This is a genomic window from Paenibacillus tritici (genome assembly GCF_013204885.1).
GTDB lineage: Bacteria > Bacillota > Bacilli > Paenibacillales > Paenibacillaceae > Paenibacillus_AQ > Paenibacillus_AQ tritici.
On sequence record NZ_JABMKX010000011.1, the window covers coordinates 114746 to 172416 of the forward strand.

General features: G+C 48.4%; 54 protein-coding genes (2 of these 54 running past the window's edge). 5 read left to right on the forward strand and 49 right to left on the reverse strand.

Translation table 11 applies throughout. The annotated features are described in order from the left end of the window. The 6 genes from HQN87_RS20425 to HQN87_RS20450 all read right to left on the reverse strand — a co-directional run. Positions 1-652, reverse strand: the 5' end (the start) of a protein-coding gene (locus HQN87_RS20425; RefSeq protein ID WP_173137109.1) for a glycosyltransferase family 4 protein. Its footprint begins 722 nt before the window's first position; only the first 652 of its 1374 coding nucleotides appear in the window; it begins with the start codon at positions 650-652; its stop codon lies beyond the left edge, outside the window. Continuing rightward, a complete protein-coding gene (locus HQN87_RS20430) occupies positions 615-1562 on the reverse strand; it encodes a DUF6005 family protein (protein WP_216857382.1) in 948 nt (315 codons plus the stop codon). Before HQN87_RS20430 ends, HQN87_RS20425 begins: the two co-directional genes overlap by 38 nt. A 1-nt stretch (position 1563) precedes the next feature. After that, positions 1564-1842 carry an acyl carrier protein gene (locus tag HQN87_RS20435; RefSeq protein WP_173137113.1) on the reverse strand — a complete coding sequence of 93 codons (279 nt, stop codon included), beginning with the start codon at positions 1840-1842 and terminating at the stop codon, positions 1564-1566. Between the two features lie 12 nt (positions 1843-1854). Next, positions 1855-2142, reverse strand: coding sequence for a phosphopantetheine-binding protein (locus HQN87_RS20440; RefSeq protein WP_173137115.1), 288 nt, complete (start codon positions 2140-2142; stop codon positions 1855-1857). Next, positions 2135-3283, reverse strand: a complete 1149-nt coding sequence (locus tag HQN87_RS20445) for an AMP-binding protein (protein ID WP_173137117.1) — start codon at positions 3281-3283, stop codon at positions 2135-2137. The genes HQN87_RS20440 and HQN87_RS20445 overlap by 8 nt, the downstream gene beginning before the upstream one ends. 494 nt (positions 3284-3777) lie before the next feature. Next, positions 3778-4956 (reverse strand): hypothetical protein, encoded by a 1179-nt coding sequence (locus HQN87_RS20450; protein WP_173137119.1) that lies wholly within the window; start codon positions 4954-4956, stop codon positions 3778-3780. A 227-nt stretch (positions 4957-5183) separates the two neighbouring features. Between HQN87_RS20450 and HQN87_RS20455 the strand changes: the two genes are divergently transcribed. Continuing rightward, entirely contained in the window at positions 5184-5927 is a 744-nt protein-coding gene (locus HQN87_RS20455; RefSeq protein ID WP_173137452.1) for a suppressor of fused domain protein, read from the forward strand. A 184-nt stretch (positions 5928-6111) separates the two neighbouring features. Here the strand turns inward: HQN87_RS20455 and HQN87_RS20460 are convergent, their stop codons facing one another. The 15 genes from HQN87_RS20460 to HQN87_RS20530 form a co-directional block, all read right to left on the reverse strand. Continuing rightward, a complete protein-coding gene (locus tag HQN87_RS20460; protein WP_254075583.1) occupies positions 6112-7461 on the reverse strand; it encodes an FAD-dependent oxidoreductase in 1350 nt (449 codons plus the stop codon). Between the two features lie 41 nt (positions 7462-7502). Next, positions 7503-9131, reverse strand: coding sequence for a response regulator transcription factor (locus tag HQN87_RS20465; RefSeq protein WP_173137121.1), 1629 nt, complete (start codon positions 9129-9131; stop codon positions 7503-7505). Beyond that, a complete protein-coding gene (locus tag HQN87_RS20470; RefSeq protein WP_173137123.1) occupies positions 9112-10965 on the reverse strand; it encodes a sensor histidine kinase in 1854 nt (617 codons plus the stop codon). Before HQN87_RS20470 ends, HQN87_RS20465 begins: the two co-directional genes overlap by 20 nt. Positions 10966-11026: 61 nt before the next feature. Then, the gene (locus HQN87_RS20475) at positions 11027-12520 is read right to left on the reverse strand and encodes an extracellular solute-binding protein (RefSeq protein ID WP_173137125.1); all 1494 of its coding nucleotides are present in this window, start codon (positions 12518-12520) and stop codon (positions 11027-11029) included. A gap of 38 nt (positions 12521-12558) precedes the next feature. Further along, positions 12559-13440, reverse strand: a complete 882-nt coding sequence (locus HQN87_RS20480; RefSeq protein WP_173137127.1) for a carbohydrate ABC transporter permease — start codon at positions 13438-13440, stop codon at positions 12559-12561. 13 nt (positions 13441-13453) lie between these two features. Further along, positions 13454-14419 (reverse strand): ABC transporter permease, encoded by a 966-nt coding sequence (locus HQN87_RS20485; protein WP_173137129.1) that lies wholly within the window; start codon positions 14417-14419, stop codon positions 13454-13456. Positions 14420-14644: 225 nt separating this feature from the next. Further along, positions 14645-16501 carry a hypothetical protein gene (locus tag HQN87_RS20490; protein WP_173137130.1) on the reverse strand — a complete coding sequence of 619 codons (1857 nt, stop codon included), beginning with the start codon at positions 16499-16501 and terminating at the stop codon, positions 14645-14647. Between the two features lie 39 nt (positions 16502-16540). Then, the gene (locus HQN87_RS20495) at positions 16541-17440 is read right to left on the reverse strand and encodes a carbohydrate ABC transporter permease (RefSeq protein ID WP_173137131.1); all 900 of its coding nucleotides are present in this window, start codon (positions 17438-17440) and stop codon (positions 16541-16543) included. Positions 17441-17454: 14 nt separating this feature from the next. Then, positions 17455-18384, reverse strand: a complete 930-nt coding sequence (locus HQN87_RS20500) for an ABC transporter permease (protein WP_173137132.1) — start codon at positions 18382-18384, stop codon at positions 17455-17457. Positions 18385-18386: 2 nt separating this feature from the next. Continuing rightward, complete coding sequence (locus HQN87_RS20505; protein WP_173137133.1) at positions 18387-20021, reverse strand: extracellular solute-binding protein; 1635 nt, start codon at positions 20019-20021, stop codon at positions 18387-18389. A gap of 156 nt (positions 20022-20177) precedes the next feature. Next, positions 20178-22490, reverse strand: coding sequence for a helix-turn-helix domain-containing protein (locus HQN87_RS20510; RefSeq protein ID WP_173137134.1), 2313 nt, complete (start codon positions 22488-22490; stop codon positions 20178-20180). A gap of 557 nt (positions 22491-23047) precedes the next feature. Next, the gene (locus HQN87_RS20515) at positions 23048-23479 is read right to left on the reverse strand and encodes a DUF4259 domain-containing protein (protein WP_173137135.1); all 432 of its coding nucleotides are present in this window, start codon (positions 23477-23479) and stop codon (positions 23048-23050) included. 107 nt (positions 23480-23586) lie between these two features. After that, on the reverse strand, positions 23587-24735 hold the full coding sequence (dgoD, locus tag HQN87_RS20520) for a galactonate dehydratase (protein ID WP_173137137.1): 1149 nt from the start codon (positions 24733-24735) through the stop codon (positions 23587-23589). Between the two features lie 3 nt (positions 24736-24738). Continuing rightward, entirely contained in the window at positions 24739-25404 is a 666-nt protein-coding gene (locus HQN87_RS20525; RefSeq protein WP_173137138.1) for a bifunctional 4-hydroxy-2-oxoglutarate aldolase/2-dehydro-3-deoxy-phosphogluconate aldolase, read from the reverse strand. A 31-nt stretch (positions 25405-25435) separates the two neighbouring features. Continuing rightward, complete coding sequence (locus tag HQN87_RS20530; RefSeq protein WP_173137140.1) at positions 25436-26392, reverse strand: sugar kinase; 957 nt, start codon at positions 26390-26392, stop codon at positions 25436-25438. A gap of 216 nt (positions 26393-26608) precedes the next feature. On the opposite strand from HQN87_RS20530, the gene HQN87_RS20535 reads away from it, so the two are divergent. After that, on the forward strand, positions 26609-27283 hold the full coding sequence (locus HQN87_RS20535) for a FadR/GntR family transcriptional regulator (RefSeq protein ID WP_173137142.1): 675 nt from the start codon (positions 26609-26611) through the stop codon (positions 27281-27283). A 2-nt stretch (positions 27284-27285) separates the two neighbouring features. Here HQN87_RS20535 and HQN87_RS20540 read toward each other — a convergent pair whose 3' ends face one another. The 8 genes from HQN87_RS20540 to HQN87_RS20575 form a co-directional block, all read right to left on the reverse strand. Then, the gene (locus tag HQN87_RS20540) at positions 27286-27603 is read right to left on the reverse strand and encodes a hypothetical protein (protein WP_216857384.1); all 318 of its coding nucleotides are present in this window, start codon (positions 27601-27603) and stop codon (positions 27286-27288) included. Between the two features lie 112 nt (positions 27604-27715). Further along, positions 27716-28663 (reverse strand): 3-oxoacyl-[acyl-carrier-protein] synthase III C-terminal domain-containing protein, encoded by a 948-nt coding sequence (locus HQN87_RS20545; protein WP_216857385.1) that lies wholly within the window; start codon positions 28661-28663, stop codon positions 27716-27718. Positions 28664-28667: 4 nt separating this feature from the next. Next, positions 28668-29507: a class I SAM-dependent methyltransferase gene (locus HQN87_RS20550; RefSeq protein WP_173137148.1), complete on the reverse strand. Its 840-nt coding sequence runs from the start codon at positions 29505-29507 to the stop codon at positions 28668-28670. A gap of 127 nt (positions 29508-29634) precedes the next feature. Beyond that, a complete protein-coding gene (locus tag HQN87_RS20555) occupies positions 29635-30606 on the reverse strand; it encodes a class I SAM-dependent methyltransferase (protein WP_173137150.1) in 972 nt (323 codons plus the stop codon). Positions 30607-30664: 58 nt separating this feature from the next. Further along, positions 30665-31834 carry a radical SAM protein gene (locus tag HQN87_RS20560; RefSeq protein ID WP_173137152.1) on the reverse strand — a complete coding sequence of 390 codons (1170 nt, stop codon included), beginning with the start codon at positions 31832-31834 and terminating at the stop codon, positions 30665-30667. Then, entirely contained in the window at positions 31803-32942 is a 1140-nt protein-coding gene (locus HQN87_RS20565) for a hypothetical protein (RefSeq protein ID WP_173137154.1), read from the reverse strand. The genes HQN87_RS20560 and HQN87_RS20565 overlap by 32 nt, the downstream gene beginning before the upstream one ends. Further along, the gene (locus tag HQN87_RS20570) at positions 32911-34236 is read right to left on the reverse strand and encodes an ATP-grasp domain-containing protein (RefSeq protein WP_173137156.1); all 1326 of its coding nucleotides are present in this window, start codon (positions 34234-34236) and stop codon (positions 32911-32913) included. The genes HQN87_RS20565 and HQN87_RS20570 overlap by 32 nt, the downstream gene beginning before the upstream one ends. Then, positions 34229-34477 carry an acyl carrier protein gene (locus tag HQN87_RS20575; protein ID WP_173137158.1) on the reverse strand — a complete coding sequence of 83 codons (249 nt, stop codon included), beginning with the start codon at positions 34475-34477 and terminating at the stop codon, positions 34229-34231. Before HQN87_RS20575 ends, HQN87_RS20570 begins: the two co-directional genes overlap by 8 nt. Before the next feature lie 57 nt (positions 34478-34534). On the opposite strand from HQN87_RS20575, the gene HQN87_RS20580 reads away from it, so the two are divergent. Next, a complete protein-coding gene (locus tag HQN87_RS20580; RefSeq protein ID WP_173137160.1) occupies positions 34535-35374 on the forward strand; it encodes a PIG-L deacetylase family protein in 840 nt (279 codons plus the stop codon). 4 nt (positions 35375-35378) lie between these two features. On the opposite strand, the gene HQN87_RS20585 is transcribed toward HQN87_RS20580, so the two are convergent. From HQN87_RS20585 to HQN87_RS20595, 3 genes are all read right to left on the reverse strand, one after another. Then, complete coding sequence (locus HQN87_RS20585; RefSeq protein WP_173137162.1) at positions 35379-35654, reverse strand: hypothetical protein; 276 nt, start codon at positions 35652-35654, stop codon at positions 35379-35381. A gap of 33 nt (positions 35655-35687) precedes the next feature. Next, the gene (locus tag HQN87_RS20590; RefSeq protein WP_173137164.1) at positions 35688-36674 is read right to left on the reverse strand and encodes a hypothetical protein; all 987 of its coding nucleotides are present in this window, start codon (positions 36672-36674) and stop codon (positions 35688-35690) included. A 256-nt stretch (positions 36675-36930) separates the two neighbouring features. Next, the gene (locus HQN87_RS20595; RefSeq protein ID WP_173137166.1) at positions 36931-37608 is read right to left on the reverse strand and encodes a lactate utilization protein; all 678 of its coding nucleotides are present in this window, start codon (positions 37606-37608) and stop codon (positions 36931-36933) included. 113 nt (positions 37609-37721) lie between these two features. Between HQN87_RS20595 and HQN87_RS20600 the strand changes: the two genes are divergently transcribed. Next, a complete protein-coding gene (locus HQN87_RS20600; RefSeq protein WP_173137168.1) occupies positions 37722-38381 on the forward strand; it encodes a Crp/Fnr family transcriptional regulator in 660 nt (219 codons plus the stop codon). Positions 38382-38482: 101 nt separating this feature from the next. Further along, entirely contained in the window at positions 38483-39226 is a 744-nt protein-coding gene (locus HQN87_RS20605; protein ID WP_173137170.1) for a suppressor of fused domain protein, read from the forward strand. A 377-nt stretch (positions 39227-39603) separates the two neighbouring features. Here the strand turns inward: HQN87_RS20605 and HQN87_RS20610 are convergent, their stop codons facing one another. From HQN87_RS20610 to HQN87_RS20690, 17 genes are all read right to left on the reverse strand, one after another. Next, the gene (locus tag HQN87_RS20610) at positions 39604-40083 is read right to left on the reverse strand and encodes a hypothetical protein (protein WP_173137172.1); all 480 of its coding nucleotides are present in this window, start codon (positions 40081-40083) and stop codon (positions 39604-39606) included. 178 nt (positions 40084-40261) lie between these two features. Next, the gene (locus HQN87_RS20615) at positions 40262-41317 is read right to left on the reverse strand and encodes a hypothetical protein (RefSeq protein WP_173137174.1); all 1056 of its coding nucleotides are present in this window, start codon (positions 41315-41317) and stop codon (positions 40262-40264) included. A gap of 509 nt (positions 41318-41826) precedes the next feature. Beyond that, positions 41827-42399, reverse strand: a complete 573-nt coding sequence (locus HQN87_RS20620) for a snapalysin family zinc-dependent metalloprotease (RefSeq protein ID WP_173137176.1) — start codon at positions 42397-42399, stop codon at positions 41827-41829. A gap of 29 nt (positions 42400-42428) precedes the next feature. Then, positions 42429-43061, reverse strand: a complete 633-nt coding sequence (locus tag HQN87_RS20625) for a hypothetical protein (protein WP_173137178.1) — start codon at positions 43059-43061, stop codon at positions 42429-42431. Positions 43062-43857: 796 nt separating this feature from the next. Continuing rightward, positions 43858-44016 carry a hypothetical protein gene (locus HQN87_RS33050; RefSeq protein ID WP_436836479.1) on the reverse strand — a complete coding sequence of 53 codons (159 nt, stop codon included), beginning with the start codon at positions 44014-44016 and terminating at the stop codon, positions 43858-43860. Positions 44017-44194: 178 nt separating this feature from the next. Next, positions 44195-44329 carry a hypothetical protein gene (locus HQN87_RS32785; protein ID WP_301953202.1) on the reverse strand — a complete coding sequence of 45 codons (135 nt, stop codon included), beginning with the start codon at positions 44327-44329 and terminating at the stop codon, positions 44195-44197. 955 nt (positions 44330-45284) lie between these two features. Then, positions 45285-46034 (reverse strand): class I SAM-dependent methyltransferase, encoded by a 750-nt coding sequence (locus HQN87_RS20640; RefSeq protein WP_173137180.1) that lies wholly within the window; start codon positions 46032-46034, stop codon positions 45285-45287. A gap of 24 nt (positions 46035-46058) precedes the next feature. Then, entirely contained in the window at positions 46059-47732 is a 1674-nt protein-coding gene (locus HQN87_RS20645; RefSeq protein ID WP_254075584.1) for a nickel ABC transporter substrate-binding protein, read from the reverse strand. After that, positions 47729-48562, reverse strand: a complete 834-nt coding sequence (locus HQN87_RS20650; RefSeq protein WP_173137182.1) for an ATP-binding cassette domain-containing protein — start codon at positions 48560-48562, stop codon at positions 47729-47731. Before HQN87_RS20650 ends, HQN87_RS20645 begins: the two co-directional genes overlap by 4 nt. A gap of 40 nt (positions 48563-48602) precedes the next feature. Then, positions 48603-49388: an ABC transporter ATP-binding protein gene (locus HQN87_RS20655; RefSeq protein WP_173137184.1), complete on the reverse strand. Its 786-nt coding sequence runs from the start codon at positions 49386-49388 to the stop codon at positions 48603-48605. A gap of 11 nt (positions 49389-49399) precedes the next feature. After that, a complete protein-coding gene (gene nikC, locus HQN87_RS20660) occupies positions 49400-50230 on the reverse strand; it encodes a nickel transporter permease (RefSeq protein WP_173137186.1) in 831 nt (276 codons plus the stop codon). Between the two features lie 23 nt (positions 50231-50253). Further along, positions 50254-51168: a nickel ABC transporter permease gene (gene nikB / locus HQN87_RS20665; protein WP_254075585.1), complete on the reverse strand. Its 915-nt coding sequence runs from the start codon at positions 51166-51168 to the stop codon at positions 50254-50256. Positions 51169-51357: 189 nt separating this feature from the next. Further along, entirely contained in the window at positions 51358-52788 is a 1431-nt protein-coding gene (locus HQN87_RS20670; RefSeq protein ID WP_173137188.1) for a hypothetical protein, read from the reverse strand. 98 nt (positions 52789-52886) lie between these two features. After that, positions 52887-53471, reverse strand: a complete 585-nt coding sequence (locus HQN87_RS20675) for a GNAT family N-acetyltransferase (RefSeq protein ID WP_173137190.1) — start codon at positions 53469-53471, stop codon at positions 52887-52889. After that, positions 53458-54813, reverse strand: a complete 1356-nt coding sequence (locus HQN87_RS20680; protein ID WP_173137193.1) for a radical SAM protein — start codon at positions 54811-54813, stop codon at positions 53458-53460. Before HQN87_RS20680 ends, HQN87_RS20675 begins: the two co-directional genes overlap by 14 nt. Next, the gene (locus tag HQN87_RS20685) at positions 54814-55068 is read right to left on the reverse strand and encodes a phosphopantetheine-binding protein (RefSeq protein ID WP_173137195.1); all 255 of its coding nucleotides are present in this window, start codon (positions 55066-55068) and stop codon (positions 54814-54816) included. It lies immediately after the preceding gene. A gap of 21 nt (positions 55069-55089) precedes the next feature. Beyond that, positions 55090-57671, reverse strand: the 3' portion of a protein-coding gene (locus tag HQN87_RS20690; RefSeq protein WP_173137197.1) for a condensation domain-containing protein. The gene runs 919 nt beyond the window's last position; 2582 of the gene's 3501 nt are visible here — the last part of the coding sequence; its start codon lies beyond the right edge, outside the window; it ends in the stop codon at positions 55090-55092.

Sequence of the window (57671 nt, forward strand, 5' to 3'; positions counted from 1 at the left end):
GGACACGCTGCTTTATTTCCGCCATAGCCTCTAAGAGCACATGAATGTTCTTTACCTCTTCCAGCCGGCCGATGGATAACAGACGTTTACCGGCAAGCGGCCGAACCGGCTCCGCAGCTAGCAAGGTGTCGATGCATAACGGGATCTTATGGGCATGCGCATACCGGGGTGAGAGATTAACCAGCGCCTGTCTGCAAGATTCTGTACTGGCAAGCAGCACATCCTGTTCTGTAATCCAAGGCGCACAGGACAGCCAGGTTGTCAGCCAACGGGCGGATGCGACGGAATGGGCAATAACCATGAAGCGAAGCGGAAGCTTGGCGAAGCTCCGAACCAGCATCAAGAAAGGTATGAAATAAGGAGCGTTCACATAAAGCGTATCGATTCCGTATTCCTCGCATAATCGGGCCAGCCGCTCTGATGCTTGCGGAAGCGAAGACATCGGCTGCTTGGAGAACTGGCGAAGCGAACCCCCGAAGATCTTGGCGAAGCGTACCGGCGGAATGCGGATGAGCTCCGTATATTCAGCCAGATACCCTGTCCATTGGTCATCAATCACCCGTTCGTTCAACCGGGGGGAATGGCCGTCGAAGCAGCCCACCCTAGGTCTGCACTCAGCATGCAAATCGAGGTTTCCAGCGATGATAGACATCGATCAATTCCTCCTTCAGCTGTTGCTCCGTCCTCTGCAACTGCTCCACCTTATCCACCAGCAGTCCGATTTCCCCGGTTCGTCCCGGCATGGACGTACGGATCGCCAGGTATGCGAGCGTACTCCACATTCTTATGAATCCTTCCAGCTGCTCCTGATACAGCTTCGTACCTTGATTAAGCGCTTCCGAAAAATATTGATACAGCAGCCCGTAGCTGTATTTGCGTTTGGCGAGGATGCCGAGCTGGGATACAGCATCCTTCAAGGCCCCGGGCGGATAAATATCGGGCGACTCCACCGTCTGCATAATCCTCCGCCTCACCATGCCGGTTAGCGATCGTTCACCCGGATCGGTCTCTATCGTATCCTCGAAGATTCTCGCCACCTCGTGAGCGTCCGGTTCATGGAGCCATTCGGGATGAAGCAGCAGTCCCCCGCCCAGCTCATTGCTCAGAAAAGCATCGTGTACATGGCTCGTGGCCACTAACCCTTCCCAATCAAAATAGCGGTCGTATACCACGAATTGATCGCCCCGCATTCCGTGAACGATGACAAAATGGGGCTGATGCATGGTTTGAAACGTTCTTTTTTGATAGGGCATATGAAACAGATCGAGCTGTACCAAAACAGGAAGATCCGGATTACGCCGCAGGACCTCTAGAAACTTCTTCAGATTGACGAGCTTTTCGGCCCCGTAATCATACCACTCCATGGCCCCTTCCCCGTACAGACGGGTGAACAGCCGCAAATATTCGGACGGTGTGATGTCCGATGAGAAATAGGTCAGCTTGCCGTCCTCCGTAACGCTGAATGGCGCGTCCCAAGCACCGATATAGAGCGGACGTTCATCCCATCCGGCTTGCTCCAAGCCATAACCGAGTCCGTTCAGAAAGCAATGGGCTTGTTTCACGTCAAACCCCGGTTTTAACGGCCCGTTTGGCCAATATGCGTTGTGAGATCAAGCGCGCGGTGGCGAAGTTCTCCTGCAGAAGCTCGTCGTCCTCGTAAAAAATGTCGTACTGCTGTTCAATCTGTATCATCAGGTTGACCAGCAGCACCGAATCCACGCCTGCATCCTCTAGCGGGGCGTCCCCATTCAATTCCTCCGCCAGCTCCGGTCTGGAGGTCAAACCGGCCACCCGGTCAATCACGAATTGTATGATATCCTGTTCATTCACGTTAATCATCATATCCATCCTTTTCTATGATCTTAAGATTTGACTTGTTGAGGGGATGTGCTCCCCCTTAAGGGCGTGGATGAAATCGACTAAAGAACCGACCGTTTGGAAGACGGCAGGATCCATCTCCTCCTCAGGCACAGTTACGTTGAACACTTCCTCGATGTATACCACCAATTGGAGTACCATGATCGAATCTACGTTTAAGTCTTCGTACAGCCGATCTTCCTCTTTAATGACGTCCGGGAGAGAGAGCTCCAATTGTTCGGACATGAGCTGCCTCAATTGAGATACCGTTTGTTCCTTATCCATGAATATCATACTCCTCTTCTACCAATTGTTTTCGCATAACCTTCCCTGTACTCGTCTTCGGAATGTCCTCCGTAAAAGCAATAAAGCCCGGAACTTTATAAGCAGGCAGAAACCGCGCGCACCACCTCTTCACCTCCTCCTGTGACAGCGCATCGCCCTTCCGGACGATTCGAGCTTTGACAGCTTCCCCCCAGACGGGATGCGGAGCCTTGTGCACGACAGCTTCCTGAACGCCGTCCAGCCTCTGGATGACATCCTCCACCTCGGAGGGAGCTACCTTCAGTCCTGACACATTAATCAGATCATCCATCCGGCACAGAACATGAAGCCTGCCGCCCAACCAATATCCCATATCTCCGGTAGGAATCCGGCGTCCGCCTGTGGCAATGATTATTTCATCCGGCTGCTCCCGGGTTCCGGGCCTTTCCATTACCATATGCTCCAGCAACATCCCGGCATCCGTAGAACCGGAGGGCCGGTCGCCAAGCGAGATGCAGCCCGCCTCAGAGCACCCGTATTGCTGGATCACCTCCACACCTGCACCTCCAAGCCTGTTCAGCAGTTCTGCAGACATCGGAGAGCCAGAGGATACCATCTTTCTAAGCAGCACCTTCTCTCTCATCAGGCTGAGCAGAATTTGAAAGAGAAAGGGCACCGCATACACCACATGGCGATCATGCTGCTGCATGAGATGCAGGGCGAACTTGGGGTTCTTGTCCGTCACGATAACCGGCTTGACTCCGCGCTTAAGTGCGGAAAGCGTGCCTGTGATTAATCCGAAGGAATGGGACACGGGCACCAGAATGACCGGTTGATCCTCCCCGCTGCAGGGCAGCATCTTGTTGTAGGCCTCGATTTCCATTTGCACATGAGACCAAGACCGTTCAACTAGCTTGGGAGCGCCGGTCGTGCCGGAGCTGAATTGAAGCAAGGACGGCTCCCCATTCATCCGATCCAGGCGTGAGTGTAGAGGGTGAAAGACGGCGCTGCCTCCTGCGTCGGTCAGCAGACCCGAACAGCCTGCGTCTTCGGCTTGCCGGAGAGCGCTTTCAATCGGGGTATCGCCGTTGATCAGAAGCACCGAACCCTCATTCCTGATAATCAGCTCCGTGGCGGCCAGAATATTCGCCGGTTCCTTCATGCATACAGCTGTCCGCCGTTCCTTCCAAACAGAGGAACCCAATAATGCGTATATCGCGTTTATTCGACGTTCCAGTTCATGCTGATCATAATGTTCTTTATTAACAATGAACATGGGGTCTCCTTTCCCATGAGATTTTTTTACTTCTTTAGGTATTTTCGCCACATAATGACGCTTTTCCTTCTCTTGTAGTAAATAGTCCTTTCTTGTCATTGCAGCCGTATCTCATAACGAAAAGCACCCCCTATAGTTTTCATCAGCATAAACACCAGGTGTTTATCCAATGTCGACTATAAGGGGTGCACTTTAATGTAGAAGGGGGTCGTTTTTTTACTGACATGAATTGATGGCTGACTTTATTAAGGAGTAGCACAGGTCACCTGAATCACCCGACTGTCTTCGCCAGCCTATAACTCTCATAGTTCACCAAAAAAGCCGCTAACAGATAAATATTCTGAAAGCGTCTTGAAAATCATATCCGATTTTTTAAAACTTTATTTCAATATATGCTTTGAGATCCTATCCTCATTCCAGTCGTATACTAAGACACTATTCTCACGATAGTCCAATATAGACCCTTTTATTCCATTAAATTCGTGAATAGAGGCCAACGTTTTTGCATCTAAAATATACTGGGAGGTAAGCAAATCGACATACAGGTTTCCTTCTACCGTTTTCTTTGCTGTTGGCAGACCGTCCCCCTCAGGCATATTAAAATTCGATAGTACTCTATCCTTTACTAAACCCTTCTGACTGAACAAGCTTAATTTTTTGGTTTTAGGATTAAATACCATGTAATGATCCCCGGCTTGGAAAGCAAACCCAAGTGGATCGATTGTTCTTCCCCAGATAGCGGAGCCTTTTGGAGATAAAGCTATAAGTTTCTGCGTATTTGCTTGATGTACTGAAAACACAAAAGTACCATCGTCTAGTGCAAAAGCAGTATAAAAACTTACTCCTGCTCCCTTTGGGAATGTGTATTGGAATGAACGCTGTAAGGAAGAGTTGTACACTTCAACTTTTTGAGCATTGCCCTGCTTGGTTAACATCTCTATGGCGATTTGGTTCTTCGACACAGTAGTTAACTTTCCGGATACCACCTTACTGGCTTTCTGCTTACCATTTTTATCGAAAGATAGCAGTTGTACCGTTTCTGCACCGATTGTATCCGATTTCTGACCTGCAATAATTAAGTTTCCGTCACTCATGCGGTATAACTTGCCGTCAAATGCTCCTAGATTTTGTCCTACGAGCTTACTCCAATTTTCCTTCCCTGCAGGGCTCACAGAATAAAGAACTCCTGGAAAGGAGAAATAGGCGTATACCGTACCGTCTGGTGCATAAGCAAAAGGATATTCTGTACTTGGCCATCCGTATCCTGCTTTTGCAAACGAGAATACCCATTTCACCTTTCCGGTTTTGGGATCTACGGCTCGGATTGTATCAGGTGACCAAGCTTTTGTCTCAGAGAATATTTCTTCTCCAACATGTAAGTACAGCGTTTCTTGTCCTGGTACATAAAAACTCTCTGGTTGAATCGCTATGTAATCTTCATTCGGTGTTTGAGTCCAAACCGCTTGTGGCAAGGAATCATAATTCTTAGCAGCCGCCACCCCACCAACATTTGCAAACACCAGGGCAGCAGCCATGAAACTGATTAACTTCTTTTTCACACGAAAACCTCAACTTTCCTTTTTGAATTGATGATTCAATAGGGTTGCCTCTTATAAACTTGCATTGTTTCCCTTCTCCTATTGGACTACATAATATTATCGACATTTGTAATTCGAATCGATAGACCCATCGCTCCGGGACTATGCCTTTTGTTATACTTTCAAATGAGGTTTAAAACCATCTATTTTCATTTCGCACTTTAACTCACACAGAGGAGCGCAAAGACATAAACTTTTTCAAAAAACTGTTTGGCGGCAATGAAATGGGCAAATCGGAAGACGGTACCACCATTTATGGTTATGATGCTCAGGATGAGCAGCAGATTACACCTCCCTCCAATATTTTGTACATGGAAGAATTAAACGAACATTTTAATCGGGTCTTTCCCAACCGGGAAACCGGCGTGTTCCATGAGCTGATTTCAGACATCGTACATATTGATGTGAATATTATGGAAGCTACACCTGATGAGCCATACCGGGTGCTGTATACCAATGGGATGAGCGATCTGCCGATGACCCTCCCACAGGAGATCCGTGAAGAGTATAAGCATCTGGAACGCGCGGAGCTGATGATGTTTTTGCCGGCGGACTGGCCGCTTACACAGGAGGACTTTGAATCAGAGGAGAACTACTGGCCCATCCGGCTGATGAAGATGCTTGCCCGGTTCCCGCATATGTATCAGACGTGGCTTGGATACGGCCATACGATTCCCAACACTGAGGATTACGAGCCATATGCGTCTAACACCGGGCTGTCCGGCGTGATCCTGTATGCTCTGCCGGAAGAGGTTAGCACCGGCCATACGAAAGATGGCAATCAGGTTCAGGTTTATTTCCTGGTTCCGCTTTACAGGGAGGAAATGGAGTTCAAGCTGGAATCCGGCATGGACGAACTGGTTGACAAGCTGTTCGAGCTTCCAGAGGATTTCCTCGTTCTGGATCCGAATAGACGTAACGCGTGTAAATAACCGCCCCGATTAACGGGTTAGAAACAGCTTTAAAAGGCTGAGCCTAAGTCAAGAATATGACTTTGGGCTCAGCCTTTTTATAAATATAAGAATTTATATGTTTCACACGATAACTTATCCTTCTATTTCTCGCTGAAACGGGTACCGTCCTTTAAAAGGACGGCAAAGCCGTTTCCACTTGTTCCTAGTGCCGCTCATTGATCTGCTCTCCTAACCATGCGCCTTGGTGGATAAGTCTGCGTTGCAGCTCAGTGATGTCGATACTGCGCGTTTCCCGCGTGCCTGTCTCGGCCAGAATCGCCGCGGCCGTACCGGAGGCTTCGCCCATTGCAAAGCAATTCGGCATGACCCGGGTGGAGCCTTGGGCCGCTCTATCGGTTGATATCGCTCTGCCGGCTACGATTACGTTCTGAATACCGGCCGGAAGCAAGGCGCGATAAGGAATGCCGTGCGACTCTCCCGGCGATAGACGTACCATCGTCATGCCGCTCGTAGGCTTTGCCATATGAATATCAATAAAGTAGGCATTTCGGGCAATATCGTCAGGGAACGAACGGCACGCCAGAAAATCGTCGGCGGTGACGATATAATCGCCGATGATCCGGCGGGTTTCCCGAATGCCGATCTGTTCGCCCGTCAACGTCAGGAAAGCGTTTTCGAATCCGGGAATCGCTTCCCTTAGCCAACCGGTAATGTGTTCAACAAGCGCGCGGCCTTCGATTGCTCCGCGGGTCAGATCATCCGTATTTGAACCGTCAATCCCGAATACATGCCCAAAATTGAAGCCTGCCGTATGATCATTTAGCCAGGAAATACCGGCCCAATCTCTTGCGACGCGCAACCGCCCTTCACTCTTCGCCTTGTTGATCGCATGTTTCAGATCGTGACTGTGCGTCTCAACACTTGAGAGAAATTTGTTCCGGTCCAGGTTATTCAGAACGAAGCACATCGTCCCCGGCTGCAGCTCTCCATCATCTCCACCTTTGGCGAACTGCCCGCCCGCAAGATAGGTGAGATCCGCATCGCTCGTTGCATCAATGTATATCTTCCCCTTCACCGCCTGGGTTCCGGTCTTGTTGTTAATGACCGCCGCTTCAATGATGCCGTCCTGCCCAAGAACTTGACCGACGAACGTATGATACAGCACTTTAACGCCAGCCTCCATCATCTTCTCGTCCAATAGGCGCTTTAGAATTTCCGCATCAATCGGCACCCAATCCAGCCGGTCCTTCCATGCTTCCTGAAACCTCTCATCCATCTTGCTCTTCATATCAAGCAGAATTTCCAGCCCAATCCCGCGGATTACCGGCTTGATCTGATCGGTATACGGGCAAAATGCAGGAACCTGAGAGACCGTCGCCATGCCGCCCAGGTATCCTCTTTGCTCTATCAGCAATACGGATGCCCCGTTTCTTGCCGCTGCGAGCGCTGCCGCTACTCCTGACGGCCCTCCTCCGGCAACGACAACATCCACTTCCGTGTAGACAGGAATATCGCGCTCGGGTATTTTAAGGGTTAGTGCCATATCGGTCATTCTGACCACCTCCACCTGATTTCTTCCATTGCAGCTTTAATTTACATCAAACGCGGTGAGACTGAACGCTCTTGTTTTTTTAATTCACTCGGGGCTACGCCCCAATATTTACGAAACACTCTGGCAAAATAGCTGACATCACGATATCCCGCCGCTTCTGCTGCATCATACACCTTAACGCCGCTGTGTAAGAGCTCTTTGGCATGCTCCATACTCCGCTTCAGGAGATATTCTGAAATGGATTTCCCTTCCTCCCGCTTAAACAGCCGGCTAAGGTAAGAGGGATTGACATATAATCTTTCGGCCAGCGTGTGCAAAGTCAGTTCTTCTTTCCCCAGCATTTCCTCCACGGCCTCGATCATTTGTTTAACGAGCCGATGGCTTGAATGCTTTCGCTCGCGTTCCCGGTATTGGGTAATGCGGCTGGCCACTCTTTTGGACCATTCCACGATTTGCTCTTTGGAGAGCAGGGATTCAAAGGACAGAAACATCGAATAATCCTCTTGCAGCACCTCCTGCATCGACCAGCCCCGCGATTGAATCATACGTGTAAATAAGCTGCTCAAATACAGCAAATGCTCGTATACCTTTGGGGTTGAGACTGCCTGGGAGTATACGTCTTTGAAATAGCAGTCTATCAGCTCAGCAACCGCTGCCGCGTGATCCGTATGAACCGCAATCTCCAGCTGCTTTTCGAACTCAGCGTCATAATGAAACGGCTGCTCCTTGTTGGTTACATCCAGGTAAGGAACGAACACCTCATTGCCGTAAATGGCCCGCTCCTGCAGCGCACGGCGTGCCTGCCGGTAGGACAGCGAAACATGGTCCCATGAGCCTGGGGTCCCGAGTCCGGCGCTGGCTGTAAGCTTCAGACACTCTTTAACAATGTTGAAGAGACGGGGAACGTGAACATTGATCCGCTGGATGATATCTGGAACCGATTCTTCCGGTTGTCCCAAAAAGAGCAGCACGGTTGCTCCGTCCGCATCATTAAAGACCCGGCAGCTTTCATGCTGTAAACATTCAGCCGCTATGCATTCCAGCGAAAACTGCAGCAACGCTTGATCCGAAGACGTAAATCGTTCTCCTTGCCCGTGAATCGGATCGACTTCACATACGGCTACAGCAAACCAAGTATAGAGGGCAAGCTCCAGATTCAGCTCCTCCATATGCTTCTTGAGCTCCCAGTCCGCATACCGGCCCTGTATCCAGTTTCTATAAAAATCATCCTGGAGCTGAGGCAGGCGGTCATGCCATTTCCGCTGCAGCTCAATCATGCTGTGCTTTTCCATCAGTTCCTCACGAATTTCTTCCGCAGCCGCAAGAATAGCCTTCAAAATTTCATCGTCTCCGGCCGGCTTCAGCAAGTACTTCATGACGCCAAGCCCCACAGCAGCCTGCGCATACGGGAAATCGTCATGGCCGCTTAAAATCACGAATTTCATGTGCGTTTCCTGCTGCAGCACCGTTTTCGCTAAGGTCAACCCGTCCATCTCCGGCATCTCGATATCGAGCAGCACGATATCCGGCTTCCTGCGCTCGATCATGGACAGTGCTTCTAAGCCGTTCTCGGCAAGCGCTACCACTTCGATGCCATGCTCATTCCACGGTATATTGTTGGCCAGACTATTCAAAATTCGAATTTCATCTTCAACAATCATGAGATTCATGCTCCGATTCCCCTCTCTCCTCCCGGCAGCGGTCTGCCGGTAAATCGATGACCGCCGTCGTTCCGTTCCCTTCCTCGCTGACGATCTTCAATTCCGCCGTCTCCCCATAGTAAATGGCGATTCGAGCCTGGACATTGAGCAGCGCAAAAAACTCGGAGTTCTTTTCGGGAGGGGTCGTGTAATCCCCGAACCTGATTCTTGCCAAGGCCTGTTGAATCCGCATAAGCCTCGGCCCTGGAATCCCTCTTCCATTATCGGTTACCTGGATGATCAGCCGGTCATTAGACACAACGGTTTGAATGCTTAATGCTCCGCCTTTTTTCCGTTTCTCCAATCCATGCAATATGGCATTCTCAACCAGTGGCTGAAGCAGCAGCTTCAAAATATGCAAATGATGGCTATCCTCGGAAGCGCAGTACCCCACCGTAAACCGGTCGGCAAAACGGATTTGCTGAATTCGAATATAGTAATGAAGGTGCTTGAACGTTTCCTCCACTGTAAACGACTCCTGCCCTTTGCTCAAACTGAGCCTGAAGAAGTTCGACAAGTTGAGCACCATCGTACTGATCTCTTCCGCTTCATAATTTTTGGCCGTCCAATAAATCGAATCCAGCGTGTTGTACAGGAAGTGGGGATTAATCTGAGCCTGCAGAAATTTGAGCTCCGTCTTGGTCATTCTGAGCTGTTGCTCATAGATATCTTTGATCAGATGACGCTGCTGACTCGCCGTTTCGTTGAAAGCATCCGTTAAATACCCCAACTCATCCTGCCGCCCGTTCTCCAGCCTGATATTCAGATTGCCTTTACGCAGCTGCCGCATGCCGGACACAAGTCTTGATATCGGAGAAGCAATTCCGCTGTAGATAAACCAGGCAATCCAGACGGCAAGCACGACGCTGAGTGCAATAATGCAGTACGCAAAAATTTGCAGCGGCCTCGACTTATTGTAAATCTCACGCTCGGGCTGGATCAGCAGCAGCGACCATCCGCTTCGGGGAGAAGTCACCCGCAGAATCAAATTTTTCTCATCCGTTTCCGGGGTTTCCCGGACAACAACACTGCCTGGCTGGACGTCCCTCCATTCGAAAGACAACGTTTCTGCAGAAGCATTCGATACGATCAACCGCTCCCGGGCATCAAACAGATAGACCTTGGAGCTGCTGTTCGCCAGCAAATGGGACAACGAGCGGAGCAACTGATTCTTCGAAATCGACAGCATGAGGACATTTTCGCCTTTTTCGGCGCGATAGAAATCCAGAAGCCTCATCATAATGAGCTGATTCCGGTTATAGATAGGATCCGGGTGTCCAGACAAATTTTCTTCATGGCGTTCTGACAAGTAGTATATGCTTGCGCCATTTGCCTTCAGAGCCTCATCGTACCATGGTTCAGGGTTTTGGGATTCCCGGTGCAGCAGCCCGAGCTTGGTTGCGATCAGCGAGTTGGAGGGACGATGATAAATCATGGCGTCGCTTAAATATTCATTGACCATGGTTATATTCGTAATCTCTTCCATGACACGCGTGAAGTCCATAATCGCCCCGGAGGTCAGGGTCTTCTCCTGATGAGACAGCAGGGTGGATAAATTGGTATCGGTTGCGATTAAGGTGGACAGATTATGGATGCTCTTTAAGGTCAGGTCAACAAACTCCAAAGCAGAGTTCATGGCACTGAGCGTGCGCTCGCCAAGCTCCTGCTCCAAAATCCGCTGAGACTTTACATTGGCAAACATGCTGAACGCCACCAGGGGCAGCAGGATGAGAAGAAAATAACAGGTTAGCCTAAACTGAATCGACTGCTTCAAAACGCTGCGGAATTGCGTCAGCCACTTCATACGATTCCTCCACGATTCATGCATGCCTTCATTATAGCTTAGACCCCGTTATCCGTCCTGTTCATTGCCCGTTGACTTCCTTCGTCATTTCCTCGCCGCCGTTTTTCTTCCAGTCTTCAACAAATTGATCAAAACTGTCTACCGGCTGCTGGCCTATGATGATTTTCGTGAAGGCTTCGACCTCCATTTTGGACAGCTTAGGCGCGTATTTACCCATTCCAGGTGTAGGTACGCCCAGATATTGATTCCGGATGGCAACCTCGTTAATCTTGTTGACAATCTCGTTCAGCTTAAACTCCATACCGAGCGAGTCCAGACGTTCTCTGGATACTTCAGAATCGAATGGTACAATCGCTTCTCCGAGCGTTAGCCGGTAAATATGCTTGTTGTGCTCATCAAAGTTCGTAACCACCTTCCCGTCCTCCATATTCCATACCTCGCCCTCAAATCCGAGCATGAGTGTGCGGTATCCGTCTCCGATCATGAAATCAAGCATCTTGATGACAGCCTCCGGATGTTTGCTCGTAATCGGTATCACATTAAACCCGGCAACATAGCTGTTGCCCCAGGTTCCCTGCTTCCCGTCAGGTCCGGTTGGATATTCGAGGGTAATCCACTCTGCATTGGGATCATTTTTCTGGTTGGTCAGGATCGGGCCGCGGGTATCATACCAGTTCCCGGAGAACAGGCCCACTTTGCCGCTGGCGACTTTCTCGTCAACATTAGCCATCTTATTTAAAGCCCACTCGGGATCAATCAGCTTTTCCTGATAGAGATCGGCAAGATAGCTTAGTGCTTCCTTCATTTCCGGCAGTGTGCTGGAATTCACCAGTTGCCCGTCCCGCTTAGTCCATTGGCCCCGCTGAATTCCCCATGCCCCGATAAACGGAGCTGTTCTTCCGAGGTTTTCCTGCAGGATCAGGCCAAACGTATCGTCTTTGCCGTTTCCGTCCGGATCATCCTGCGCAAAAGCGCGAATCACCTGTTTGTATTCTTCCAGCGTTGTCGGCGGTTTGAGCCCCAGACGGTCCAGCCAATCTTTGCGTGCAAACATGATTTCATTGCCCGGGATCGGGTTCAGGCTGGGAATCGCATAGATCTTTCCGTCCACGGTGACGACCTTCCAGGCTTCCTCCGGGATACTTTTCTTCAGATTCGGTCCGTATGCGTCGATTAAATCATTCAGAGGGGTAAGGGCTTTCTGCCGGACATAGCTTTCGAACCAATTGGCGTCATAGGACAGGAGCATATCCGGCAGATCATCGGAGGCCATAATCACGTTCAGGGCATCCCCGTAACCGTCCGCAGGAGGCGTGATCAGCTTGATGTCCAGGTCCGTGTTCTCGCGGATGTAATCAATATAAGGATTATTGTTCTCGTCCATGCCCGGCGGGAACTTCCGTCCGGCATTGCTTAATACGATATCAATGGCCTGGCGTTCTTCCTTCCCTTCGGCTCCTTCCTCCTTCGTGCCGGATGAACACGCAGACACCAGCAGCATGGAGGTCACCGCCAGGATGGATACGGATCTTTTTACGAAGATTGAGACTTTCATATAACAATCCCCTCTCTTTTTTCATGTTACATGCAGTTCTAGCCTTTTACCGATCCAAGCATAATCCCTTTGACAAAATGCTTCTGCAGAAACGGATACACGATCAGGATCGGAACCGTGCTGGCAATCAGCGCCGCAGCCTTCAAGGACTCCAAGGCCAGCAGGGTGCTGTCGATATTGGCGGCGTACCCGTTGTTATTGCTGATGTTCGATTGATTGAACATGATCAGCTCACGCAGATACACCTGCAGCGGGAAAAGATTCCGGTCCGTCACATACAGGACGGTATCAAAGAAGGCGTTCCAATGTCCGACGGCATGGAATAAGGTAATCGTTGCAATGACCGGCATGGATAACGGAACGACAATCCGGATGAGCGTTCCGATATTGGAGGAGCCGTCAATCTTGGCTGATTCCTCCAATTCGGGCGGCACGCCTTGAAAGAAATTTCTCATAATAATAACATTGAACGCGCTAACCGCTCCAGGAATGATATAGACCCAGAAGGAATTCAGCAGCCCGGTCGCTTTCACGACCAGAAAGGTTGGAATCATGCCCCCGTTAAACAGCATCGTGAACACAATCAGGAACATGATGGCTGATCGTCCTTTAATATAAGCCTTGGACAGCGGATAGGCCAGCATACAAGTGATGACCACATTCAACAGCGTGCCGATGACCGTGCGCAGTAAACTGACCTTGAAGGCATTCACAAAGGCCTGTTCGCTCAATACCTTCACATACGCTTCGAAACTGAAATCCACCGGCCATAAAGTCACCCTGCCGGATGTTATCGCCTGATGACTGCTGAAAGACTGGGCCACGATATGCAGGAATGGGAGAAGCGCAAGCAATGCAATGAAACCCAGGGCCAGGTAATTAAGCCTCGATGCCAGATGTTCCCCCCTAGTAAGTCTCATAGATTCACCCCCTCTACCATAAGCTGTCCTGGCCAAGCTTTCTGGCGGCTTTGTTGGCGAGGACGACCAATATCAGACTGATGACCGATTTGAACAACCCGACAGCGGTAGTAAAGCTAAATTGGCCCTGCGTAATTCCAGTCCGGTATACATAAGTCTCGATAACATCGGCCACATTGTATACCAGCGGATTGTAGAGCACAAAGATCTGTTCAAACCCGACATCCAGAACGCTCCCCAAGCGCAGTACGAACAGGATCACGATGGTCCCGAGCAACGATGGCAGGGTGACGTGGATCAGTTGCTTCCATTTGCCCGCGCCGTCTACGACAGCAGCCTCGTAGATTTGTGGATCGATTGATGCCAGCGCAGCCAGATAGATGATGGCCCCCCATCCCGCTTCTTTCCAGATATCGCTGACCACAAGCACCGTTCTGAACCATTCCTGACTGCCCAGGAAGAAGATCGGCTCCAAACCGAGCATACCCAGAAACTGATTGACGATCCCCGTTGCCGGGGACAGCACGTTGATAAGAATGCCTCCGATGATGACCCAGGACAGAAAATGCGGTAAATAGACAAGCGTCTGGACCCCGCGCTTATACAGCATGTGCCGGACTTCATTCAGCATCAAGGCCAGGATGATCGGACCCGGAAATCCCCAGATCAGCTTGTACAAACTGATCAGCAGCGTATTTTTGAATACCGTGTAAAACTCGCTGTCTGTAAACATATTTTTAAAATGCGCAAGTCCCACCCATTCGCTGCCGCGGATGCCGGCAAAGGCGCTGAAATCCTGAAAGGCAACGATGATGCCCCCCATTGGCACATATTTAAAAATGATAAAATACGCGAGTCCCGGCAGCATAATCAGGTATAAGTCCCAGTACTTTTTCAAGGCCTGAAACCGCTCCGGCTTTACCGTACGAAGGGGATGGTTCTCGGGCTGCCGATCCGCCGCTGCCAAATCTGAATCCATAGGATACCTCCTTTACCCTTAGTCATTATGTCTTATCCGTGTGGTATTCTCATTGTACCTGCCGTTTGGCATTTGCTTTAAGGCCATTTGCATGACCTTTTAGGTGAATTTCTTGACCACTTGGCCGAGAACAACAATATTCCAAACCCAAACTCACCATCTACGCTACTTTACATAAAGAAAAAAAGCTGGCGAATATGCCAGCTTCTAGTCTACCCGGTATATTTAGTCTTTCTCTTGTTCGTTCAGGCCTCTCGCCTGTTCCTCTTCCGTCCATAATTTAAGCCGAAGACTCAAGGATGGGCCGGGCGACCGGATCACGGCCAGACGGTACTCCCCGTTCCGGTTTCCGCAGTGTTCTTCCTCTATCTCGAAGCAGCAGCCGGTTGCGCTAACTGTATAGCGGAAGGGGCCCAACACGACATTTACGGCATGCCGTCCCGCCGTTATCGTGCTCCGTTCCTGTCCATTACTGCAGAACAGCGGCACGCGGTAAAGAATCGGTCCCGAATCCTGCACGGCAAGCTCAGCAACAATCTCCAAACCATCATCCGACAAAGCGTATCTTTCCGTCACCCTCTCGTCTTCCGGCAGCCCCTGCCCGCGATAGGTGATCCGGAACTCCACGCGGCCGCTGTCTTGCCGGATGACATGAAGTTCAAGCCCCAGCCCCTCGCTCAAATCTGCCAGATATACCGCTGTCCCGTCCTGCCGCTCCCAGCCAGGACCAATCGCAGCGTTCAGGGACCGGACCCCTCCGGGCAACCGGTATTCAGGCGCAGCACACAGCGGGCTGGACAAGGCCAGTTCCACGGGAACACCCTGACGGTGATATCTTCCCAGTCCCGTGGAGTCATAATGGTGATCGGCGGCAGTATCCAATTGCACGGATTGGCCTCCGGCAGAGGCAAACACTTTGTGGAAGTGCTCCGAGGTTGCCAGCACATATCCCCCGCTTTCGGCAGGACAAGGCTCTTCGGCAATATCATCGTCGGCGAACAAATAGGCCATATAAGCGAAGCTGCCTAGCGTAATCATATACTTGTCATAATACGCGTAGGATTCCGTCCCGTAACCGGAACGGATGGCGTAGTAATTTTTGATATGGCGTGGGGGCGTAATATCACGGACAAAGCGCAAGATAGCCTGCGCCGACAGTCTTGCGCTTCGTTTGAAAGCGCCAGCCAGCTTGAGCCTGCCCTGCCGCCGGTACCGCACGGCTTCAAATTCCGCGCACGCCGCCGCCAGCGCTTCATTGAACTGGAACTGGCTGCTGCGCCCTCCATAGGGAAAATGACCGGCGGCGGACTGCATGAACAAGGTCATCATTCCGCCGGCCGCCAGCTTGCGGTTCAATTCTTCATGAAACGCTCCCCGGTACCCGGCCGCGAGCATCAGCTGGATGTGGCAGCGGGCCGCCAGATCATACAACAGCGGACAGCCCGGGTCCATATACATTCCGTTCCTGTCGAATTTCTGCAGCTGCACCGGCCAATGCTCGGCCAAATAACCAGCGGCACTTGCCATTCCCTCCGTTTCGCGCAAATACTCGCCGGCCATGTTGTAAATGTTGATATTATGCAGCCGTTCAGGTCCGGAAACGGAAGCCAGCGTATAAACGTAATTGACCGCAGGCTCAATGCGGGCTAATTCATTTTTCCATTTCAGGGATTGTTCTGCGGAAACATGCGGCTTCATCGCCTTATAGGCCAGCATCAGCTCCTTGGTACTGAAATCGGCCATCTGATTGCCCGTCGTTCGCGGCAGTTCCCGGCAGCCCGTTTCCATCATGCTCTCCCATAGCGGAAAAAGCTCAAGCTTGCGTCCGCCCGCCATCAACCCTGCCAGAACAGAGACAACCCGGCAATAGGTCTGGAGATCCTCAGGACACCCCTGCGGGTCCGTCCCCCAGCTCTTGTCTGCCTGCTCCAGCCCGTATTCCTGAATCGACCCTTCCATCAGATCAAGATAGATATCCTTGGAGAAACCAGTTGGCTCGAAAGCCGCTGGCCGTTCCATCGCGTCGATATATGCAAACAGATCGGCGCCGGAAAGCGGCTGCGAATCTCTTAATGGACTCATTTCCTTTGACTCAACCCCTTGCCTGTTTCTTTGGGAGAACTAGCCCTTCAGGGAACCGATCATCACGCCTTTGACAAAATATTTCTGAATGAACGGGTACACGCATAAAATGGGAACCGTCGCCACGACAATTAGGGAGTACTTCAGCACTGCCGCCGCCTGTGCTTTGGCCACCTGCAGTTCAGGGTCCATAATCATGCTGACATCGACCTGGTTCATGATCAGAATTTCCCGCAAAATAATTTGCAGCGGGTACAGCGAGCGGTCATTCAGATACATCAAAGCATTGAAATAGGCGTTCCAGTGGCCCACCGCCGAGAACAGCGTGATGACCGCGATGACGGCTTTGGACAGCGGAAGTACGAAGGAGAAGAAAAAGCGCGCATCACTGCAGCCGTCGATGCTGGTTGCTTCGATCAGTTCTCCCGGAATGGATGACTGGATGAAGGTTCGCGCTATAATCATGTTGTACACGGAAAGCGCGCCCGGAAGCACCATCGCCCACATGGTGTTGATCAGATGGAGGTCTTTCATTAGTATATAGAACGGAATCAGGCCGCCGCTGAAAAACATCGTGAACGTGAACAGAAACATAAAGCCGCCTCTGCCCTTCAGCCCTGGTCTGGAAAGCGCGTAGGCGCAGGTCATAACGACAGTGACATTCACCAGCGTTCCCAGAATGGTATACAGAAACGTGTTGCCGTATGCTCTGACGATATCCTTGTTTTTGAATACAGCTTCATAACCTTCCAGACTGAAATCGACAGGCCAGAGCAGAACCTGGCCGGACGATACGGCATTGCCGGAAGAGAAGGAAGCCGACAGCACGTAAATAAGCGGATAGGACACAGCGATTAAGATAAAAGTCAAAATAAAGCCGGAAATAATGTAGTACATTTTATCGGAAGTTGGATGCGTTGAAAATTTGGTCTGGCCCATTGCCGGTCCCCTCCTTACCATAGGCTGGTATCGCTGAATTTCTTGGCGGCGTAGTTCACCATAATCAACAGCACAAAGTTGATGAGTGAATTGAACAACCCAATCGCAGTCGCAAACGAGAAATCGCCTGAGCCGATAGTCAACCCTACCTTATATACATAAGTGGAGATAACTTCGCTTTTCGAAATATTCAATTCATTCTGCATGAGGAACACCTTCTCAAATCCAACCTCCATGATATTGCCGACCGCAAGGATCAGCATGATGGTAGCCGTAGGCAAAATGGACGGAAAATCGATATGCCGCACGCGCTGCAGACGCGAAGCGCCGTCGATTTGAGCGGCCTCGTGCAAATGCTCATCAACGGATGATAAGGCGGCGATGTAAATGATGCTGCTCCAGCCGATGCCCTGCCATATGCCGGACCAGACATACAAGTGCTGGAAAGCGCCCGGATTGGCGAAAGCGTCCGCCAGTAATTCACCGCTAAAGAACGTATACAGCGCTCCAAAAGCACCTGTGCGCGGATTGAATAGCTGAACCAGCATGCCGACGATGACAACCGTTGAAATAAAATGCGGCATATAAGAAACGGATTGTACGAGTTTTTTAAATTTCTGCCCCGTAAATGAATTAAGCACCAGGGCAAACAGAATCGGCAACGGAAAGGAAATCAGCAAACTGTATACGGACAGGCTAATGGTGTTCCAAATAAGGGTTGTAAACTGATAGGAATCGAAGAACCGCCTAAAATTGTCCAATCCGATCCATTCACTGCCCCAGATTCCCAGATTGAAATTGAAGTTTTTAAAGGCAATCTGAACGCCTGCCATTGGCACATAAGCAAAAATGATGATGTACACGGTGGCCGGAATGAGAAACAGGTACAGCTGCCAGCTCGGAAAAACTTCTTTTTTCAGCCAATTAAATATAGATGCCCGCATGGCTACTTCGACCGATCATAGGCGGCTTGAGTGACTTCCAAATACTGCTCAATCCCCATTTTATTCAGCTCGGCAATATAATCATCCCACTGGGACAGCGGACGGTTGCCAGTGATGAAGGCAACGGCACTTTCGTTGACGTAGTTGTCGATCGCCGTTTTGCTGTTGGCGATTTGCTTCAACTCTTCCGGCATATAGCTCAGCTTGACGATGACTTCTTCCGGGAAAGCCGGTACATACCCTTCTTCAAATGCAGGTCTCCAGTTGGGCAGTGCATCGTCCGCATCCTTCTTGAGATTGGATACCGTTTTCCCCAGTTCCAGCGAACGGTAAGCGGGATTGGCATCGTTCCAGTGTTTATTTTGCGGGTTGTTCCAAATGGATGGATTCAGTTCAGCAACGGCTGCAGGCACTCCTTCCAATTCTTCAAACGGGCCGACAAACTCGGCGACAACGACTGGATCATCGCTCCAGTCGACGCCCTTCTCGCCGTAACGGCTGACGATAGACAGCTCAGGGTTTAGCATATAATCGCCGACCTTGAAGGCAAGCTCCGGATCCTTCGCGTCCTTCGTGATGAACCACAACTGGGTTGGCAGAGAGGGACTGTACGGAGTCGCCGCCAGGCTGGAAGGACCTTTGACCGGAGGAAGCAGCGTCATTTTATTTTCCAGTTCCGGACCGAATGTACTGTAGCTGCCGGCCGTAACAACACCAGCCATGCCTCCTGGCACGTTGATAAGCGCCTTCATCTGGGTTTCGTCCTGGGTGAAGGACAAGGGTGAGAACAGGCCGTCTTTAACCAGCTTGTTCATATACTCCAGTCCTTCCTTCCATTCTGGCTGAGTGAAAGCCGGGAAGATCCGGCCATCTTTCACATTCATGTAGCTCTTGCCCGGATCTGCATAAATAAAGGCATTCATTAAATAGATGCGAGGGTTCTGCGACCAGCCGTTCAGCGAGCCGACAAAACCAACTTCGTCCTTCTTGCCGTTTCCGTTCGGGTCCTGCTCTACAAACGCTTTCAGGACATTGTACAGGTCATCTGTCGTTTTCGGCATTTCCAGATTCAATTTCTCCAGCCATTCGCTGTTGATCCAGGCCCGGTTGGAGCCTTCATTCCATTTTTGCGGGGAGTATCTGGGTAGTGCGTACACCTTGCCATCTGGCAGCTTCATCGAACTGCGAACGAATTCTTTATCCGGTATTTTATTGAAATTGACAGCGAGCTCCGGATCATTCAAATAATCGTCCTGGGGGATGAACACGCCTTTGGCAGCATAATCGAAGACCGTCGATTCATTTAAATAAATGTTGACGACATCCGGCAGTTCCGCTCCTGAGGAGACCATCAGCGAAAGCTTGGTCAACGCTTCTTCCGCTTGGCTGGGCAGCTCCAGAAACTTGAGATCGACGTTCATCGCATCTTCCACAAGCTTCGTATAATGGTTCGTTTCATAGTCCTCTACATTCGGATTAGCCTGAACGGCAACCGTAATGACAGGGCGTCCTCCCGCTCCGCTCTCGTTTGCCTGTTGATTGCCTTGCGAGCAAGCCGAGAGCAGCGCTCCCAGCATAGGAAGAACTAGCAAACCTGCCGACAGCGCCTTCCGTTCTTTTCTGATCTGTTGGGTCAAATGGTATTCCTCCCTTTTGTGATCGTGTGATCCACAATATTTTGTAATCGCTTACAGGTTGATTGTATTCCCCCTGTCTCCACCGTGAAAACCGTTACTTCTCCTATACACTGTCACCGGGTTAGATCAGAGGGGCTGGTAATTCTCTCTCCATTGTCAGTCAGTAAGATTGCTCTGGTTTTCCCGCCAAACGGTTGGCGTTACACCATGCTTTTTAGAGAAAGCCCGGTAGAATGTATTTTCGCTGCCAAAGCCGCACAGCTTCCAAATCCGATTGTTGGAATAATAAGTGGTTAAAAGCAGTTGCTCCGCGTTTAACAGCCGGATTTCTTCGATATATTTGCCCAGACTTTTACCGGTCTGCTCCTTGACAAAGGAAAAGACATATTTCTCGGAAATAAGCAGTTCGCTGGCGATCCCGCCGGCAGAAAGGCCGGCATCTCCGTAATGCGCCCCGATATAATTTAAAATGTCGGACTTCAGCCTGTTGTTGTTGCTCTTCTTGTTGCCTATGACGATGTCGCATAAATCGAATGCGGTCCTCCGCAGGCGGTCAGCTAGCCGGATAATATCCTGCGACTGGTCGTAAGCCGGAATCGTCAGCGCTTGTCCATCGGGACTGCTCTTGTCTCCGCCGATCACCTTATGGGCGCTGAACACCGTCTGCCGGACAGAGAAAAAGATCTGCAGCTGCTCCTGCTCCGTTAGGGAGTAGTCGGCCAGAAGTCCAAAACAATCCTCCAATATTTGCGATACCAGGCTTGTCTCCCCAGCGATCAGGGCATCGTGCAGCTTCAGCAGCACGGCATTGTCGAAAGACGGACGAGTATCGGACTCATCAGAAGGAAGTTCAAATAGATACACCCCGCTGGCTACCTCGTTTTCATTAATACCTAGGGCGTATTTTGCTTGCTGATAAGCTGCTTTGGCCTGCTCTGGACCGGATATGATTTCGCTGACGCCGATGCTTACGGTCACCGCCAGCGACGATTCGGCATTGAGCGACCGGATAAGCTCTGACAACCGGACTTTGATATCTGAACGCCCTACCGCATTTTCCACTGGATCAAAAAACAGTATAAAAACCGTTTCGTTGGCATGAAAATTGAGCGCAAGCGGACGATGGCGCATGACGGCGTTAAACCGTTCCTCCAACTGCAGTCCGATATTGTGCTGCACAGCCTTGAGTCTTGCATGGGGGCCGTCCACCTTGTATACAGCTTTCACCACACAAAACCGCTCGAAGGCGGAGCCGAAATAGCTTTCCGCTTCTTCCTTTTCCCGCTCCGTAAAGGCACCCAGAATTAGCATATGCTTGGCAATAGAATATTTAATGGAATCGTTTAATGCTTCGATCCGCCCTTGCTGCTGCTCGCTCCTCGTATGAATCTCGGTAAAGGCGTTGTCAAGGTACTCGAATTCGTTGCGGAGCGTAAAGCCTCTTTGGGTCGACTTTGCCGCCGTCTCTACCAGCTTCTTCAAAGCGTTCGTCTCCCTCATCGAAAAAAGGAATGCCAGAAGCATGGTAAGTGCCATTCCCGCCCCGACGTAGAGTACTACAAGTTCGAGCAAGGAATTAACGTTCTCCTCGAAAGCTCCGGCCGGGATGCCGACTACGACCTGAAGCCCCAGCCGTTCGCTTGAACGTGTAAGCAAGATATATTTGCCGCCCGAAATCTCAATTTCGGCAAGCGTCTCCGCCGTTTCCAACGGATCATCGGTTTCGTAATTATGGGAGAATAAAATACGGCCTTCGCTGCCCACAATGTAGACGAAATGATCATCCGTCTGATCGGCATACAGCAGTTTACCCACAAGGTCCTCACGGTCCATGTCGATGGCCAGGACGCTTTTTTGCTCAATGGCGTTGAAATAGGAATTGTTAATGACGGCCGTAATGCCGTCGAACGGCTTGCGGCTGTAGTAAGAAGAGAATACCTCCTTAGCCGGAAATAGCTTCATTGTGTAGTTCTCGCCGAACAGCCGGTCCTGCCACTCTTCCGCCGAGAGATTTCCGTACCGGTAGTAACGGGCATACACATCTTCATAGTCGTCCGATGAAATATAGTTGGAGATAAATACCGGATTGTCCTTGAAGCGGATATATACGTTTGAATACATATCCTGGGTCAGCGCCAGGCTTTTTAATTTGCTCTGTAACACTTTGATATCCATGTAGTATCCGCTGGACGGAACACCCTTTAGAAAAAACAAATGCATGAACGATTCCTCCTGGAGCAGCAGGCTGGTAATGGTTTGGGCCCGCAGCACCTGCTGCTCCATGGATTCCACGCCGTCAAGCAGCTTGGATTCGCTTTTATCCAGAGTCAGTTGCTTGGCTAGCGTATAGGATTTGAAATATAGCGGAATGATCATTAACATAAGAATGGCCAATATAAGACCGTATTTCATGAAGCGTTTGCCGAAAATCAACAAGGACGTATGTCTCTTTATAAACTGAGTTACCATGATGTGCCCCCCTTGCAATAATTGAAAAATACCAGCTTCATGATTGGTGTTTCATTATAAAATACATCGACTTATCGTGTAATCGCTTACAATAAAGGTAAGGTAGAATGTTTCAAAGTGAAACCTCCAATTTCTTATATGCACTGTCATAGAGTACGATAAGCCAGACGAACGAACGGTTTATCTTGCCGAATCGTTATCGTCCCGCGGATCAGCATAATAAAACCGCTTGAACGTTACCCCTTACAGGACATGTGCACATCATAGCAGGACTGACGGTTAATATGAAGAATAGATGGAAAAATGCAAGGCACCTTACAAAGTCAATGTAGGGTGCCTTGCATTATTACGTATCTCCGTCACATGGCGGGTATGATACAGCTCCAGTCTTCCTCGTCCAAAGTGCCCTCAAACTGATATGCAGGACGATAATAATGCTAAGCAGATAATGCCAGGCATCCATCAATATCCCAGCAGCGGAAAATCAGCTAAACAAAAGCGCCGCAACCCTATCATTCGGATTGCAGCGCTTTTGTTTACATTCAATCATCCTATTACTAATCTTTGGCCAGCCGCGCTTCCAACTTGGAAATGAGCTGCTGCACATGTGCCCGCCATTCGTCCCAGCTTGACGATTCCCGCCACAGTTCCGCCAAATCGCCCTCACACTCCCCCTCAATGTCAGTCCAAATCACGTTCAAATGCTCCAGCAAAGCCTTCAGTGTGGAAGGATCGGCCGTGAACGCCCGTACTTGCGTCAAGGCGCGTTCTTCCTCCTCATGATCGTAATCCAAACTGCCATTCTCTTGAAACTCGATATACAGCTCCGCGAGGGCGAGCACTGTTCCATCATAAAGGAAATCATCCTCACCAAATTTCGTCATCAACTCACCCAAATCCAACGTGTCACGAGGAAGCAAGTCCTCGATCGCTGCCACCAGATCCAGCCCTTCATCACTTTCCAATGCATTGACTCCCCATGCTCCCATTCGATTTCCCCCTGTCACTCTAGTCTCTTCATTATATGGAGCGTGTCCAGTGCACGTCAAATATGAGTAATCACAGGCAGTTCACTTTACATTCTTAGATACGGGCCTTACCACTCAGCAATACTGCCGTCGCGGTGCCGCCATACCGGATTCCTCCAACGGTGGCCTGCCTCCGCCATCTTCCGCACATACTCCTCGTTCACTGTAATGCCAAGACCCGGTCCGGAAGGAATATGGACATGACCGTCACTGTAGGCAAAGACAGCCGGATCGGTGATATAATCCAGCAGGTCATTTCCTTGATTATAATGGATGCCTAGGCTTTGTTCCTGAATGACCGCATTGTAAGACGTTGCATCCACCTGAAGACAGGCGGCTAGAGCGATCGGCCCAAGCGGGCAATGCGGAGCGACCGCGACATCGAACGCCTCGGCCATGGCAAATATTTTCTTGCATTCCGTGATCCCTCCTGCATGGGACAGGTCGGGCTGAATAATGTCAACTACCCCATCCTTCAGCAGATTTTTAAATTCCCAGCGCGAGTACATACGCTCACCCGTGGCGATCGGAGTGCTGGTGTGATGTGCGATCTCCCGCAGCACTTCGTTGTTCTCCGGCAGCACCGGCTCTTCAATGAACATCAGACGGTAGGGGTCCAGCTCTCTGGCCAGTCCACGTGCCATTGGCTTGTGAAGCCGTCCGTGAAAATCAACAGCAATCCCGAATTCCGGTCCGCAGGCCTCCCTAATGGCAGCGACCCGCTCAACGATAGCATAAATCTTGTCATGTGTATCAATGAACTGCATCTCTTCGGAGGCGTTCATCTTAATCGCCGTGAAACCGGCAGCCTTCTTCTCCAGAGCCGCCTGGACAACATCTATTGGGCGGTCTCCGCCTACCCAGGAGTATACCCGCATGGTATTGCGGCAAGCGCCGCCCAGTAGCTGGTATACCGGTGCATTGTAGATTTTCCCTTTAATATCCCATAACGCCTGATCAATCCCGGCTATCGCACTCATTAGAATAGCCCCGCCACGATAAAATCCTCCCCGGTACATCAGCTGCCATAGGTCTTCAATCCGCTGGGGGTCCTGCCCAATCAAATAATCCATCAGCTCTTCCACTGCGGCCTGCACCGTATGCGCCTTGCCTTCGACCACCGGCTCCCCCCAGCCGGATATGCCTTCATCGGTTTCAATCTTCAGAAACAGCCAGCGGGGAGGAACGATAAAGGTCTCAAATCGGGTTATTTTCATTGGCTATTTTGCTCCTTTGGTGTTGTTCATTCTGGCCTTGCGGACTTCCTTGGCAAATTGGCGGGCCGTCTCTGTGATCTTCCCATAGTCGCCCTGCTCAACTGCTTCCCGGTCTATGAGAGCGCTTCCCAAACCGACGGCAACGGCTCCGGCAGCAATGAAGGCTCCGATATTCTCCAGCGTCACGCCTCCTGTCGGCATCATCCGGATATGACCAAGGGGCCCCTGAAGTTCCTTTATGTAGGAGGCACCCAGTGAACCGCCCGGGAACACCTTAAGCAGGTCTGCACCCGCTTCATGCCCTCTGACAGCTTCTGTGGGCGTCATGACACCTGGAATGGAGATTCGCCCGTGCTTCAAGGTCAGTCCTACAATCGCCTCATTCAAATTTGGTGAAAAAATAAAATCGGCTCCCGCGGCAATCGCCTGCTCGGCCTGCGTCAGCTTCAGTACTGTACCGGCTCCAACCAGCAGGCGATCTCCATATTTCGCCTTCATGTCCGCGATCAACCTGTACACTTCCGGGGTATCTGCTGTAATCTCCAGCGCTCCGACTCCGCCGTCTGCCAGTGCCGCGGCAATGGCATCCACCCGTTCAGGTGCTGGTCTGCGAATAACGGCGACCAGTCCGGATGTTATCAGCCGCTCAATCTGAATATCTTTGTCCATGTCCTTCCTCCTCCTTGGGAATGCCCCTCACTTACCGGATAATATCCTCCATGCCGGTTCCCCCTGCCAAGAGAAAATCCACATCCTGCCGAGTCGGGAGACCTTCCACATCGCCACTTACCCCGACAACAATGGAACCGACAGCGTTGCCGCGCCGTACGGCAGAAGGCAGGTCCTGCCCCTGCAGCAAGCCGCTTATGAATCCTGCGGCAAAACCGTCTCCGGCACCCATCGGATCAATGAGATTCTTCACGGGAAACCCGGGCTCATTTCCATAGACTCGTCCGTTACTGTAATAAGCCCCGCCCGCGCCGAGCTTGATAACGGCAGCACCTGCTCCGGATGTCAGCAATCGGTCTGCGACCTCAGCGGGCTCATTACATCCTGTCAGAAACTGCCCTTCATCCATGCCGGGCAGCACGTAGTCGGCCAGAGCCGCGATTTCGTTAAGAACACGATAGGCCTCTTCTCTGTTCCACAGCTTCCAGCGGATATTGGGATCAAACACAATGGCGGTACCGTGTTTTTTGGCTGCTTCGAGGGCTCGAAAGGTTAATTTCCTGCACTCCGGGCTAAGTGCCGGAGTAATTCCTGTAACATGCAGGATGCGGGCACCTCCAAGATATTCCTCATTAAGCTCATCCTCTTGCATCAGGCTGGCCGCCGATTGTTTGCGATAGTAGTACACCTGTATTTTGTCCGGGGATATTTGTTCTTTGAAGAACACTCCCGTGGGCGCTTCATCTGTAACCCTGACTTCGGAAATATCAACGCCATGTCCTCTTACGACCTGCCTGATATACCGTCCAAATGGATCATTTCCGAGCTTGCTGAACCAGCCTGCGGTATGCCCCATACGGGCGAGTCCAATGGCCACATTGGTCTCAGCTCCGGCAACATGCTTGTGAAAACCGTTCACATACTCCAGGGGAACCATCCGGTCCGGTGCCAGAAGTACCATGGTTTCCCCAAAGGTGACTACCTCCATTGCCCCTCCTCCTTCTGCTTCTTCACTAATAGAGTCTCTTGATAAAGATCATATCTTTATCATTAATTGTTTGATATAGATATGATCTATACGGTATGATCATATTATCTTGTTCTTTACTAGTCAATACTAAATCAATGCTCAGACTTATCTATGTATTCTCACGAAGCTCTTATGCTAAAATGATTTTATTCCAAGTCAAAGGGACGGCTAAACATGAAACAGATTAAACAAACCGCGTTTCAAGCTACAATAGAGCTTATGAAGCAGAAAATTACAGGTGGGGAATGGGCTCCGGGAGACCGGCTCCCCACTCTGCAGCAGCTAGCCGTTGACTTTTCCGTTAGCGTCACTACCGTACGTGAGGCGCTGCGAATATTAGAGAGCCAGGGGAATGTCAGCATTGAGCACGGGCGCGGGATGTATGTACGAAACGATCCGCTGCTATTGGATGATCCGGAGGTTGCCTTAGAGGAATTAGACAACATTTCGATAGTGGATCTGCTGGAAGCCAGACTGCTCATTGAGCCTGAACTTGCTGCTTTAGCCGCGAAGCGGGCCGATGAGGATCAGATCCGCCGGCTACGGGTACTGGCTGATCGTATGGTGCGGCAAATGGAGGAAGGAGGCTCATTCTTCGAGACAGACCTCGCCTTTCATCAGTTGATCGCCGAAGGGGCAGCGAATCCAGTGGTGGCGCGAATGCTCCATTCGATTCTTCCCTTGCTGGCCGAAGGACGCAAGCAGACCAATACGCTGCCCAATATGCGGACCAAGGCTTCCAATTACCATGTTCTGATTGCTATTGCCATCGAGGAACGGCAAAGCGAAACAGCCCGGCAGCTAATGGAAAGCCATATTCAGAGTATGCTGACAACCCTTAAGCAGTAGATTCAAGATTGCGGCATTATCTCAATGATGGACAATGGGGCCGGTTGAGCCGGCAACATCACACTGCTCTGTTCAAAGTGATCATCCGCCAGAACGCATACCGCCTTGCGATAGGTGCCGCCTGCCATCAGCCATTCCAGCAGTGAAAGCGCATGAGGAAACGCAAGGCTTCCGGAATGACCGAGTGCCAGAGGCAGCACGTCCATTAGATTAAGCTCTCTTCTTATTTTTGCACAAACATGTTCAGCATGGGAGGTATTCACGTGATGGCAAAGGACCAGCACATCCATATCCATGAGCCAATGCCTGTTCGCTTCCATTTGGGCTATGGCTATGTCTGCCAATGATTGATTTTGATCCTCCGTCCTACTGCCCGAATAAAGAATTTTAACCTTTAGTTCTGTCTTTATCGTGCTCACCGCCTTACCCGTGTTACTCGTATTTGTGCAAGGAACAGCCGTAGTATCCCCCGAAGCCTATGGATACCGCCAAATAGAAGTCTCCCCTATTCAAAGAGCCGGTCCTGACCGCCTCATTTACGTTAAGCAGAATGTCCGTATTATGGAGATGACCTGCATCTTCAAGCGTAGAGGCATAAAATTTGTCTAATGGGCAGCCGAGCGCCCGGGCAAGAGTACTCCAGGTGCGCAGCCCCAGATTGGAGCAGAAAATAAGACTTATCTCGTTCATAACCATTCCTGATTCGCGTAAAACCTGGTTCACAACCTGCCGAACAGCTAAATAAAAGGTTGAAAAGTACATTTTGACTCGTTCAGGACTACGATCGTAAACGAACCCATCCACTTTAAGCCTAGCAGATAAAGTCTGCTGCCCTCGGGCTGCAGATTTACGATATAGAGCGGCGCTTGCCGCATCCCCGTAAAGCATATAGGAATCGCTGCGGTGATGCGAAGTGTTCGCTTTATCTGCCGCAACAAACAATACAGCATCATTACTTTGGCCTTCACCGGCGAAATAAGCCTTCGTTAAATAAAGCGACAAGTGAATGGTGGAGCAGCCGTATTCCTCCAGCTGAATAACTGGCGTCGTACTATAGTCAAACTCACGGAGCAGCCCGGAGAACAAGCTCTGTGCTTGCACTCCGGCACTCGTGACAGATGCGAAGAGAATAGCCGAGAGCTGAATGCCATCTCGTCTTATCCGGCTTAGAATCGGGGCGCATACCTCATATATCATTTGCTCCAGACTTTCACTCCGCTCGATGGGGACATACCCAAAGCCGCTGTCTCTGTAATCAGCTGCGCTTAAGCGGAAAGAAACGCCATCTTCGTTGATTTCCTGGATGACCTGATCGACTGGAGCCCGGAATGAAGGAATATACACATTAGAATCAGTAATGGTCAACAAGGGGGCCGTCATTGCTTCACACCTTCTTTTTCAGGTGAAGAATTTTGTATCTTCGCTTCCCCGAGTGCATATCATCGTAAATCGGGGTTCCGGGAACGCCCATGGTCTCCCATACGGCGTCCTCCTTCCCGAGAGCATCGCCCAGCGCTGCCAGACGGCTGCCTCTGGCCAAATCGCTTGCCCGCAAAGCATGCTCGGAAATATCGCGTACCAGCGACATCTCAAAGCCCAGCTCAAGTAAATACCGCTCACCTGTCTCGAACTTGATCGCATCCAGATCATCCGCATATACGAACAAGCCTCCAGCCTTCAGCACGCGGAATACCTCATCATAAAAACGGGTGATCCGGGGATAGAGATCCGAGGATTCGATATTCAGCACGATATCGCAGCATTCATCCGGAAGCGGAAGCTCCTCCGCATCCCCGACGCAGAACGTAGCCTGTTCATACCGGTTGCCTGCCAGACAGAAGGCGATATTCGCTTCCGTCAAATCGAGGCCAGCGACGGTGCGCGGTCCGTAGCTTTTACAGAGTGCCCGTACGTTGCCGCCTCTGCCGCAGGCGATTTCCAGTACGTCTTTCCCCTGCACATCGACTCCGTGCATGATTTCCTGCAGAAGCCGAAGCGATTGATGGTTGACCCCTCCCGGCAGGCTGCCTGCAGCCTCCTTCTCATCTTCCGCCTCTGCATATCCCCAATTGATAAACGTGGAGAAGCGTGAGACGCCATTGTGCTCCAAAGCCCGGTTAAACGACGTAAACATCGCTTTAACCGCCTCCTTCTGCGCCTTATGCTCCATCGTTTCCAGCGCATCACTTTCCACAAGCAGGCATGGAATCGAGCCCGCGGCCATAGGGTAGCTTTCGGCGCATGACGTACAGTCCAATGAGAACTCCATCTTCTCAAGCGTTTGCTTGCACCGCGGACATACCCAGTTAAGGTCTGTTAGTGGCCACGCTTTACTCGCAGCTTCCTCTCCTTCAATCATGGCTAGGCTCCCCTTTGGTGCCGGAGGCATCTTTCACCAGATGAACAATTGTGAATACTCTTGTGCCTGTGACCATATCCGTATGATTCTGCGTGCCAGGCGCCTCCAGCCATTCCCATACCCGGTCTTCCCCTTCAAAGGAGCCCTCAAGCGCATGCAGGCGGCTGCCCAGCGCTTCGTCTCCCGATTGCAATACATTGCCGGTAATGTCCCGGATCAACGCGGTGCGAAAACCCAGTCTTTGCCACTGATCCTCATAGCGCGGCACGTCGGAAGCACTCATAATATCCGCATACAAAAATAACCCGCCCGGCTTTAATACACGGTAGGTCTCCGCAAAAAACAGCTCGATATGCGGGTACAAATGCGAGGACTCGATGTTCAGCACAATGTCGCAGCTTTCCGTTTGAACAGGCAGCTGCTCTGCATCGCCAATACAATAGTAAGCTTGCTCATACCGGTTGTTTCTTTGGCAAAATTGAATATTGGACGGTGTCAGATCAATGCCGACCACGCTGCGGGTCCCATAGCTTTTACACAGCTCGCTCACGTTGCCTCCCCGTCCACAGCCGATTTCCAGAATATCCTTGCCTGAAACATCCAGGCCGCCAATGATTTCGCGAAGCAGCCGGATACTGCTTTGGTTAATGCCTTGAAGACTGCCGGATTGTTCGTCCTTTGGGGCATAGCCCCAGTTAATAAAGGTGGAAAATCTGGACAGTCTCTTCTCCTCAAGCGACCGGTTAATAGAGTCAAACATGCCGATGACCGCTTCCTTTTGCGCTGAGCCTTCGGCAAGCTTCTCCGCTACAGGGCGGTTGATTAACATGCTCGCTAGCCCCTCTTCCCGGGCGTATCCGAGGCCGCAGGTCCCGCAGATCAAACCGTCGTCCGTCTCATAAAGACCACTCTTGCATTCGGTGCATACCAGGGTAATTCCTGACAGAGGCCAAGTCGTGTTCATAGTTACATCTCCCTACGTTTTAGCCGCTTGCGCTGCTATCATTTTTAATAAGTTGGAATTACCGTCCGTAGTGATATAGCAGTCCGCAGCGGGAACAGACCGGCATCAATCCGCAGGATAACCGCTCGCGGTGCTTGCCGTAATTTTCCCCGTGCCAAATCTCTTTAACGGGAGCTTCGCTTATGTTACCGACGGCAAACTCCGGAAAGAATTTGCACGGCGTCACATTCCCGCCGGGCAGCACATCCATCCGGGTGGAGATGGCGAGGCATTTCTTCCGCTTCATCCCTGTCATCTGAGCCCCGTTCACGAAATCGCCGATTTCATCAAGCTCCAAGGCCGGCATAAACCGTATCCGCTTCCTCCACGTATGCTCCGTGATCCGGCGGACCTCTTCCTTCAGCGGCTCCACGTTCTCCGGTGAAATGCGGTAGGTAAAGGAGTGCCAGCTACAGCTTCCGGGCTCTACCGGATTCAGCCAGCTGAACTCCTTCATGTACACATCATCCATCTCCGCTGCGGATGTGGAGGAAATATACCAGGGATAGACGAAATAGACAGAATCGACGCCCATATCCTCGAAATACTTCATGAAGGAAAACAGCTTTGGAATCATGGCATCGTTCATCGTCAGGCTAATCGAGACCTTGCCCTTAAAGATGCCCTTTCTCTGAAGCTCCAGCAGCAGCCGGACCGCCTGTAAGACCTTCCTATAGGTGCCTTTGCCCCTTATTGCATCATTCTCCGCTTCGAATCCTTCCAGGCTGGCAAGGACAACCAGCCCTTCACCCATCTTGAGCAGTGACTCCAGCTGCTGCTCCAGCAAAATAGCGTTCGTGCAAATCGTAACCGTGCGCTGATCCTGTTCGAGCAGGTCGGCCAGTAGTGAAAATTGACTGTAATAGAGCGGTTCGCCGCCCCATAGGTAGAGCTTGGATTTCTTCTCCCGGGTAAACGCCAGCAGCTTCTCTACAAGAGCAATATCAATTTCCTTCTTCTGGTCCTCCCTGGCCATATCCCGGTGGAAGCCGTCTTCGTTCCATTCGTAGCAATGCTTGCAGCGCAAATTACAGCCGTTGTTCAGCTTAATCCCGATATCCTCCGGAACGTCCATCGCATATCGGCTGTCCGCCTCCCGCATGCGGCTTGCGCGCGACATGTTCATAATCGTGCGTTTAAGATCGTTAAACACCTGCTCATCGAATTTCTGGGTTGTTTTGGGCTGCATCAAGGACACCTCCATAATTAATCGAATGATTTCTTGCCAGCATGAGGTTCTCATGTATGCGAATTAGCGAATCCATGGAATAACCTTCGGCCTTCCAATCCTCATACCATATCCCGAAGCCCTGCTTAATCCAGTAGGCCGCGTTGCTCGCCTCATGCCTTCCAAACGGCTCAAGAAAGACGAATGGAGTGGCGGCCGCCAAGGATTCCATCAAGGAATAACCTCCCGGCTTGCTGATAATCGCAGCAGAATGCCGAATGACATGGAATAGCGGCGGATAAGTCTGCTGATTCCGGTATTCTGGCGCTTGCCCGTACTCGATCCTGGCGAGCGGGGGGAACTGGAAGGAGCCGTCTTCGTTTTTTACCCAGGGGCTCCATTCGGGATCATTCATAAAATAATGAATTTGCTCGTGGGGCTTGATATCCTCACGGTAATAGGCAAGTACACTGAGCCATTTACCCGCCTGAAGCAGCTCCTGTACAGCTGACGGATAGGTCCCGATTCCCCATCCCCCTCCGTGCGCAATATACCGTTCTTCCCTCATGTGCAGCGGTACCGGAGTCTCATCGGTGATGGCAATCCGATAGGACATGCCCTTGCCCGCCGGGTCATAGAACCATATATGGTTGTACGAATCACTTATGTCCTCATATACCAAATAAGAAGGAGAGTGAATGGCGTCGAAATGGAGACAATCCACCTCCAGGCGGAGACCGCCGGTAAAAAGCTGATACTGCTGTATAATCGGAAGCCAGAAGCCGGTGGCGGTAACAAATCGGGTTTTTCCTTCCCGCTCCCAGCCTTCAAAGAGCTGCCGAAGCTTGATAGAATCCAGACAATCGGAAATATCACGGGCCAGCTCGGCCCCTTTTTTCGCTACGGTGAAGCTTTGATGAAAAGCTTTTTTGTAGGCTGGCACTCTTTGTTTAATGTGATCCAGGTACAGATCCTCCAGCACGCACACTTCCGTGGGTATGCCTCGACTGTTCAGTTGGCGGCTCAGCTGCATGACCGGTACATAAACGCCTAAAGAGTTGCCGGAGCCAAGCAGGGTGACCTGTCTAAAAGCTGCGCTAGCTATACCATTTTCCTCCTTTCGACTCAAAGCTGAACCTCATCTGCTCCAAATAACGTTCCCTTTCTTGCAAGTGATCAGCGATAATGGTCATATAGAGTCTGCCTTTGAACAAATTGCCGCTTGCGGAAGAGGACTTCCCGGGTCCGGGTACTCCTGCAAATAAAGTAGCGGAAGACAGCGGGAAAATTCCGTTTCCTTTCCGGTTCGGGTATAAAATGTCATGCTTCTTTAGCTCGTCAAGCCACCATTCATAATCGAACCGCTCTCCGAAGCCGACCGATCCGTAGGTGAAAAAGCCCTTTTTCCCGTTAGTCTGGAGCGTCTCATCCAAACGCTGATTAATGAATCCCATAGATTTCCGTGCATTAATCTCAACAATCGGTACCAGCGTTCCGTCTTTCAATACCATGGAATCGATGCATACCGGTCCAAAATATCCGTCCTTAAAGAGAGCGTTGGCAGCTTGTATCATCACATCGAAGTAGCCTGCTCTTTCGAGCTCCCTGCACTCCTCTTCCTCCATAGATTCGGAACCCAAGTAGGCAAACTGCTTGTTCAGCATTTTCTGTAAGCCGAGAAGGTGAAACGAACCGTTCCTCATGATGTTGAACTGGCAGGAGAAATCGCACTCCACTTCCATAAAAGGCTCGATTACAAAAGCGGTTCCTTTTCCTTCGCCTTCCTGCTTGCGGATATATGACGCCACTCGTTCCAGGCTGGGCTGCGACTTAAGCAGCATGTTGCCTTTTCCGGAAACTCCGAACGGATCTTTAATAAGGAAAGGTCCATGCTCCGCCAGCAGGCTATGCCCAAGAATCAATAACTTCTCTGCCGAGTAGACCGGCTGTCCAAAGCTTTTGCCAAGCAGTTTACAGGTTAACTGGGTAGAGTATATTTTCGAGTTGACCCGCTTTACCTTGTCTATCGCCGGCAGTTCGGTCTCATACTCATATTTGGCGATGACCTCGTGGGTATAAGGCACGACGGAGAAAGGGGACAAAATGTCAAATGCCCCGTATTGCTCATCACGCTGAGGATCGGATGCCATAGCCTCAAAAAGATTAGGCGCAGCTTCCGGCTCTTTCCAGACCAAATGCTCAAAGGAAAAACCAAGGCTGGTTAGATATGCCTTATGAGCATCCTCCATCGCAAAACGGGTTAACAGCCCGTCTCCGCTGCCGCAGAACGGAAACATAAGCTCATCCATCGCCATGACGATGCGTTCTCTTTCTTTATCGCGAACAGCGGGCAACAGCGCCAGTTTCTCATCTCTCCAGTGGGACTCCGCGTCATAGATTCCGGCAACCAGTGCTCTAGCCAATTTTTTTCTCCATGCCGTTCAGAAAATTGATGAAGCGTTCAACGGACAGCAGGTAGCTGTAATCCAAATCCTCGTACACAATCTCTACGCCGAAATGGTCCTCAACCTCCAGAATGAAATTGATCATCTGCAGTGAATCCAGGCCGACATCATTAATCAAATCGCTTTTTGGTGTAAGAGAGCTCCGGAAGCTTTCATCCTCTTTGACTTTTATAACAATTTCTGTAATAGTTTCAAACATATCTTCTCTTCCTTTCTATCTGGAATATAATTGTAATCAAAAACCCGGGAGGTACCCATGACACAACATTATTTATTTATTTCCGCCCATTTGGATGATGCTATCCTATCCTGCGGCGATTATATCCACGCGCTCATACAAAATAATTACCAGGTTACGATTGCTACAGTCTTTACAGGGATGGGAACGGATTTGTCTATGCTTGCCAGAATTCTGCACAAAAAATTCGGGCTGGGAATGGATACGATGGAAGTGCGCAGGCAAGAGGATATTCGTGCTGCTGAAGCACTCGGTGCAGCTGTGATTCACCTGAACCTGCTGGAATGCATTTACCGGAAAAATAAAGACGGCAGCCCTGTCTACAGCAAGCTGCAAAATCTGTTCGTGGCGGAATTGGGGTCTGAACATGAGGTGATAGAAGAGATCGTCTCCGTACTCTCAGAGCAAATCATAGTTGAAAATTTTGCGGGCATTTTTGTACCCCTTGGAATCGGAAGACATATTGATCACTGTCTCGTCCGGGAGTCCACCGAGCGGTACAGGCTTAGAGCCGGTACAGATGGGCAGATCCGTCTGATGTACTACGAAGACCTGCCATACCTATGCTTTAATCAAGATAAAACCTGGAGAACAGAGCTTGCCGCAGGACTGCATGAACAAAGGATCAAGCTGCAGCACTGGGACTTGAAAGCTAAAATAAACGCAGTCTTGAAGTACGGCTCGCAATTAAGCCTGCTTTGGCCATCCAGAACCAGCATGCTGAAGCAAATGGCAAAGCATGCAAGAGGCGTTGCTCCACAATCAAAGCTCCACGCTCCTGAGGGCAGCGATTATTTCTTTAAGGTTTACACGGCGGATGTCAATGAGCCGCTACCGCTGAGCGGGATCCGGACATAAGCCCCTACCCCTCTTCACCTTCGATGATGGCGGCCAGATCAGATACTTTCATTGAGCTTCTGTCAATCTGGCCCAGGAGTTCATCCGGCAGCGCAATCTCGTAGGAAGTCTCCAGCTCCACGACAAATTCAACGACTTGAATGGATTCCAGCCTGAGCCACACATCGCGAAGCAGTGTGTCTGCCGTAATGGTAACATCCGTAAAGGAAGATCCAGAGGAAGACGATATTTTTTGCTCGATGATTTGAATAATCTGCTGGGTTACACCTTGTTTAATCATGCTTCACCACTCCCTCCTTTCATAAATTAATAACTAGCTTATCACCAGATTCGATAATAAGATTTCAATTTGCTCTGCTTCTTTATTTCTATATTTTCTTATAATTGTAATAATTTTGTCGATAATTGACGATTCGTTTGTCTTCATGTATTTGATAAGCAAGTTTCTGCATAGCAGTGCATCATTTTCTATACTCTGGTAACCTTCCAGAAGATTGGTGCCCGGCTTCAAATATCCGTTCTGCTCCAGGAAGGGAATTCGGCGGAGCATCAGCGCTTTATGATCGCAAAGCACGTGAAACGGCCGGTAATCCGCCTCCGCCTCCTTATCTTGAATCTTTAAAAGATTCTCGATTAGCTTCGAATAGATTTCCAGTCCATATACGCAAGGATTCATCCGGTAAGTCATTTCCCTGCTCTTCTCAAAGTGGTTATGCCCTGTTAAAAAACCCTCCAGCTGCGCCGCCACATTCGATATATTAAAATCATAGCCCAGTGAGTCATTGAAGCTGATTAACGATACGCCGCCTTTACCGGAGAACAGCCAATCCTCGTCCCCTTCAATCGCATAGTACGCCTTCTTGAGCTGCCCGAACGAAACCTCCGCGAACGAATATTTCCCCGTAAACGTAAAATCAGCAGCATGGAACACTTGACGCTCCTGATCATACCCATAGATAAACAAATCATGCGGCAACCGATCATGCCCCTGTACAAAATAAGCGTGATCGAATACGGCGTAAATGTAATTGTTCAGATTGATGCAGTCTACGAAGAAGGAGCAAATATCCTCATTGAAATAACGAACCGTTTCCCGCTTCAAATGCTGATGAAACAGCCAGGGGCAGAATTCGAATGTAGGCGTCCGGTAAAAATCCACATAGCTGCTCCAGTCTGGACTAGAGGTGAGCTGAAGCTGAATAAAGTGATTCATCATCCAAGGTTCTGTTTCCGGATAATTGGCTAATACGGCGAACGAATTCGCCTGCCATTGCCATGAAGTAATGATCGGGTGTTGCATCGGTAAAATTTTTAAGTTGCTCATCTTAACCCCTCTTTTCATTCATAATTTGTACTCTCCATTTAATTAATTTGCAGATAAATACTATTTATTACATCATATAGTAATTCAAGAATGTGGATTTAATATACAACTTTCATACAATAGTTTCCAGTGAAAGGTTCCTTGAAACTGAAAAACCCGCGCTGGGCGCGGGCTCATATGAGACTATGTCGTTTGATATGCCGTTTGGCAGCAATGAAACTATAATCCTTTTTCAAAATCCCAAAGATTCACCAACGAGGATAACCTTTATTCTCCCTGCCGGTTTACACATTCTTGTCTGGACAATGTAAGAACAGATACAATCCTCTGTTTTACAATCTCCGCAAGCACCGTTGACCAGGCAGGGCGTTTTTTGCGGCGAATGTAACAAGGGGCTTGACGAACACGAACAGCGGTATACATTAATGGGGGCCGCATATGTTCTGGCTCTTATAACGGCGTCTTCAGCAGTCTTGCAGACCTTATTCATCCCAACGATAGCAATAACACTTTTCGGTCCAAAGGTAATCGCCGCTGTTCGATTGCCCACACTATCTATATTGACCAATATGCCATCTTCGCTAACAGCGTTAAAGCTCGTTAAATAGGTGTCGCACAACAGAGCTTGGCGCATGAGGTCATAACGTTCCTCCATGGTTTGCGCTGTATCCCGATCAGTGATCCTATAGCTGCCTTGACGTACTCGATTGAGAAGCCCGGTTTCCTCAAGCGTGACTGACCCGCCCCATGATACCGAAGAATGTTCTGGAATAAATGATAGTGCCTGTTCTACAGCTTCTATGGCGTTATCACAGTAATAAGCCTCAAACCTTCTGCTTTGCAGATTTTTAATAACCTTTGAGGCTAAAAGCCGATTTCTCGCTTTTATTGAATTTTCTTTCACTTGCATGGTTGTTCCTCCATTCTATCGCTGGAAAAGGTGATTAAACTCCCTGTGTATTTATGATTACTATAGTAAAGTAGAAAGAAAAAGGATGTTGCACATGCAACGAATCACCTCTTATGAACAACTTTGATTCTCTATGTCGATCGCGTTTATTTTCAGGGATTTCCCCAAATGATATTCCCCAAATGCTTGAATGTCTGTCCGCCACACGGAAAGAATATGCCAAAGATGAGATGGTTGTCCGTGAGGGCGATGTAGTGGATGATGTCGGTATCATATTGCAGGGTAGCGCTCAAAGTACGAAATTGAGCGTCACGGGGAAAAAAATTATTGTATCTCTCCATGATCCGGGTGGATATACCGCAGTTTTAACAGCGGCCAGCCGTGGAAGAAGATGTCCTATGTCCGTACAGGCAATAGAACCGCTTGAAGTTCTGTTTATTCCTATCCAAAGCATATTGAGCCGTTGTACGAAGTGGTGTATGGCACACCAACAATTACTTGGCAATCTTTTTGATAGTATCGCAGAACGGGCGTTAGAGCTGCATGACCGGAATGATTGTCTGATTATGCCTACTATTCGGGATAAGGTCTTAACTTATTTAACAAGAGTTATGCGTGAAGCGGGAACAGAAACGTTTACTATTCCTTTTGACAGAGAAGCGATGGCCGAGTATTTAGATGTAGACCGAAGTGCTTTGTCCAGAGAGCTTGCATGGATGAAGCGGGACGGCTTGATTGACTTTTACAGAAACGAATTTAAGCTTTTTGCATAGATATCCAAGGTAATTCGATTCGATAGACCCATCGCTCCGGGATATGTCTTTTGTTATACTTCCAAGTGTAATTCATAAACCGCACAGAGGAGCGCAAAGACATGAACTTTTTCAAAAAATGGTTTGGCGGCAAAGAAATGGGCAACTCGGAAGACGGCACTACAATTTACGGCTATGACGCTCCGGATGAGCAGCAGCTTACGCCTCCCTCCGACATTTTGTACATGGAAGAATTAAACGAACATTTTAATAAAGTCTTTCCAAACCGGGAAACCGGCGTATTCCATGAATTGATTTCAGACATCGTACATATTGATGTGAACATTATGGAAGCTACACCTGATGAGCCTTACCGAGTGCTGTACACCAACGGGATGAGCGATTTGCCGATGACACTCCCACAGGAGATCCGTAAAGAGTACAAGCATCTTGAGCGCTCGGAGCTGATGATGTTTTTGCCGGCGGACTGGCCGCTTACGCAGAAGGATTTTGAAGCAGAGGAGAACTACTGGCCGATCCGGCTGATGAAGATGCTTGCCCGCTTCCCGCATATGTATCAGACATGGCTTGGATACGGCCATACGATCCCCAATACGGAGGATTACGAGCCATATGCGCTAAACACTGAGCTGTCTGGCGTGATCCTGTTCGCTCTGCCGGAAGAGGTCAGCACCGTCCATACGACAGATGGCAATCAGGTTCAGGTGTATTTCCTGGTTCCGCTCTACCGGGAGGAAATGGAATTCAAATTGGAGTCCGGTATGGATGAACTCATTGACAAGCTGTCCGGGCTTCCCGGTGATTTCCTCGTTCTGAATCCGAACAGACCTAATGCTTGTAAATAACTGCCCGGATTAACATAACTCCTTTGATCAGCTCTTCTACGCGCTTGGTTTAGTTTTAGATGGTTATCTAATCGGTAAATAATACCATGTTAATATCCAATATCCGCAATGGGACCAAGTTCTTATCTTGGAAAAGGACAAGAACTTGGTCCGTTAAAACAGAAAACCCACGCTGGGCACGAATTCTAATGGGATTATATTCTTGTCCATCGACAATAGTACAATGACACTAGTTATTCTTGATTACGCCTGAAGACAATGAAACCCCTGCCAGTAAAATTACTTGCGGGGGTTTCTCTATTATTATTCGATCGTTTCAAATATTTTGCCTGTCTTGCAGTTTATAGTTAGTGTAATTTTGTGACCAGTTAGTTTTTCTATTGCATTTGACCGGTGCTTGTGAAAGCTTGATTATCCCAAAGTCTGATCTTTTGAATCTTCCCAGTAATTACATTCATTTCTATATTATAAACAAACACTTTGTCTTTAGGAGGATTTGGCGCTTTCTTAATAACATCGTCAATTTCTGAATCATATAAATAGTTTATGTTAGAACTACTCAACGTCTCTTCTGATTTCTGGTTAAAACGTGCTTTTACTTCTTTGTTCGGCAAACCTATATAAAGTCCACGATGCGTCTGGTAAACCATCTCAGAATCTGGTAATAAACTTATAACTACAATATATTCGTTCCGATATAAAATTTCAATTCCTGAATTATATGTACTGTCAATCCTAAACTCATTGTTATTTTCTAGCAAAGGGTGACCTAATATTCTTTCAACATCTGTTCGACTCATTTTTAAAGCGAAATATTCATTAGTATTTCCAATTTTCTCAACAGAAAAATCCTTCATTTAAATCGGAGTAACTTCTCTTTCAGGAGAAGTAGAACTCTTTTCATCATTCTTGAGAACTACATCCGAAACTAGCAATATTCAATAAAAGTTGTTAGTAAAATCTGCTTGTATTTCATGTTATAAGTCTTCTCTATTCAGTTAATTTACATAGTAGTGTTCTAATTATTATAAAATTTTAGTGATTTTGTTGGGGTCTGGTGTCATCTATATATTCTTTTACCGATTTTGACCGAACTAATCTTGAGTTGACTTCTTCAAGTATTTTTATGGCTTCTGCAAGTTTCAAGGAATTTTTTTTATTGAGAAATTCAGATAGGTTCACTTTAATAATGTTTTTGATTTCTTTTAGTTCAGGATCCTTCTTATTTCTTTTGCAGTACTTCCATAAACCAATGAAATCGATCTGTAACTTACTCACTTTAAGTGCTGAGTTGTTTCTTTTCCTAAGACCTACCAGTGCTAAATTTACTGAATAATATATATTTCTTATCTTCTTAGATTCTATTTTATTCTTACGATCTTGATAATACTGTCCAATAGTATCAAAGATAATATATGATAAAAATGCTTCCTTTATTGTTGGGAGAAAAATGTTCATTGTTTTCGAGTAATCATCGTAAACAACTTCCTGATTAATCATATTGCCGAACCAAGACATGAACGGATAAAATAAATTGCCAAATAAACCAGATGTAAATAAAGTTAAATTCGAGAATACATACACTCCTCCGGCAATCCAATACAAACCAATCCTAAATTTAAATTTAATATACAATGTAAAAATAAATATAAGAGCTACGAAGTAAAACGATCCACTTAAGATAGTGGAATCTAAATTCGATAGTTGTTTCATGTAAAATATAACATTAGATATATCCAAGTGTTTATTTTTCAAATAACTCATGAATGCCTCATTCTTCACTAATTCTTTGTTGAGTAAATCTTCATCTGATAACAGTTCTGAAAACAGCTGTTGTTTATTAGAGGGAACCTCCTTGTTCTGTAAATCTAGAATCGTTTTTAAAGTGCTAAGTACTTTCGTTTGAGCATCGACTTTCTCCGAAAAGTATATATCCTCTGCAAATTTATCTTTAGTAGCATATCTGTAATATATTCCAGTATCAACGTAATTAATTACTTTGAAGAAAAACAAATACGAAAAAAGACATGCAGGAATATAGAGCACTGCCAGCAAAACTATAACAAATAGCAATTTTGTAGATCTGTCCATGTAACTTCTCCAACTCACATTCTTCAAAAGTGTATTTTTTTACTATTGTACTTGCCCATAGCATAATTTTGATTTTTTTATATTCGATGATAAACGTTTGACCATAATAGATCTCTTTCATTAAAATGTTTCTTAGTATATATCGGTCAGTTCCTATTCTTGATGAATATATTCCTCTTGAAATATTAAGAACACAACGCTGAATTTCATTCTTTGTAAAATCTAGACTAAGCTATATAAAATCATTTATTGTATGGAGGCTTTAACTACAAATGCTTTATATTTTGGTTATTCACCTAATGGAAAATCGAACCATGTTCTTGTCCACCGCGACTTAAATGTTTTTGTTTCAAATTTTTTCGACGCTTGTGTTTGGAGAAGACAGCCAACCGGAACAAAAAGCACCGACCCGGTTTGGGGCATCGGCGCTTTTCTCCGTATCCATGTACAAATTATCCACTCCACTTGCCAACGCTGTCATACGGCATGAGATCTTGAAAATTAGACTTTTAGTGCCGTGTCGCTTCTTGTGCACCGGTTATGTCTTTACTAGTAGGGGCTGTTACAGCCGGGTAGTTGCTATAACCGTACATTAACTGACTATAATTTGGCGAAGTGTAGAGATCATTAAGGCCAATGGCATGACCCAGTTCGTGTGCCATAACAGCCGCATTCTCTCCTGCCGACATATAATCCATTTGAGAACTATTCATTCGAATGTACCATTGGGTTAAATGCCCTGAACTATTGGATGACCAATTATGAAATGTAGCAATGCTAGAAGTATTAGGGTCAGAGTATTTAAAAATGTTCCCATTTGTAGTTACCGAGAATGTTCTGCTAATTGAAACCGTTCCAGACCACTTTGATGCCCCATTTGAAACATAGGAAGCGTAAGTGGAGTCCATACCACTACCAATATAATAAGAGAAAGAATTAGTAGCTTGATGGTTGCTGCAATCCACCGACCATCCGAACAACTCGCTTCCACTATTACAAGCCGTCCCAAATGGATGGGCAGACACAGTTGGTGGCACCATTAATGCAAAAACCAATACGGTGAAAATGAGTAGTTTTTTCAAAATGAACCTCTCCCTGTTCTATGTTTAGGCTAATTGTTAAGAATTTTCTCAACTTTGTCCTTAAACTGCTGTTCATTGACTATTTGGACCTCTTTAGAATCCATCTTATTCTCATTGTCTTTCAGAAAATTTTTTGTTAATTCTTTGTCTTCGATATCTTCTAGTTGTTTATCGTAGTAAGACAGCTTCAGTAGCTTACCTGTGCCGGAGTCCTTATACATACCGGTTTCTTCTCCTAAAATCCAATAGGTATTCGGTTCATCAATGCCAATTGCCTTCTTCAGGAAAAGTACATAACGCTCATTTTCTAAAAACAAATCATTTTGGTTAAACTTCCACTCGCTATTACCTTGTTGGAGGATATGGATTTGATCAGCATTTAGCGACGGATCGGCTTTAAGCTCATCAAGAATCTTTGCCTGGAAAAGGGTTTTTGGTGAAGGCTCGGATAGTTCCCTTGTCTTTTTCTCAACTTCAACCTTAACAACTAAATCAGAGTTTTCAAGGGCATCTTCAAAATTAAATACCTGAAGTTTCGCATGAATTGCTTTTTGAACGGGTTGTTTCGGTTCTGCTTTCGCGTTCCCATATATGACTACGCCGAATGCAATAGACAGGGCTAAAACACCGCTTACACCTAATAATACAAACTTACGTTTCATGTTTGTCCTCCTTAAAAATTTAAATGTAGAAGTTAGGGCTTCTACTGTCCCCTTCATGCTTGTATATATGCACAAAGGTGATGTTTTGTGCTAGCCCTGATGTGGATATGAGCAATATCCGATCTGGCTTCTACCGTTTTCGTACACCTGCGTGGAAGGCTCGCTCATCAGATAAATAAAGTTTTTTCATCCCTCCAATCCTATCAACTAAAGATAGAATACCATAGTGCATACTAAAGATACCAATAATATCCTATTATGTAGAAAAAACAATTACTATGTCCTAAATATTGTTATATTTTATGACTAAATACCCATTTTATACTTTTTATTGATTTAGGATATGTATCAGTCGGTTTTCGGAACGCATGCCCCATCAGATAAATCATATATGTGTCCCATTATACTTAAAACCTTAGAATAGAATGAATTTTGTACATATATAATTGTTAAGTATATTGCAGTAAAGTAACTGTTCTGGCCATCCCCATACGTTTATTCTTGTCTCTCTTTTACGGTTTTACGAACAGTCCCTAACGTATCAACGAAAGCAAAGGAAGCAATCAAACATACCGCAGGAATCCCTAGCTTTTCTGCAAGAATAGTCCCTCCCCAGCCCATCAGCGAATCAAAAATCAAATAATCGAACTTTGATTGCCGGTCACTCGAAACACCTCGGGTATAATCCTCTGAATGATACCGCCTACCATCATATAAATAAGCTGATAAGGATGATTGTACTCCTACGCTTTCAACACGGGATCATGAGAAAAGGCATCTTGCGGAAATGGATAGGTTAGAGTAGGGCTCCGGTTTGTTCAATTCGGGAACGATTCTCCTCCGCGCATACATAGACAACTTCCTCTCCGTTGTCAATCAATTGGGTAACTAATCCTAACGACGGATTCACATGGCCTTCAGCCGGAGTAATGACCACCACTAACACACGTGCCATTCTATCTACCTCCCAGCGAAATTTTTCCTCCGCTCCTCGTGATCGTGATGTATTTAGCTACGTGATGGTCATGCGTTATATGGGAAGGTTCTCTTTCGACTGGCTGATCGGATGAGTTCTTGATGAACGAGTTCGGTGATTCGTAAAGATACCAAGAAACTTAATAGACCCATAGTAATTAGAGTGTTAGTACCATCACCACTCCTGTCGATATGCCCCACTGTAAAGTCTCGGACAAGGCGATTAGAGCGCCGCTCACTCCTATACTTATACCCATATAGAAGGAATCCACAAATTGCAGATTCGAAGACATTTCTCCCTCTTTCCCGGGCGCCGCATGTTGTAGAGCAATGGCTGCAGTCGTAGGATTAGCCATTCCAACACCGAGCCGGTAATCATTTGCGAGAGCAGGATGAGTATATTTCCGCCTTCCGACAGCATAAGGGCCAGGATCACAAGTAAAGTCTCAGCGATCATTATCCCGATACCTACCATAACTCTGTGCTTTCGGCCACGACCTTGATCTCGTACATCAAGCTTCGCCTGCAACCACGCTGCGGCGGACCAACTCAGAGAACCTGCTTCGACAATGAGGCCGGCAAATCTGCTGATAACCCCTTTACTTCGGTTAGTGCCAAAATCACAAAACTCTCCATTTAACAAGCTACATACATACTCTGGAAACCAATGTAGCAGGCAATCCTTTTTCATCACAAAAGTGCCCTTAGGCAGAAAGAAGTATCCGCATTGGTGGGATCATGACGAATAAACCACCCATAGTCAGTACTATTCCTGTCCCATCGGTAATCACATACCGAGTCCTGTGAGTAATAGCCCCGTTCCTATTGCAAGCAGGATCGCATGAAGAGTCTTCGAGTCTGCTTTTGGGGATGGACCCGTTAGTACTTGCCGAAGTTGCAGTTCACGGAAAGAGCGGAATGTGAGACTCAGTGCCAATCAAATCAGGTGTACAACCATCCAGAAAACAAATCGCCATGACATATAGGAGGCAATAAGGGCTGCCAGGTAAGGTCCTATTAAGGAAGGCAGGACAAATGCCATGGAGAATGCCGCTAAAATTCGAGTACGCAGAGCATCCGAATAATGCAACGTTACACAGGTATAAATACATTTTACTTTGTAGATATGAATGTTTAAAAAGTGAGATTGACGAAAAGAGTTTTTTACCCTAACAAAAAAACCGCCAAAGGCGGTTTTAAAGATGTCACTATGCTCAAAAGTTCATATTGAACGAGGGGGAGGCATTCTCATTTCTCCGCGCAAATCATAAACATCGGTGTGGACCGATACAAGACTTGGTGCTTCTCGTCCATTACTTTGGCATTGAGATCCTCTTCAGTGTAGACAGTGGAGAAGCCCTCCTCATGGAGCGACCGTACATCCCACTCCGGGCGCCACTCTCTGGTCAGCGGCAATGCCAGGCTCAGACGGTCGGTCTCCTCGATATCGTTATGATGCGGAAGCTCACCAAAGCCTTTCTCTACGTAAGCCCGTTGATCCTCTGCATGCTTCTGCCGCATGTCTTCGTCCCATAGATGGCGGTTCCAGTTGGCATCGAAGATCAGCAGCCGCCCTCCCGGCTTGAGAACTCTTCTCCATTCCTTATAGGCTGACTTCGGATCGGCAAGGCTCCAGGTGACATTACGGCATACGATCAGATCGAAGCTCTCCGCAGCGAAGTCCAGTTTGTGCGAGTCCATCTTGCGGAAAGTAACGTTGACTCCCTCCCGGTCGGAGTGGGCGCGCGCTTCTTCCAGCATATTGTCTGTGCAATCAATCGCAGTGACCAAATGTCCCGCGCTTGAGAGAATTACCGAGAAGAAGCCCGGGCCGCAGCCAATATCAAGAACATGCAGGTTCTCCTGCTTCGGGGCATTGTCCAAAATAAGCTTCAGCCAGGCTTCCCGCTGGAAACCGTTCAGCTCCTGTTGAATGCCTTCACTGTAAAGCTCTGCTTCGCCTTCCCAATACTGTTCAACCTCTTGTTGTATACTCATTGGTCATTCACTCCTTCATCATCATTATTTAAGTATATCCAGCTGATTCCAGTAGATGGGGCTATACGTGGTATGCCCCGGCTTGAATCCGGTCACTCTTTGATTGACAGCCAATAGTTCATCGGGGAAATATATAGCAGCAAACATAGCCTCCTCATACATTCTGGAGAAGATTGAATCATATGCGTTCTGCCGCTCCTGCAGATCAGTGCTTCCCACTGCCGTGTCAATCTGTGCTTCCAGCTCAGCATCAGACCATACCACAGCAGGCGCTTCAGGCGTCTGATGGAACAGGGACAGGAGGAACGCATGCGGATTATAGGCGTCATCATAAGTCCGGTACAGGATGAGATCATAGGCTTTGCTTGTCCATAAGGCATCATAATAGGCATTCGGCTCAAGCACCTGAAGATTCACTGCAATGCCTATCTCTCTCAGTTCGGATTGGATCAGCTCACTGATGGATTTCCACTCGGGATATTCAGCTTGCTGAAGCACGAAATTAAGCTCAAGCGGTATTCCGCCCTTCTCGGCAATGCCATCTCCGTCTGAATCCTTATAACCGGCTGCTGCCAATAGCTCCTTCGCTTCCTGCTTATCGTAACCATACCACGTATGATTCGACTCTGTCACATAGGGAACCGTCAGCGGGAACAAGCCTTTGGCTTCTTGGCCAATACCGTTCATAAGATCGTTCACAATGCTTTTTTTGTTCATAGCTAGATTAATGGCTTTGCGTATATTCAGGTCTTGAAGGGCTGGCGTATGGTAGTTGAAGATCATGAAATGCGAGTTGGTTCCAGGTGCTATTTGCAGGCTTAGTGAAGAATCCGCTTCGATCACTGGCACGCTCTCTATTGGAATCTTACCCAATTGTCCCCCGGCGAGTTCAACATCCCCGCTTTGCAGCGCAAGTACTCTGGACTGTGGATCAGGGATCACCTTCATTATAATTTTGGACAGCTTCGGCATTTCTCCCCAATAGTTAGGGTTTCTGACGAGTACGGCCTCCTGATCGGTTGTATAGCTCTCTGCCATCCAAGCCCCGGTTCCAACTGCTTTGACGAATGTGCCATTAATATCACCTGCAGGCTCCACTGCGGAAGGGCTGATCATCCGGACGGGTCTGGCAAAGGATAGCTCGGTCAGGAATGGGTAATACGCTTTGTTAAAATTCATAGTAATGGTATGCTCGTCCACTACAACCAGCGATTCCATAGCTGTAGCCACATTCAACGAATTGGCCGGGTCCTTAATCCAGCGTTCGAAGGAGAACTTCACCGCATCGGCATTAAATTCCGTACCGTCTGAGAATTTGACGCCCTGGCGAAGATGGAAGGTATAACTTTTCCCATCCTCTGATATGTCCCAGGATTCAGCGAGCGACGGCAGGATTTCACCCTTTTCACCATACTCTACTAATCCGTCATAGATCATCGCATGAACATTCATCGAACCCTTATAGGCCCCGGCATCCAGCTGATCTATACCGGCATCTGCCGATATGGCCACAGTGAGGGTTTTGTCCCCAGTCTCAGCTATTGGTGCGGCTCCTCCACTGGCAGCAGGATTGGACCGGGCCGAAGAAGTGCTGCTGTAATTGCGGCTGCTGCAGCCTGATATCCCCATGGTTACTACAAGGAACATTAAGAATAACGATTTTGTAAACAGGCTGGTTGACTTTGGATGTGTTCTCATTCTCTGTACTCCTTCTCTCTACTTATCCTATGGCCCCTTAAGCGGGGATCTTGTACGGGTACTGCGGAGAGCAATCTTCTGGTATGAGGGTGGTCTGCGTGCTGCATGATGTGCTCACCGGTCTGCCTCTCCACAATGCCTCCTTGATACATCACGGCCACACTGTCGCAGAAACGGTTCACAACGGACAAGTCATGTGTAATGAAAATATAGGATAATCCCAGCTCACGCTTCAATTCCTGCAACAGATCCATCATTTGCTTACGCAGAGTGACATCTAGGCTCGAGAACGGTTCATCGCAGATAATCAGCTCCGGGCGAAGTGCGATCGCTCTGGCAATTCCAACCCTCTGCTGCTGGCCGCCGCTGAGCTCGTGCGGATAACGGTGAATGTGCTGCCGTTCAAGTCCTACCCGCTCAAGCGTATCTTCTACCATGACCCTGAGTGTCTGTGCCTTCCGCTCCCCGTAGTTGCGAAGAGGCTCTCCGATTATCTGCTCTACCGTAAACAATGGATTAAACGAGGCCAGACTGTTCTGAAATACCATCTGCATCCTATTACGGATCGTGCGCATCTTGCTGAAGCTCCAGTCTGTATAGTCCTCACTTCGGTACAGAACTCTTCCGGAAGACGGTTTCTCCAGTCCCAGCAGCAACCTGGCCAACGTGCTTTTCCCGCAGCCGCTTTCACCCACAAGGCCCAGGGTCTCCCCGCTCTCCAGACTGAAGGACAGATTGTTCACAGCCTGCACACCCCTTACACCCGGTGTGAACCACCTCCTTTCCATCCCATATCTTTTGTTCAGGCTTACTGCTTCCAGCAGCTTCATAGATCACCCACTCCTATAGAATATAGTGATATTACCGTTGTTATCTGCAATCCATTAAGTATTTAGTGTAGGGATGCACCGGACTTGAGAACATGTCAAAGACGTTGCCCGATTCCACAATCCTTCCGGATTTCATCACATACACATAATCTGCGAGCTCCGCAACAACGCCGAGATCATGCGTAATGAACAGGATACCGACGTCGTTTGCCCATCTGATCCTGTCCAGCTCCTTGAGAATCTGGGCTTGAATGGTTACATCGAGTGCCGTAGTCGGCTCATCGGCAATAAGCAGACCTGCACCAGAGACCAGTGCGATGGCGATCATCACCCGCTGACACATACCGCCGCTAATTTGAAAAGGATATTTACCCAGCAGCTGTTCAGGATTGGCGAGACCGGCCTGCTGCATCTGCTGTATAGCCAGTACTCTCGCTTCTTGTCTCGAAACCCGGCGGTGCAGAATAATCGTCTCTATAATTTGCCTGCCGATCGAGAGTACCGGATTCAGCGCGTTCATGGGATCTTGAAAGATCACCGCCATTTCCGTTCCCCGGAGCTTCCTTAACTGGCGGCTGGTGCACTCACGAAGATTGGTGCCTCCCAGCCAGATTTCTCCACTATCAATAGTTCCCGGAGGATCTAATAATCCTAAAATGGACATCGCCGTCACACTTTTCCCGCTGCCGCTCTCGCCCACCAGAGCAACAATCTGCCGGGAATTCACTTCGATACTTACATCTTCAACAGCCCTGACTTGCTCACTTCCTGTATGGAAGCTGGTGCATAGATGACTGACCTTCAGCAGTGGCGGTTCTGTTCTCATATTCTGGCCCCTCACTTCCCTTCAGAATTGAAATCATGTGCAGACCGGCGTAGGCCTTCTCCCAGCAGATTGAAGCCCAGAACCGCAACCATGATTACCATTCCCGGGTAGAGCATCAGCCGCGGCTCGGTTTGCATATAGGCCCGGCTGTCGTTCAGCATAATTCCCCATTCCGGCGTAGGCGGCTGAGCACCCAGACCCAAAAAGGACAAACCCGCAATGGACAGCATAATCGTACCCACCTCCATGGAAGCCAGCACCAGAATAGGCCGGGCTGCGTTCAGCAGAATATGCCTGAGAATAATATGTACATGGGAAGTGCCTGACGCCTTCGCAGCGGTAATATATCCTCTTTCCTTGATTTGAAGCACCATGCTGCGGATGACTCTGGCATACCCCGTCCACCAGACCGCTGTAAATGCGATTAACAGATTCTTCATACTGGGACCTAGCATGGCTGTAATGGCAAGGGACAGAATTAAGCTGGGAAAGGCAAGTAAGATGTCCGTAATCCGCATCATCAAATGATCAATCTTACCGCCTGCGTAACCAGCCAGTAGGCCGACAGGGATGCTAATCGCAAAAACAATGGCCAGCACGATGAACGAATAATACAGGGAGGTCCTTGTCCCATAGATTAAGCGGGATAGAACACAGCGCCCCAGATGATCCGTACCAAGCGGATATTGCCAGGAAGGCAGACTCAGCTTATGCTCCATGTGAATTTGCAGCGGATCGGAGGGTGACAGCCAAGGTGCAAAGAGCCCCGCAATGATGAACACAAGTACGATGCCCGCTCCCAGCTTGGCTCCGTTATTTTTAAATAGGCCAGTCCTAAACATGACAATTCGCTCCTTCAACAGCGTCACCGCAGCCTGATTCGCGGGTCCAGCAGCAGATGTAACCAGTCTACTGTCAAGTTAATCAGGACAACGACAACAGCCATCCATAATACGTACCCCTGAATGACAATATAGTCTTTGGCAAAAATAGCTTCGATGGCATACTTCCCGATTCCCGGCCAGGAAAAGATAGTTTCCACGATCACGGAACCGCCGAGTAACCCTGCGATGTTAACCCCAAGGAGTGTGAGACTTGGAAGCAGTGCATTGCGGAGTGCATGAATCGTTATAATTATCCATTCCTGTAGTCCCTTGGCTCTTGCTGCTTTGATGTAGGGCATCCTTAGAACGTCCAGCAGGCTTGAACGAATCAGACGGATATAGACCCCCGCCATTCCAAATCCAAGGGTAAGCGCTGGTAGAATAACACTGGACACCCCGTCCATTCCCATGACAGGAAATACCCTCAGCTTGACTGCACCATAATAAATCAGGAGCAGACTTAACCAGTAGCTTGGCATCGAGACACTAAGCAGTGCACAGACTCTCCCCATTCGGTCAAGCAATCTGCCCGGATATAGTGCAGACCCGATACCCATAGGTAAGGCAATAAGAACAGCGGCCAATACGGAACAGCCAGTTAGCAGCACTGTTGCCGGAGAGCGGTTCATCAGCTCTGTGAACACCGGGCGGCTGCTGCTGTAAGAGTGGCCCAGATCGAGATGAAGCACCCGGTATAACCAATGAAAATATTGCATATGTACAGGACCATCCAGACCCATTGCATGTCTGGTCGCCTCAATAGCTTCATAAGTAGGTTTAATACCGTCAGCACGCAGCATAATCTCTGCCGGATCACCAGGTGTTAAGCGCATCAGCGCAAAGGTAATACCAGAGATGCCTAGCAGCACGGGGAAAAGCTGTAACAAACGTTGCAACAAATAGCGTAGTATGGGCCTCATCTCCAAATGTTTTAATCGTAATAATTACGATTATAGCATAAATGTTTTAAATTGAAAGGGTAAAATTATTTATTTCAATTCAGCGAGAAATAGAAAACCCACCCCCAATTATAGAATCGGGGATGGGTTTTGATTTTACAAACTTATGGCTAACAACTGTTTCTATCATTCGTAGATACCTATCCAATTGATCTCGAATCTGTTCCAGGCCGTATTGGCTTTCAGAATCTTAAACCGTATCTGAGTTGTTCGAAATGGAGCATCCAGATGGATCTGAATCGTCTCCACTACATAGTTATTATATTGATAATTCGTACAGTGCCTTTCAGCAAGCAGGAGCCACTCCCCCGCCTGCAGTCCATAGATTTCGTAATCTGTCACACCAATAGATTGCCCAAATCTCGTTTTGATCAAAATCCGGCGAACGGATTGAGGCTGCTCCCATGCAAAACTAAGATCCAGTGGGAATTCGGGAGCAGATGGACTGTAATACGGGTATTCGATATCCGGGTTGCTGAGCTGTGCAGGAGAATACTGCAGGTATAAACTTATACTTGAGGCATTAATAGAGGAGTGCTCAGCCAAATTACCGGGCTCTATCCATTCTTCAGTCCGGATCTGTTCAATGAGCTTGTTCAGCACTACAGTCTCCATAGCTCTCAGTTCAGCGATCTTATCCTTCAGATCAGGCAAACGCAGAATGCTTGCAGTCACCACGCTCTTTAAGTAGAGATTACGAACTGACAGTGCAATCGCCGTTAACCGGGCGCATTGCTCTGTCAATTCAGGTAAAAAAGGCAGGTGTCCCTGCTTCCCCATGTATTTTGTTAACGCTTCAAGCACTTGTTTATGTTCATATATAACATGAAAGGGACGAACATCGAATGTTGATTTGCCCTGCTGCAGCAGGTCCAGATGATATAGTAGCTTATCGTAGACCGCCAATCCAAAGGAACCGTTAATTTTATAGTATTCTGAAGCAATTCGCTGAGCTTCACAGAAGTTATAGCTGTCCCGGTACTGAATCAGTTTGCGCTTAATGACCCTGGGATCAAACCAGTGAAGGCGCTCACGGTAAGCAATCAGCTCAATTCCGTTCAGCCAATCATCCTGAGGGGATAACTGTTCAAATGCCAGTTCAAAAGCAGCAAATTCCAATTCCTCTAAGGAGTATCTGCCATCCTTGAAATTATCGGCCACATACAGCTTTTTCTCCTCTAAATGATACCCGTATATGAACAAATCGTGACGCCCGGAATGATTCGAAAATCCGATGTGGCTATGATTAACGAGCATGTAGACATACTTGCCGTTATTCAGGCATTCCATAACAAATTCTGCTGCAGAGTTCCACTTTCTTGTAACCCATTGGCGGTCAAGACGCTCATAATGGACGAACGGACAAGACTTCCAGAATAGCGAGGTGTGAAAAGACAACCGCATATCGAGAGGATCGGCGGGCATCTCCAGGCTTAAGAATTGATCGAGTACCCAAGGGTAGGTGCAAGCATGATTCTGAATAACCGATAAAAGATTGGAGAAGTAAGGATAGCAGGTAATCATAGGCTTGGCGACAGGGAGTGTGACTATACTCATGCTCGGCCCCTCCACTTTCTCAAGAATTAGAAAACGATTCCAATTAATTAAAAAGAGCGGCAGCCCTGGAATACCTCCCGGATACCGCCGCCTTATTCCTAATGGCCGGCCGACGAGCTTGCGATGATAGGCTTCACAAATATAGACTCGAATTCCTCGGCCAACATATCCATGAGAACGGAATCATACTTTACTCCTCCGATAATGCGGGCCTGTCTTCTTCTGCCAATCTCTTTAAACCCAACCTTCTTATAGCATTGAATAGCTCTTTCATTAAAGGCGAACGCCCCCAGCATAATGTTATTCAAGTTCAGCAAATTGAACCCGTAATCCAATAGAAGTCTCAGTGCGTCAGAGCCAAATCCTTTTCCCCAAAATTCCTTGTTGCCGATAAAAATACCTAGCTTGGCATTCCGGTCGATTAGGTTGACGTCAAACAGCAGACAGCGTCCAATGGCAATGTCGCTCTGCAGGTCCACAATACTGAACATATGCGCTCCGGATTTGAGAGCATGCTCGATACCTTCACGCTCCTTGTCCAGAGACGTTGGAATATAAGCTTCATTTCCAAGCGGCACCGTCACCTCCAGATCATTGAACCAGCAGGTCCAGGATTCTGCATCGTCTGAAGCAACAGAGGTTAAGTAACACTTCTCTCCAATTAATTTCTTATAATACTTCATGTGCTTCTCTCCTTTTTGCACTGATATGCGGCTGCAGCGGCGAAGCCAATGCCGTCTCCAGATGTAGCGAGTAATGATCAAATAGCAGCCGAGCCATTGCCATTACCTCCGCAGCAGCTTCTTCACCATTGTCGAAATAATCCGCCAATTCCTCAATAATATCCTTCACAGCAGTCTTGCCGTTGCATGCTTTAATAAACGCCAGAAATACAGGGTCATTCCGCAATGTTTTAGTCTGAAGCTGCTGATCCCGTCGTACATACACAATCGTTTCATCCGCACTTTTTTTCCATAGATTCAATACATTGTAATCCAGGTGGGGAATGGAGGCAAGAAGTTCAAGATCATTATCTATAGGGAAAAAGCTGTATTCCCGATCCTTTTTCCACGCAGCGATTACATGATAGGACAAGCAGCCGCCATAACATAATCCGCTGCGCTTATGCTCACAATCCCTGCATTCATCGAGAATATCAATGTCTGCCAGTAGCCGGGTTCGGCGATTGAAGTAATCAGTGAGGTCTTGAATACCGGAAAAATCCTTGGTGTTCGCCTTCATAATGGAATAGAGGCTGTAGCATCTCCATGCTTCACCGCCTTGGGCAATATCCACCACTGCGCTGCAGTTAAATTTCAGACCGGGTTTAACCAGCATCAGATCGGCCAACTGCTCCTTAGTATATGCGCAGGGCGGCAACGATCCGCAGTCGGGATTGACCTCAAGTCCTAGCGCCCGGGCATCCATAATAAAGTCATAAACCACATCTGCCAACTCCCGGAAATCTTGTGAGGGATCAATCTGAAAAGCAGCAGAATCATGGATATTGGGAGCGGCGATACTGTACCTTATTCTCTTGATTCCGAAGGTGCGGGCCATCTCTAAGATATAAGAATAATCAAAAGGATACTTATAAATGGTAAAACCAATAAAGGCCGTTTCGGGGTTAACTGCTCTCAAAGCGGCATACAGTCTGTTCTTCTGCCTCTCTGTGTACATATCCGGATGCAGCACATTAAACAGATAGACAATGCGCTTCGACTTCTCGAAGGGCAGCCCGGCAATGTATTCACGAACCTTGTCAGACCACGTTCCATTCGTCAAAACATTAATATATTTTCCCCGGACCGAAAGAAGCTCCTCCAGCATCTCGGTGAATTTGGGGTGGGTTGTCGGTTCGCCTCCGCACAGATTGGTAACTAGATTATGATCAAATTTCAATATGCTGCGGAACTCATCCAACGACATATGCTGAAATTTAACCTCCTCATTGCTTTTGGTTTCTGTTGCAAAACAGAATGGACAGTTCAAATTGCAGGAATTGGTGATGATTACATTCCCCATCTATGCTACCCCCTCCAGCTTGTTTTCGATATATTCGATTAGTTTACCCGCCGTTCTGAACAGGTTATAATCGAGCTCTTCTTCACCAAATTCAAATCCGAATTCCGTTTCAAAGTCCACTACGATTCGGATGAAGTTGATCGAGTTGATACCAAGCAGCAGCAGATCGTCATCAAGCTCCAGGCTATCCCCTTCGTCGAGTTCCAGATTTCTTTTAAGAATCAACAATACCGTTTCATTTATCGTTTGCAGCATGCTGCACCTCCGGGAGGTATTTTAGTGTATTGCCTTCAGTAATTCATTGAAATCAAGGTGTTTGTGACGGATGATGGTTTGTAGAAGATGGGCCATTTGATTCAATAGCTCTTTCACAGATTTGTATGAATACTGGCTCTCGTTATAGCAGATCAACAGAGTTAGCGTACTCGCCGGGGTTACGTATATTCTCAGAGGAATATTGATTTGTGAAACGCGGCCCTCAATACTCATGCGAATGCCCTCATATTCCTTCTCCTCGAGTTCCATAGGAATATTCTGAAATACAAGTGTCCGTTCATAGATCGCCTGCTGGAGCAGATCCATCGCTACGTCAGACCACTTTGAGATTTGTTGGGTTGTAGCATACTCATAAGAACGCATCGTTAGCTGCCGGGTCTGAAACTGCTTCATCCATTCGGTACAGACTGCTGCCGGGGGGATAGTGATCCTTACCGGAACAACAGTAATGAATAGCCCTGCCATGCCTTCAATCCCTTCTAACCCTTCAGATCTGCCGGACGTTTCCACACCAATAATGACATCGTTGTTGCCCGTTGTATGGCTTATCAGTACTCCCCAGGCTGTTTGAACCAACGTATTTAACGTCAGGCCGTTTCTTCTTGAGAAAGCGCCGGCCTCCTCCATGAACGCTTCAGGCAGCACCAGCTCCTGCGTTACGATATTGAAATCAGACATTTCTTTTCTCTTCATACCATCAGTTAGCGGTCTTACTGGAGCGAACCCGGCAAATTCCTCCTGCCAGAATTGTCTTGCCGGCTCTTGATCCTGTTGTTGAAGCCATTCAATATAGCTATGGAAAGATTTGCTTTTGTCAAGACCAATTGCACTTTGATTCATGAGAGCCTTGTAAGCTATCAGCAGCTCATTAATGATTAAATGCATACTCCAGCCGTCAATGAGCGAGTGCTGAAAAGTCCAGATAAAATGGTGGTTGAGCCTATCGGTTCTAGCCAGACATCCCCGCATTAACGGTGCCTCTGTTACCTTAAAGCCTCTGCTCCGCTCTTCTGCAATATAGGCCTGTACAGCCAATTGCTGCTCTTCGGCAGTTAAGCAGGACCAGTCGAATTGTTTGATGTCGGGAGTTGCTTGCCCGTAGACAACCTGAAGCGGTTCAGGCACCCTACGCCAGATGAAAGCTGTTCTTAATATCGGATGCCGCTTGACCATCTCCTCCCATGCCCTGCAGAACATTGCTGCATCCATTTCGCCCGTTATCTTGAACACGAGTGCAAACACATCATTACCTTTTTTATAAGCCGCAATATTCTGGGCGAGAATTAAATTCTGCATCGGTGAAAGCGGATATACCGCTTCGGCCTCAGGATAACGCTCCTTAATTCCGTTAATCACCTCGCTGCTCAAGCGCTGATCCTGTTCTATAACGAAATTGAATTGTGTTTTCTGTTCCTTCATCTCTGAATACTGCCTGGTGCTATGGGCAGTCTGTTCTTCCAGAGCAGCAATGGTAGGATAGCTCATTACTTGCTGTACCCCTACCTTGAAGCCGGCTTTATGCAGTTTGGATGCCAAACGGATCGCTTTGATAGAGTCGATGGACAATTCATAGAAGTTATCATGAATTCCAATACACCGGATTCCGGTAAGCTCCGAGAGCACCTCAGCCGACAACTGCTGAAACTCGGTAACCGGCGGCTCAAACGGCGCGCTTAACGCCGACCGATGATAATCCGAACCTAGGGCTAGCCGGGGCTTCTCCTTAGCAGCAGGCAATGAATCACAATCATTCCCGGACCTGATCCGATTCTTGAGGAGAATGACTCTGGTGTTGTACGCCTCCCGCTCAAAAGAATAGACAGGCAATGAAATCCGGTTTCCTGGTTTATCCCTGTATAGAAGCTCCCAATTCACCTCCCGGCCTTGCAGCCAAAGGATAACTATTTCTTGAAGGAAGCTATCGCCGGGCCATATGTCTGCGTCTATATCTGAGGGATACAGCCGCCGAACATTAATCCGGGACCCGTCTGCTGTTCTCTCACACAGCAGTATGCACCGGTGTGTCCAATGCTTCCTTCCCTCCTGCAGGGTATAAGCCGCAGCATGCAGCGAAATATTCGGGTGTCCCTCCAGATAAGTCTCAAGCTGATCAACCATTCTTGAGAGTGTCTTCTCTGTTAATGCCGAGAGTGGCAGTATATACGGGCTATGTCCCGTCTCTGTACAATGGCTGTCAAAGGGGGCCTGCTCCAATACGATATGCACGTTAGTGCCCCCAATTCCCAGTGCATTTACTCCTGCCCGCAGCGGCAGCGGCCCGCGTTCCAGCTCGGTGCATTCATCCGTGACATAGAAGGGGCTGTTAACAAAATCAATGTGCTGATTCGGACATTCGAAATGAAGCGTAGGCGGAATCCGGCTGTGCTTCAAAATCAACACGGTTTTTATAAAGCCCGCTATGCCGGAGGCAGCGTCCAAATGTCCGATATTGCTCTTAACCGAACCGATTCCGCAGAACTGTCTTGCTTTTGAATCGAAGGCTTGTGCTAAAGCCTGGATTTCCGTCGGATCGCCAAGCACCGTACCTGTACCGTGAGCCTCCACATAACAAAGACTCTCCG

What these genes read in the sequence shown, in the direction of transcription:
- HQN87_RS20655 (WP_173137184.1), bottom strand. Translation starts at nt 49,388, where the DNA reads ATGAGAACAGAACCGCCACTGCTGAAGGTCAGTCATCTATGCACCAGC.
- HQN87_RS20495 (WP_173137131.1), bottom strand. Translation starts at nt 17,440, where the DNA reads ATGGGCCAGACCAAATTTTCAACGCATCCAACTTCCGATAAAATGTAC.
- HQN87_RS20670 (WP_173137188.1), bottom strand. Translation starts at nt 52,788, where the DNA reads ATGAGTATAGTCACACTCCCTGTCGCCAAGCCTATGATTACCTGCTAT.
- HQN87_RS20605 (WP_173137170.1), top strand. Translation starts at nt 38,483, where the DNA reads ATGAACTTTTTCAAAAAATGGTTTGGCGGCAAAGAAATGGGCAACTCG.
- HQN87_RS20615 (WP_173137174.1), bottom strand. Translation starts at nt 41,317, where the DNA reads ATGGACAGATCTACAAAATTGCTATTTGTTATAGTTTTGCTGGCAGTG.
- HQN87_RS20485 (WP_173137129.1), bottom strand. Translation starts at nt 14,419, where the DNA reads ATGGATTCAGATTTGGCAGCGGCGGATCGGCAGCCCGAGAACCATCCC.
- HQN87_RS20535 (WP_173137142.1), top strand. Translation starts at nt 26,609, where the DNA reads ATGAAACAGATTAAACAAACCGCGTTTCAAGCTACAATAGAGCTTATG.
- HQN87_RS20590 (WP_173137164.1), bottom strand. Translation starts at nt 36,674, where the DNA reads ATGCAACACCCGATCATTACTTCATGGCAATGGCAGGCGAATTCGTTC.
- HQN87_RS20585 (WP_173137162.1), bottom strand. Translation starts at nt 35,654, where the DNA reads ATGATTAAACAAGGTGTAACCCAGCAGATTATTCAAATCATCGAGCAA.
- HQN87_RS20440 (WP_173137115.1), bottom strand. Translation starts at nt 2,142, where the DNA reads ATGGATAAGGAACAAACGGTATCTCAATTGAGGCAGCTCATGTCCGAA.
- HQN87_RS20510 (WP_173137134.1), bottom strand. Translation starts at nt 22,490, where the DNA reads ATGGTAACTCAGTTTATAAAGAGACATACGTCCTTGTTGATTTTCGGC.
- HQN87_RS20555 (WP_173137150.1), bottom strand. Translation starts at nt 30,606, where the DNA reads ATGAACACGACTTGGCCTCTGTCAGGAATTACCCTGGTATGCACCGAA.
- HQN87_RS20645 (WP_254075584.1), bottom strand. Translation starts at nt 47,732, where the DNA reads ATGAGAACACATCCAAAGTCAACCAGCCTGTTTACAAAATCGTTATTC.
- HQN87_RS20530 (WP_173137140.1), bottom strand. Translation starts at nt 26,392, where the DNA reads ATGGAGGTAGTCACCTTTGGGGAAACCATGGTACTTCTGGCACCGGAC.
- HQN87_RS20600 (WP_173137168.1), top strand. Translation starts at nt 37,722, where the DNA reads ATGAACAACTTTGATTCTCTATGTCGATCGCGTTTATTTTCAGGGATT.
- HQN87_RS20545 (WP_216857385.1), bottom strand. Translation starts at nt 28,663, where the DNA reads ATGACGGCCCCCTTGTTGACCATTACTGATTCTAATGTGTATATTCCT.
- HQN87_RS20465 (WP_173137121.1), bottom strand. Translation starts at nt 9,131, where the DNA reads ATGAATCTCATGATTGTTGAAGATGAAATTCGAATTTTGAATAGTCTG.
- HQN87_RS20515 (WP_173137135.1), bottom strand. Translation starts at nt 23,479, where the DNA reads ATGGGAGCATGGGGAGTCAATGCATTGGAAAGTGATGAAGGGCTGGAT.
- HQN87_RS20460 (WP_254075583.1), bottom strand. Translation starts at nt 7,461, where the DNA reads ATGACCGATATGGCACTAACCCTTAAAATACCCGAGCGCGATATTCCT.
- HQN87_RS20680 (WP_173137193.1), bottom strand. Translation starts at nt 54,813, where the DNA reads ATGGGGAATGTAATCATCACCAATTCCTGCAATTTGAACTGTCCATTC.
- HQN87_RS20595 (WP_173137166.1), bottom strand. Translation starts at nt 37,608, where the DNA reads ATGCAAGTGAAAGAAAATTCAATAAAAGCGAGAAATCGGCTTTTAGCC.
- HQN87_RS20625 (WP_173137178.1), bottom strand. Translation starts at nt 43,061, where the DNA reads ATGAAACGTAAGTTTGTATTATTAGGTGTAAGCGGTGTTTTAGCCCTG.
- HQN87_RS20435 (WP_173137113.1), bottom strand. Translation starts at nt 1,842, where the DNA reads ATGATGATTAACGTGAATGAACAGGATATCATACAATTCGTGATTGAC.
- HQN87_RS20475 (WP_173137125.1), bottom strand. Translation starts at nt 12,520, where the DNA reads ATGAAAGTCTCAATCTTCGTAAAAAGATCCGTATCCATCCTGGCGGTG.
- HQN87_RS20610 (WP_173137172.1), bottom strand. Translation starts at nt 40,083, where the DNA reads ATGAAGGATTTTTCTGTTGAGAAAATTGGAAATACTAATGAATATTTC.
- HQN87_RS20685 (WP_173137195.1), bottom strand. Translation starts at nt 55,068, where the DNA reads ATGCTGCAAACGATAAATGAAACGGTATTGTTGATTCTTAAAAGAAAT.
- HQN87_RS32785 (WP_301953202.1), bottom strand. Translation starts at nt 44,329, where the DNA reads ATGTCTTCGAATCTGCAATTTGTGGATTCCTTCTATATGGGTATAAGT.
- HQN87_RS20675 (WP_173137190.1), bottom strand. Translation starts at nt 53,471, where the DNA reads ATGAAGTATTATAAGAAATTAATTGGAGAGAAGTGTTACTTAACCTCT.
- nikC (WP_173137186.1), bottom strand. Translation starts at nt 50,230, where the DNA reads ATGTTTAGGACTGGCCTATTTAAAAATAACGGAGCCAAGCTGGGAGCG.
- dgoD (WP_173137137.1), bottom strand. Translation starts at nt 24,735, where the DNA reads ATGAAAATAACCCGATTTGAGACCTTTATCGTTCCTCCCCGCTGGCTG.
- HQN87_RS20575 (WP_173137158.1), bottom strand. Translation starts at nt 34,477, where the DNA reads ATGTTTGAAACTATTACAGAAATTGTTATAAAAGTCAAAGAGGATGAA.
- HQN87_RS20650 (WP_173137182.1), bottom strand. Translation starts at nt 48,562, where the DNA reads ATGAAGCTGCTGGAAGCAGTAAGCCTGAACAAAAGATATGGGATGGAA.
- HQN87_RS20560 (WP_173137152.1), bottom strand. Translation starts at nt 31,834, where the DNA reads ATGCAGCCCAAAACAACCCAGAAATTCGATGAGCAGGTGTTTAACGAT.
- HQN87_RS20550 (WP_173137148.1), bottom strand. Translation starts at nt 29,507, where the DNA reads ATGGCCGCGGGCTCGATTCCATGCCTGCTTGTGGAAAGTGATGCGCTG.
- HQN87_RS20640 (WP_173137180.1), bottom strand. Translation starts at nt 46,034, where the DNA reads ATGAGTATACAACAAGAGGTTGAACAGTATTGGGAAGGCGAAGCAGAG.
- HQN87_RS20525 (WP_173137138.1), bottom strand. Translation starts at nt 25,404, where the DNA reads ATGGACAAAGATATTCAGATTGAGCGGCTGATAACATCCGGACTGGTC.
- HQN87_RS20470 (WP_173137123.1), bottom strand. Translation starts at nt 10,965, where the DNA reads ATGAAGTGGCTGACGCAATTCCGCAGCGTTTTGAAGCAGTCGATTCAG.
- HQN87_RS33050 (WP_436836479.1), bottom strand. Translation starts at nt 44,016, where the DNA reads ATGGCACGTGTGTTAGTGGTGGTCATTACTCCGGCTGAAGGCCATGTG.
- HQN87_RS20490 (WP_173137130.1), bottom strand. Translation starts at nt 16,501, where the DNA reads ATGAGTCCATTAAGAGATTCGCAGCCGCTTTCCGGCGCCGATCTGTTT.
- HQN87_RS20540 (WP_216857384.1), bottom strand. Translation starts at nt 27,603, where the DNA reads ATGGAAGCGAACAGGCATTGGCTCATGGATATGGATGTGCTGGTCCTT.
- HQN87_RS20580 (WP_173137160.1), top strand. Translation starts at nt 34,535, where the DNA reads ATGACACAACATTATTTATTTATTTCCGCCCATTTGGATGATGCTATC.
- HQN87_RS20480 (WP_173137127.1), bottom strand. Translation starts at nt 13,440, where the DNA reads ATGAGACTTACTAGGGGGGAACATCTGGCATCGAGGCTTAATTACCTG.
- HQN87_RS20500 (WP_173137132.1), bottom strand. Translation starts at nt 18,384, where the DNA reads ATGCGGGCATCTATATTTAATTGGCTGAAAAAAGAAGTTTTTCCGAGC.
- HQN87_RS20445 (WP_173137117.1), bottom strand. Translation starts at nt 3,283, where the DNA reads ATGAAGGAACCGGCGAATATTCTGGCCGCCACGGAGCTGATTATCAGG.